The following is a 55,974-nucleotide window of genomic DNA, read 5'->3' on the forward strand; positions in this document are numbered from 1 at the left end:
ACAGGTCCTCATCGCGGCCATGGCCTTCAACATGCGCCGCTGGGTGACGCTGGCCACCTGATCCTGGGTCGCACTGCGCCCCGAACCCACCGAATACGCCAACTCCTACCCTATCCGGCCGCAAACCCGCGCCGTAAAGCACCTCGCTGCGCCCCTGCAGTCCCTCCAGGCGTCCAAAGCCTAATAACGCAACAGGCCCCCTGTGGGAGAAGGTGGATTGCCGCGAAGCGGCAAGACGGATGAGGGGTGCTCCAGCGGAGTGAGGCGTTGGCGTTCCCTGGAGCACCATCATCCGTCGCCTTCGGCGACACCTTCTCCCACAAAGGGGAGAAGGGAAAAAGTGCCCTGCCTAATGTCCTTCAAACCCAATCAGCGTCCGCACCGGAACACCCAGCGCCTCGAGCTTCGCCCGCCCGCCCAGATCCGGCAAATCGATGACAAAGCATGCGGCAAGAATGTCGGCGCCGATCTGCCTGAGCAGCCTGATCGCTGCTTCCGCCGTGCCGCCGGTGGCGATCAGGTCGTCGACCAGGATCACCTTCTCGCCCGGCGCAACACCATCCTTGTGCATCTCCATCTCGTCCAGCCCGTATTCCAGGCTGTAGGCGACGCGCACCGTCTCGTAAGGCAGCTTGCCCTTCTTGCGGATCGGCACGAAGCCGGCCGAAAGCTGGTGCGCCACGGCACCGCCGAGGATAAAGCCGCGCGCCTCGATGCCGGCGATCTTGTCGATCTTCTGGCCGGCATAGGGATGCACCAGCTCGTCGATGGCGCGACGGAAGGCGCGCGCATTGCCGAGCAGCGTGGTGATGTCGCGAAACAGGATGCCGGGCTTGGGATAGTCCGGAATGGTGCGGATCGCGGCGAGCAGCGTGTCTTCGAGCGAGGATTTCATGAGCCGAGATTACCTGAAACGGAGATTCGTGCGCGACAATTGTTCGATCGAACTGCAGCCCATCAGCTTCATGCCGCGCTCGATCTCGACCCGCATCTGCTCGAGCGCCCGTTCGACGCCGGGCTGGCCGGCAGCCGCCAGCGGGAACAGATAGTAGCGCCCAACGCCGACAGCCTTGGCGCCGAGCGACAGCGCCTTCAGCACATGCGTGCCGCGCTGCACGCCGCCATCCATGATGACGTCTATCCTGTCACCGACGGCGTCGACGATCTCGGCCAGCTGGTCGAAGGCCGCCCGCGAGCCGTCCAGCTGCCGGCCGCCATGGTTCGACAGCACAATGCCGCTGCAGCCGATCTCGACAGCGCGTTTGGCATCCTCCACCGACATGACGCCCTTGAGGCAGAACGGACCACCCCACAGCCTGACCATCTCGGCGACATCGTCCCATGTCATCGACGGATCGAGCATCTCGGTAAAATAGCGGCTGATCGACATCGTGCCGCCACCCATGTCGACATGCTCGTCGAGCTGCGGCAGCTTGAACCCCTCATGGGTGAAATAGTTGATCGCCCAGCCCGGCTTGAGTGCGAACTGCAGCATGCCGGCAAGGTTGAGCTTGAAGGGAATGGCAAAGCCGGTGCGCTTGTCGCGCTCGCGATTGCCGCCGGTGATGCTGTCAACGGTCAGCATCATCACCTCGACGCCAACCGCCTTGGCCCGCTGCATCATCGCCCGGTTGAGGCCGCGATCCCGGTGGAAATAGAACTGGTAGACCTGCGGGCTGCTGCTGATCTTGCGCGCTTCCTCGAGGCTGACGGTGCCGAGCGAGGACACGCCGAACATCGTGCCGAACTTGGCCGAAGCCTTGGCCACCGCGCGCTCGCCCTGATGATGGAACAATCGCTGCAAGGCGGTCGGCGAGCAATAGACGGGCATTGCCAGTTTCTGGCCCATCACCGTCACCGACATGTCTATCTCGCTGACACCGCGCAACACATTGGGAACGAGGTCGCAGCGCTCGAAACTCTCGGTGTTGCGGCGATAGGTGACCTCGTCGTCCGCCGCGCCGTCTATATAGTTGAAGATCGGCCCCGGCAGCCGCTGCTGCGCCATGCGCCGGAAATCGGAAAAGTTGTGACAGTCGCGTAGCCGCATCATCGATTTCCAAATGCCATGGCGCAAGAAGCTCGCTGCGTCGAATATCAATCCGATGCCGCCATGCCAACGGGTGAATTGCCAAACTGCCGCTTGGCCACAGCCATGAACGAAAAAGGGACGCCGCTGGCGCCCCTTGCTGTCGAAAACCGACTGTTGGGAATAGCTTACATACCGAGGTCGGAACGCAGCTCGGCCTTGGCCACGTCGTACTCGGCCTTGAAGTCGTCGCGGTTGAGCAGGACGGCGGCGATAACGCTACCGGAAATCTTGCCCATCTCGACGTCGGACGGATAGTGGATGCCGCCGACCACACGGTTGTGGGCGTATTCGGCCGCACGCGCCATGATCTCGGCGCGCCTTTCCGGAACCATGTCGGCAAGGATGATGCCCATCATGGTGCCGACCGTGGCATGACCCGAAGGCCAGGAACCGGAGCTCGACAGCTTGACCGCCGGCTTGACGAGGTCGCTGAGTTGGTGCGGACGCGGCCGCTTCCAGACATCCTTGGCCGGATCGACGACGGCGCCTTCGGTGGCCACGACGCGATCGAAGAAGGCTGAGAATTTCGGCAGCTTTTCCTTGTTGAAGTTCGGCCCCATGACATTGGTGAAGCGCCAGACGTCTTCCTCGGCGTCGGCAATGGCGCTGGCCTCCATTTCGGGCGTGCGTGTCACCTGCAGCGTCAGCACCGCGCCGAGCTCGGCCTTGGTCTCAGCCGAGTCGTTGGCCGGCGGCGGCGGCAGGATCATCGTCAGGTCGACATCCTTGTTGGTGATGAAGGGCTTTGCGTCTTCGGCCTGGGCGGCCGAGCCGACGACGAGCAGCAGCAGTCCTGCCGCGAGCGATGCATATCTTTTCATGGGTGCGATCCTTTGATGAGGGCAGCACAGGATCGTCAGATGCGGTGACCGCTATGTGACAAGCCGCCTCCGGAAAAGCAAAAGGGCGCCTCTCGGCGCCCTTTTTTTGATACGTGGCTGGCAGCGCTTAATGCGCCACGCCTTGCCACACCTTGCGCTTGGTCAGATAGACCAGGGCGCCGAACAGAGCCAGGAACACCAGTACGCGAAAACCGATCTTCTTGCGGTCTTCCAGATGCGGCTCGGCAGCCCACATCAGGAAGGCCGAGACGTCGCGCGAATACTGGTCAACCGTCTGCGGCGAACCGTCATCATAGGTGACCTGGCCGTCCGAGAGCGGCTTCGGCATCTTCAGCGACACGCCGGACATGAAGTACGGATTGTAGTGGGTACCTTCGGGGATCACCATGCCGGCCGGCGGCGTCTCGTCGTAGCCGGTCAGCAGCGAATGGATGTAGTCCGGGCCGCCCTGAGCATACTGGGTGAAGATGTCGAAGACGAAGCGCGGGAAGCCGCGCTCGACACCGCGTGCCTTGGCCAGCAGCGACATGTCGGGCGGGGCTGCGCCACCGTTGGAGGCGGCAGCCGCCTCCTCATTGGCGAACGGCGCCGGGAAATGGTCCGACGGCTTACCCGGCCGGTCGAACATGTCGCCGGCATCGTTGGGACCGTCATGGATGGTGTATTCGGCGGCAAAGGATTTCACCTGTGCTTCCGAATAGCCGAGGCCTTCCAGCGTGCGGAACGCCACCAGGTTCATCGAATGGCAGGCCGAGCAGACTTCCTTGTAGACCTTCAGGCCGCGCTGCAACTGCGCCTTGTCGTAGGTGCCGAACGGACCGGCGAAACTCCAGTCCATTTCCTTCGGCTCGTCGATCGGGAAATGCGTCGGTGCCGCCGCGTTATGCGCCTCTTCAGCGGCCATCGCCACGCTGCCGACCGCTCCGATGCCGCCGGCCAACAGGCCGAGCAGGGCAAGCGAGGTGAGAATCTTTTTCATGCCAAATCCCCTTAGATTCTCGCTCAGCCCTTGGTTTCCGGCGCGGCGTTCGCACCTGCCGGATGTCCCCCACCGGCACCCTTGTTCTTCTCCAGCACCGCCTCGGTGATCGAATTCGGCAGCCTGCGCGGCGTCTCGATCAGGCCAAGCACCGGCAGGATGACGAGGAAGAAGGCAAAGTAGAACAGCGTCGCCATCTGCGCCATGAACACGAAGCTGCCTTCGGCCGGCTGCGAGCCCAGCCATCCGAGCAGGACGGCGTCTGCTGCGAAGAGCCAGAAGAACAGCTTGTACCAGGGCCGGTAGACCGCCGAGCGCACCTTGGAGGTGTCGAGCCACGGCACCAGAAACAGCATGACGATGGCGCCGAACATGCACAGCACGCCGCCGAGCTTGGAGTTGATCGGCCCGATGTTGAAGGTGATGGCGCGCAGGATCGCGTAGAACGGCAGGAAGTACCACTCCGGCACGATGTGGGCCGGCGTCTTCAGCGGGTTGGCGACCGTGTAATTGTCCGGATGGCCGAGGAAGTTCGGCAGGTAGAAGACGAAATAGGCGAAGAAGAACAGGAACACGATCATGCCGAATGCGTCCTTGATGGTCGCATAGGGCGTGAAGGCGACGGTGTCGGTGTTCGACTTGACCTCGATGCCGGTCGGGTTCGACTGGCCGACCACATGCAGCGCCCAGACGTGCAGCACGACGACGCCGGCAATCATGAACGGCAGCAAATAGTGCAACGCAAAGAAGCGGTTGAGCGTCGGGTTATCGACGGCGAAACCACCAAGCAGCAGCTGCTGGATCCAGTCGCCGACCAGCGGAATGGCGCTGAAGAAGCCGGTGATGACGGTGGCGCCCCAGAAGCTCATCTGCCCCCAGGGCAGCACATAGCCCATGAAGCCGGTCGCCATCATCAAGAGGTAGATGATGCAGCCGAGGATCCACAGCAGCTCGCGCGGCGCCTTGTAGGAGCCGTAATAAAGCCCGCGGAAGATGTGGATGTAGACGGCTACGAAGAAGAACGAGGCGCCGTTGGAATGCATATAGCGCAACAACCAGCCCGAATTCACGTCGCGCATGATCTTCTCGACCGAATTGAAGGCGAGATTGGTGTCGGCCGTATAGTGCATGGCCAGCACGATTCCGGTCAGGATCTGCGCCACCAGCATGATCGCCAGGATGCCGCCGAAGGTCCAGGCATAGTTGAGGTTGCGCGGCACCGGATAGGCGATGAAGCTGTCGTAGACCATGCGCGGCAGCGGCATGCGGGCGTCGAACCAGCGTTCGATACCGGTCTTGGGCGTATAGGTCGAGTGTCCCTCGCTCATCGAAATATCCCCTGCCTCAACCGATAAGGATTTTGGTATCGGAAATGAACTTGAATACCGGCACGGCCATGTTTTCCGGCGCCGGGCCTTTGCGGATACGGCCGGCGGTATCGTACACCGAGCCATGGCACGGGCAGAACCAGCCGCCGAAATCGCCTTCCTGGCCGAGCGGAATGCAGCCCAGATGCGTGCAGACCTGCACCATCACCATCCAGGCTTCCTTGCCGGGCGTGGTGCGGTTGGCGTCGGTCGCCGGCGCATCGGCCGGCAGATTGGCGTTGCGGGCAATCGGATCCTTGAGGTCGGAAAGGTTGACGGCCTCGCCGTCCTTCATCTCCTGCTCGGTGCGGTTGCGCACCACGACCGGCTTGCCGCGCCATTTCACGATCAGCGACATGCCAGGCGTCAGCGAGGAAACATCGACCTCGACCGAGGCCAGCGCCAGCGTCGAGGCATCCGGGCGCATCTGGTCGATGAACGGCCAGGCGACGGCCCCTGCGCCGACCACTGCGGCCATGCCGGTGGCGACGTAGAGAAAATCACGACGGTTGGGATCCTGGGTATCGGTTGCGCTCACGGGTGCCTGATCCTTTCGCCTCTTCCGAGCCGGCGGTCGAGCTTTGTTCCCCGCTCCATCGCGCCGGCCCGACAGCGCATGGCGAACAAGCTAGCGAATTCCTCCGGCATTTGGATTTCGGTTTATGCGTGAAGCCCGTTTTTGTCCAGCGGGGTGAGGCCACAAGGGCAGATTGTCGCGGGGACAGAAGAGCGCGTCAGTCGGCCAGATGTCCAAAGGCCGGCAAAGGCGGCTAAACAACAGGGAAATATCAGCAAATCCGAGGCTCCCCACCTGTCTCGACAGGACAGGTTGCCGTGATCTAGTCTCGCTGGCATGGCACACATCATCGACCGCGAGACCTGGACCAGGACGCCCGGCCTTTGGCAGGGCGAACTGCAACTCGCCGCCCATGGCTCCAACTCTTGCCTGATCTTCAATTACCAGGCGGAGATCGGCGGCGGCCCGCGACTGCACACGCATCCTTATTGCGAGATCTTCATCATCCGCCAGGGCACCGGCCTGTTCACGATCGGCGACCAGCAGATCGAGGCCACAGCCGGCCAAATCCTCGTCGTGCCGCCGAACACACCGCACAAATTTACCAATCTCGGCCCAGGCCCACTTGAATCGACCGACATCCACGAAAGCGGCAGTTTCATCACCGAATGGCTGGAATGATCGTTTGCCGGGGCGATGATCTCTAGCTGGCGCCGAGCCTGACCAGAACCGCCCTTGGGATGTCGTATTCGCGGATCACCGACTCATGCCGGCGTAAGCCGCAAAGTTCGCGCTGGATGAAATAGGCGTGCACTGCCGCGGCGGCTTCCTTCAGCAGCCGGGCGCGCTGGTCTTGCTCACGATTCTCGCGCAGCTTCTTCAGCGTTTCCTCGACACGTTGGCCAGTGCGGCCGAGGGCGGCCGCTTTTTCGGCCAGGATTTCGTGGCCGAGCAGGTCCAGCGCGCTCTCCTGCGCGCTGCTTTGTCCAAAATTCGAGGGCATTCTGACCGACATGATCGCGTTTTACTCCGCCGGCCGCGTCTCTTCCAGCACGCTTTCCTCGTGATAGAGGAAGCCGCCGGACTGCCGTTTCCACAGCCGCGCATACAGCCCATCCTGCGCCACCAGTTCATCATGCGTGCCTTGTTCGACGATGCGGCCGCCGTCCAGCACCACCAGCCGGTCAAGCGCTGCAATGGTCGACAGCCGATGCGCGATGGCGATCACCGTCTTGTTCTCCATCAGCCGCGTCAGATTCTCCTGGATCGCCGCCTCGATGTCGGAATCGAGCGCCGAGGTCGCCTCGTCGAGGATCAGGATCGGCGCATCCTTGAGGAAGACGCGGGCGATCGCCACGCGCTGGCGCTGGCCACCCGACAGTTTGACGCCGCGTTCACCGACAAAGGCCTCGTAGCCGGCACGGTCCCGGTTGTCGCGCAATCCGAGGATGAAATCATGAGCCTCGGCCTTCTTCGCCGCCGCGATCACCTCGGCGTCGGTTGCATCCGGCATGCCGAGCTTGATGTTGTCGCGCAACGAGCGGTGAAACAGGGCCGTGTCCTGGCTGACCACGCCTATATTGGCGCGCAGCGAATTCTGTGTCACCTCAGCGATGTTCTGGCCGTCAATGGTGATCTGTCCGCTCTCGAGGTCGTAGAGGCGCAGGATGAGGTTGGCGAGTGTCGTCTTGCCCGCACCGGACGGTCCGACCAGCCCAACCTTTTCGCCCGGCTTGACGACAAGGTTGATGCCGTTCAGCACGCCGAATCCCTTGCCATAGTGGAACTCGACATTCTTCACATCGATGCGGCCGCCGGCGACGACAAGCTCCTTCGCATCGGGCGCGTCGATGAGGCCGAGAGGCTGCGAGATCAGCGCCTTGGAGTTCTCCAGCACGCCGAGGTTTCGCAAAATGCCGTTGAGCTGCATCATCACCCGCCCGAGCAGCATGTTGAGCCGCAGCACCAGGGACAGCGTGAAAGCGACGGCGCCGACGGTGATCGACCCTTCGACCCAGAGATAGACGGCAAAGCAGCCAATCGCTGTGATCATGATGCCCGACAGCGTCGTCAGCGCCATGCGCACGCCGGTCAGCCGGCGGGTGAAAGGCCGTAGCGCGTCGAGATAGATGTCGAAGCCGTTCTTGATGTAGCGGTCGTCGCCATCGGCCGAGAACAGCTTCAGCGTCTGCACATTGGAATAGGAATCGATGATGCGCCCATTGATCATCGAACCAGCTTCAGCCGTGGCCTCGGCATGCCTGCGGATCGAGGGCAGATAGAGCTTGGCCAGCCAGGCGAAAGCGAGGATCCAGAGCACCACCAGCACGGCCAGGCGCAAATCCAGCCCAGCGACCAGCGCCAGCGTCGTCACCGTATAGATGAGCATGAACCAGATGACCTCGATGAAGCTCTCCATCAGGTCGCCGGTCGCTTGCCCCGCCTGCCAGACTTTCGTCGCGATGCGGCCGGCGAAATCGTTCTGGAAGAAGGTGTAGGACTGGCGCGATACGTGCCGGTGCGCCTGCCAGCGCACCAGATTGTAGAAACCCGGCGTGATCGTCTGTTCGTTGACCAACGCCGATAGGCCGACGACGACGGTGCGGATGACCAGCACCACCGCGATCATGAAGACAAGCTCAGGCCCGGCAGCGGTCCACAGCGCATGCCAGCTGCGTTCACCGGGAAGCTGGTCGAGAATATCGACCAGCCGCCCGACGAAGTAGAACAGCCCGGCCTCGATCAGCGGCGCTATGCCGCCGATGACCAGCATGGCGAAGAAGGCGAACTTCGCCTGGCCGACATAATACCAGAGGAAGCCGCCGACGCTTGATGGTGGCCGAAGATTCGCTGGCTCCCTGAACGGATAGACCCAGTTCTCGAACCAGCGATAGACGGCTGTCATCATGCTGACGTCATCACTCTGCGGCTTCTCCCTTGGCCACAGCGTCATTGGCGGCGTCGACCGGGCCGTCGTCGAGCAGGAACCCGCCCGACTGACGCTGCCAGAGCTGCGCGTAGAGCCCGCCGCTGGCGACGAGTTCCTCGTGCGACCCCTCCTCGATGACACGGCCCTTGTCGAGGACGACGAGCCTGTCCATCGCCGCAATGGTCGACAGCCGGTGCGCAATGGCGATGACGGTCTTGCCTTGCATGAGCTTGTAGAGATTCTCCTGGATGGCGGCCTCGGCTTCGGAATCCAGCGCCGAGGTCGCTTCGTCAAGGATAAGTATCGGCGCGTCCTTCAACATAACGCGAGCTATGGCGATGCGTTGCCGCTGGCCACCGGACAATTTGACGCCGCGGTCGCCGACATGAGCGTCGAGCCCTTTGCGTCCAGTGTGGTCCGAAAGCCCGGCGATGAACTCCAGCGCCTCGGCCCGCCCGGCTGCCTCGACAAGCATCTCTTCCGTGGCGTCGGGCCGGCCGTAGAGGATGTTGTCGCGCACCGAACGGTGCAGCAGCGAAGTGTCCTGCGTTACCATGCCGATCTGCGCGCGCAGCGAATCCTGCGTCACCGACGCGATCTCCTGGCCGTCGATCAGGATCCGGCCGCTCTCCAAATCGTAGAAGCGCAGCAGGAGATTGACTAGCGTCGACTTGCCCGCACCCGAGCGGCCGACAATGCCGACCTTCTCGCCGGGCCTCACCGTCAGCGACAGGCTCTCGATGACGCCCTTCTGCTTGCCGTAGTGGAAGCGGATATCGTCGAACTGAATCTCACCCTTGGTGACGGCAATGTCCTTCGCCCCCGGCCGGTCCTCGACCAGGCGTGGCAGCGAGATCGATGCGATGCCGTCCTGCACCGTGCCGATGTTCTCGAACAGGCCGGACATTTCCCACATGATCCACTGCGACATGCCCCACATCCTGAGCACCAGGCCGATGACAACGGCAACGGCGCCGATCGTCACCGCCTGGCCGAGCCACAGCCACAGCGCCAGCGCCGTCACAGAAAACAGCAGCAACGCGTTGAGGATGTAGAGCAGACCGTAGAGCACTGTCACCAGCCGCATCGACCGGTAGACCGTGTCGAGGAAGCCGGCCATGCCTTCTCTCGCGAACGTTGCTTCGCGGCGCGCATGGGAAAACAGCTTGACCGTCTGGATGTTGGTGTAGCTGTCGACGACACGGCCGGTCATGGTCGAGCGCGCATTGGCCTGCGCCTCGCCGACCTTGCCCAGCTTCGGGATGAAGTAGCGCAACAGCCCGATATAGCCGAGCAGCCAGACGCCAAGCGGTGCTGCCAACCGCAAGTCGGCCGAACCGACGATGAAGAGCATGCCGAGGAAATAGACGATGACGTAGTTGAGGACGTCGATCACCTTGATGACGCATTCGCGCACGGCGAGCGCCGTCTGCATCAGCTTGGTGGCGATGCGGCCGGCGAATTCGTCCTGGTAGAAGCTCATCGACTGCTTCAAGAGATAGCGATGCACCTGCCAGCGGATGCGCATGGGGTAGTTGCCCATCAGCGTCTGCTGGTTGAGCAGCGAATGCAGCCATACCGTTCCCGGCAGCGCGAACAGCACGACAAAGGCCATGCCGGCGAGCTTCCAGCTCTCGGTCTTCAGGAAGGTTTCGCGATTCTGCCCGGACAGCCAGTCGACGATGCGGCCCATGAAGCCGAACATCCACACTTCGGCCACCGCGATCGCCGTCACCAGCACCGCATCGACGATGATGTAGGGCCAGGCGCCGCGCGTATAATGCACGCAGAAGGCAACCAGTGTCTTCGGCGGCTCGACCGGTTCCGCTGCGGGGAACGGGTCGAGCCTTTTTTCAAACCAGCTAAACATAGTGATGCTCACAAAACTGTTGTCCGCTCACGCTGCGCGGGAAAAATCCCCGGAACGTACGGCGTCAAGGACCGATGGCCCGGACTCACCCGGGCCATCGGTCCTGCTTCGCGCAATATAGGGACTTGCGGGCTTTTCGCCGACAGGCGCGTTCGACTGACCTGACGGCATGCCGCCGCCAGCCCGGTTTTTCGCGCCCGGCCGGATCAACCGGATGATCCGGCGCACCAGCGACGGCCGGCTGTGGTCGGGAACCGCACGCGAGAAGTCGACATCCGGCAGCATGCCGCGATGCGGACGCCGGCGCGTCTCGGCATGAACCGCCGACGAGTAGGTCTCGCCGATCAGCAACGCCCAGGTCGCCGTCTTGCGCTCGTGCAGGCTTCTTGAACCAGGTATTTTGTAGGGATCGAACATCGGTCCGTCCTCCGTGTGCAAATAGAGATAAAAAGGCGTAGCAATGTCGTGCGCCGGCATTCGGCCGGAAGCGCGGATTGCATCGGTCGGGACACGAGGGGACACCTCGGTCAGGACACGCTCAGCTGGGGCGCTTGGCCCCTTCAACAGGTTGAAAAACATCGCAGGATTCCTTCGAAAGCCGAAAACTGGGTTCGGCGGGAATCGGTGCGATCAAATCTAAGAAGTCAGGTAAATCGTCGTACCGAAACCGCCGGCAGGCAGGTAAGCCCACGGGAGGGGCGCTGGATGTGCATGGCCATCATGAAATACCCCTCCATCGGTTCGGGTTGACAATGCGTGCGGTATAATCGACTTCGCAGAAAATGGCCACCCGCAGGTCCAGCAATTTCCAAAACCAGGAGCCCGCTGTGGCCGATCTGCCACTTATTAGAAAGACGCGGAAATGAACCACCGTCTCCGCATCGCTCTCTACCAGCCTGACATTGCCGGCAACACCGGGACAATCCTGCGCTTCGCCGCCTGCCTCGGTCTTGGCGTTGACATTATCGAGCCGGCAGGCTTCCCGCTCTCCGACAAAGCGCTCAAGCGGGCCGGCATGGACTATCTCGAAATGGCCGCTCTGACCTGGCATGTCGACTGGAACGCCTTCGAGGACAGGCGCCAAGCGAGCGAGCGCCGGCTGGTGCTGCTCACGACCAAAGCCGCGACCGCCTACACGGGCTTCAACTTCACCGCCGGCGACATCCTGTTGTTCGGCCGAGAATCGGCTGGGGTACCAGATCCTGTCCATCAGGCGGCGGATGCGCGGCTGACGATCCCGATGCAGCCGGGTACGCGCAGCATCAACGTCGCGCTGTCCGTCGCCATGGTCGCCGGCGAAGCCATCCGGCAGCTCGGCTAGCGGCTCGCTGGAAACTCCGGTTATCTTCGTCCAGGCGCACATCACCTTCTCCTTCGTTTGCACATCGACATTTTCTTGGCTACAAGCTCAACTTAAGTTGAGGTCAAGCGGAAAAGTCGAAATGGCTCCGGTAAGGGAACTGACGGTTGGCCAGGTGGCCATGCGCAGCGGCGTGGCGGTGTCGGCGCTGCATTTCTACGAGGCGCGCGGGCTGATCCGCAGCCACCGCACATCGGGCAACCAGCGGCGCTATGGCCGCGACGTGCTGCGGCGGGTGGCGATCATCCGGGTCGCGCAGGAGGTCGGCATCTCGCTGGCCGAGATCGCGGCGGCGCTTCAATCCCTGCCCGAAGGCCGCACGCCGACGCGTGAGGACTGGAACCTCTTGTCGACCGGCTGGCGCGACGACCTCGACCGCAAGATCAGCCAGTTGAAGAAACTGCGCGACGGCCTGACCGACTGCATCGGCTGCGGCTGCATGTCGATCGACAAATGCCCGCTGAGAAACAGAGAGGATCGGCTGGCAAGGGAGGGAGCAGGAGCGCGGCGGCTAATGGTTCTCCCTGGTACACACGCGCGGCAAGAAAGCCCCGAGACGAAATAATAGCAGATGAACGCGCACCCCGATGACAGGGAGCAATAAGTCATGCGACTGAAATCATGCCATGCGTGGTTGGCACGTTAGGGGCGGATGGGAAATGGTTCGGCTTCCAGGTTTGAAGAGATTTCTCGGAGGCGAGCCGCCGAAATCCGGAGGCCCCAACAGCGATCACAGAAGATCTGCCTATACGGAAGAGCTGGGTGAACCCGCTCGTGTCTTCCCCGCCAGCGGGCCCGATAGTGTCGAGGTTCTTGCGTTCGGCCGAGACTTCTCACTCATCGATCCTGTGGGTGACGGCTTTGTACTTCTGACCAATGGCATGAGCGATCGGCGCATGGCTGTTCCTTCAACCGTTGGCGACGGTATCAAGCGGCGGGCTGAGTTGATGTGGTACGTTCGCGAACCTGAACCGAAGATCCTGAGCAATCTTAGGTGGCTGGCGGAGTATCCGTTCATAGACAATACGTGGTTGGGCTTTGGCCACCGCATTGCGATGCCCTGGCCGCCTGCCTCGGGATCGGACTTCAGAACTTTCCTGTTTTTGACACCCATCATCGCGCCGGACCAGCGTATTGCGGAGCGGCTCATGATCGACGACGAAGAGGTCGCAATCCTTTGCGTCCATTTGATCTCTGGCATGGAGTTGGCCTTCATCAAGACAAAAGGATTGGATGCGTTCCTCGATATGCTCGACGAGCACGCCTATCCCGTCGTCTTCAACCCGGCACGGCAATCCTGCGTGTAGGGCGCATGCCCTCCGCCTTGGTCCGCCCCTAATCCGCCGCCGGCAGCCGCCTTATCGTAAATTCGATCACATCGCCCGGCCGCTCGAACCAGCTTTCGATCTCGGTCCAGTAGGCCTGCTTGGGAAAACGCTCGAACCACTCCTTGGCCTTGAGCCGCGCATCCGAACGCGGCAGGACGAAGGTCTCGCGCAGAAAACCGTCGCGCGGCATGCGCTCGCGCTCGGCGCGCGAACGGTCGAGCCGCTTCTTCAAGCCATCCAGCGGCGGTCTTGCCGGGGTGCGCATGAAAGAACTCCTGGGGCCTTGACCAGATGACACTTGACCCTTGCCCTTAAGAGATTAGGGATCGCGCCCTAAAAAGACGAGTCATTTGTCGGCTGAGACCGGAGACCTGATTTTGGAACGACCAGAAATACCGGCAGGCCTGCCGGCCGACATCGAACAGAAGAAGATGAAGGCCAGGCTCTGGTTCGAGACGCTGCGCGAGCGCATCTGCACCACCTTCGAGCAGATCGAGCAGGAATTGCAGGGGCCGATGGCTGCCTGGGCGCCCGGCCGCTTCGAAAAGACGCCGTGGGAACGCGACCAGGGCAAGGGCGGCGGCGGCACCATGTCGATGATGCATGGCCGCGTCTTCGAAAAGGTCGGCGTCCATACCTCCACCGTCTATGGCGAATTCTCACCCGAATTCAGAAAGCAGATGCCCGGCGCCGAGGAAGACCCAAGCTTCTGGGCCTCAGGCATTTCGCTGATCGCACATCCCTGGAGCCCCAACGTGCCGGCCGTGCACATGAACACCCGCATGGTCGTGACCTCGCGCCACTGGTTCGGCGGCGGCGCCGACCTGACCCCGGTGCTCGACCGCAACCGCACCGAGGATCATCCCGACACGGTCGCCTTCCACCGCGCCATGCAGTTTGCCTGCGAGAAGAACGCCGCGGTCGCCGACCACCCCAAATTCAAGGCCTGGTGCGACGAGTATTTCTACCTGCCGCACCGCAACGAGCCGCGCGGCGTCGGCGGCATCTTTTTCGACTGGCTGCATTCAGGCGAGGACAAAGGCGGCTGGAATGCCGATTTGAACTTCGTCCAGGATGTCGGACGTTCTTTTCTTGTCGTCTACGGCCACCTGGTCCGGGCCCATTTCAACGAAAACTGGACCGACGACGACCGCGACGAACAGCTGATCCGCCGCGGCCGCTACGTCGAATTCAACCTTCTTCACGATCGTGGCACCATCTTCGGCCTGAAGACCGGCGGCAATGTCGCCTCGATCCTGTCCAGCCTGCCGCCGGAGGTCAGGTGGCCGTAACAAATCGGTGAGCAAAGCGTGAGCCGCAAAAGCGTCCCATTTGCCGAATTTTGGCATCCAATGTGGCGCCCGGATTATCTTTTTCGTCTAATAGGCAATTGAAACAAAACGACTATTTGTCGTTTCCGGGCCGGGAAGCGCCGGCGGTTCAGTCCCGAACCGCGACACGACGCTACCGGACGGCCCTGAACAAGGCGGAGCATTCTCAAGAAACGGATGTCCGCATTTTCCAGGAGTACTTACCATGCGAAAGCTCATTGTAACGGCAGCCGCCGCTGCCCTTCTCGCTTCCGGTTCGGTCGCCTTTGCCGCGGTCAAGCACACCACGGGCACGGTCAAAACCTATGATGGAACGGCCATGAGCCTTGTTCTGGACGATGGATCGACCTTTACGCTGCCCAAGACCTTCAAGGATCCTGGCCTGAAGGCCGGCGAAAAGGTCCGCGTTTCCTGGGACATGAGCGGCAAGAACAAAGTTGCCGAGTCCGTCAAGATCGTGAAGTGACGGCCCTGTCGGGACAAGACCGAATTGGTCTTGCTCTGGGGTAGCGTAAGGAGGCGGAGCAGCGCTGCTCCGCCTTTTTTGCCTATGCATATCGCCCAAAAGTGGCCTCGGTTCTGGGAAAATGACATGCATAAAATCAAAGACCTGAAGCGCGTCGCGTGAATCCGCTTCGACGCGACGCGCTTTAGCGGCAACCAAAACCGCCGAACCGTGTTATGCTTGTTCCCCGTGCGCGCGCCCAAAACCAACTGCTGTGACAGGGCGCGAAACAAAGGTGGCGGAGCTTCGTGCCCATGAGAGGCGCAGGCTCCCAGGAGGAAAGGAGAAAATCCCATGAAGGAATTCCATTGCGGCTCGCTGGTTCCCGGTTGTGAGTGGCACACCCGTGCCGACGAGGAAGCCGAGGTGATGCGCCGTGCCGTCGACCACATGCGCGAGACGCATGGCGAAACGGTCATCCGCGAGACGATGATCGAAGCGATCCGTTCGCGCATCGAGAAGGTGCGCGACGCGGCCTGAGGTTCAACTGGCCCTTAACGCCTCCGCGGCGCGCTCCAGCAGCGCGTCGCGATCGAGCGTAAAGCCGGAGCCGATCCATTCCTTTTCGAGGTTTTTCAGGATTGCGCCGAGTTTCGGTCCCGGCGACGCGCCAAGCGCGGTCAGATCGGCACCCTTGACCGGAAATACCGGCTTTTCCCATTTCAACGCAAAGGCCAGCAGGCGCGAAAAACCGCCGGCCTGGACAAGCGCGTCATTGTCCTCGACGGCGCGCGACCGCGCCGAGGCGAGCGACAGCCGAAAGCGATCGACAAAGCCCTGGCGATGGCCTGCATAAAGCAGCTTTGCCAGCTCCGCTTCACTCGTCTTCGGTTCGATGGCACCCGTCAGCGCCCAGTGTCGCAGGCGCTCCGCTTCATTGGTGGACAGTTTCAGCCGCTCCGCCAATACCGTCATCCGCGCCGCATCGGGCGGCACAATGGCCTCCAGCCTGAGCAGCGGATCCGGCGCCCAGCCCAGATCTTTCTCGCTCTTTGTCAGCCCGTGAATGGCATCGATGCCCCATTTCTCACTCTCCGGCAGGGCGCCGGTCAGCACACCGGCCTGGCGCATCCATAACAGCGCGCGCGATGGGTCCGGGGCCGACAGAAGCTTTTTCAGCTCGGACCAGATGCGCTCCGCCGAGAGTTTTTCGAGCCCGTCCTTGAGCCTGGCGCAGGCCTTCAACCCCTCGGCATCGGGCCGGCCGTCGCCATACCAGGCGAAGAAGCGGAAGAAGCGCAAGATGCGCAGATAATCCTCGCGGATGCGCTGCTCGGCATCGCCGATGAAGCGCAGCTTGCGAGCCTCGATATCGCCGATACCGCCGACCAGGTCGATGACCGTGCCGTCGGCCTCGGCATACAGTGCGTTGATGGTGAAATCGCGCCGTTCGGCATCGGCCTTCCAGTCGCGGCCGAACGTCACTTTGGCGCGGCGGCCGTCGGTCTCGATGTCTGCGCGCAGCGTGGTGATTTCATAGGGCGTGCCACCGGCGATCACCGTGATCGTGCCGTGTTCGATGCCGGTCGGCACCGCCTTGAAGCCCGCCGCTTCGGCGCGGCGGATGGTTTCCTCAGGCAGGCAGGTCGTGGCGATATCGATGTCTGCCACCAGCTGACCGATCAGCGCATTGCGCACCGCGCCGCCGGCGATACGGGCTTCTTCACCGCCTTTCGCCAGCACGGCAAGCAGCCGCTGCAGATGTTTTTCACCGAGCCATTCAGCCTTGCCCGCCAGCGATATCGGATCACTCAAGCATAGAGCCTTTCATAGAGCGTGCGGATGATGCCGGCGGTGACGCCCCAGATGCGCTGGCCGCCATAGGGCATCTCGTAGAAGAACCATTCGAGGTCGTTCCACATGCGGCTGTCCCTGGTGTGGTTGGCCGGATCCATCAGGAACGAGAGCGGCACTTCAAAGGCGGCATCGACCTCATCGGCATTGAGCGAAAGCGCAAAACCAGGTCGCACGATCGCCAGCACCGGGGCGATGCGATAGCCGCTGCCAGCGACATAATCGGGCATGCGGCCGATGATCTCGATGCGGTCGTGGCCAAGCCCGATCTCCTCGAAGGTCTCGCGCAGCGCCGCTGATTCCGGCGTCGGATCGGTCGGATCGATGGTTCCGCCGGGGAAAGCCACTTGCCCGGAATGGCTGCGCAGCTTTTCCGCCCGCTTGGTCAAGAGCACGGTCGCATCGCGTCCGTGGTCGACGACAGGGATCAGCACCGCGGCATCGCGCAGCGCTTTCAGCTGCGTCAGCCGGGGATGGCCGGGGTTGAAGCGATGGTCGCCATAGTCGTCGCCGGCATGGGCTTCAGCTTGCGCCGCGACACGCGCCCGAAAATCCGCTGTGGAAAACGCTACTGGCGTCACCTGGTCCATCACATGCCGAGCCGCTTCAGTTTTTCCGCCGGCATGATCGGATAGACCTCGCCCTTCGAGCGCACGGCAAACATTATCCTGCCGCCGATGTCGATTTCCTCGCCATGCTCGACCAGTTCGTACATCACCGGCCGCGTCACCAGCGCCTCCAGCCGCCCACGCACCAGCACATAGGGTTTCAGCCCGCCGGTCTCGTCCTCGTCGACGAAGCGCAGGGGATGGCCGGGCCCGGCCTCGACGACATCGCCGACATTGGTGCGGAAGGTAATGGTCTGCCCGGCGCCGGCGCCGGAAACGTTCATTTCGACGGCAATGAACGGCGCATCGACGACGCGGATGCCGACCCGTTCCACCGGCGTCACCAGATAGGTCCTGCCATCCTCGTCCTTGCGCAGCACGGTGGAAAACAGCTGCACCAGCGGCATGCGGCCGATCGGCGTGCCCAGATAAAACCAGGTGCCATCCTGTTTGATCTCCATGTCGAGATCGCCGCAAAAGTCCGGATTCCAGCGCTCTACCGGTGCCGCGCCCTTGCCGGCGCGGGTGGCGCGCGAGATCAGCGCCTCGAGGCCCCGCGCCTCTGTGGCACCGGTAAGGCTTTGTTCGCGATGTTCGGAGCGTTCCGTCATGGTCACGAAATAGTCACTGTTGTTCCGCTTGTCAGCCTAAGTCTGTGATTTAAGTTGAAATGCAGGCGCCAGGCGAGGCCGAATCGCGGCACTCTGCGGCACTGCTACAGTGCAAGCCGGTACTTCCAGCACAAGGATCGATGCGGCATGAGCGTTATGGTCAAGGAAAGCCCGATCAGTGAAAAGGACATGATCGCCCAGGCGGAGGCGGCGCTGGCCGATATTTCGAGGGTCCGCGACGGCGTCGGCCGCGTCATCTTCGGCCAGGAAGCGGTGGTCGAACGCACGCTGGTGGCGCTGCTTGCCGGCGGCCATGCGCTGCTGGTCGGCGTTCCAGGCCTTGCCAAGACCAAGCTGGTCGAAACGCTCGGCGTCGTGCTCGGCCTCGATTCGCGCCGCATCCAGTTCACCCCCGACCTGATGCCGTCGGACATTCTCGGCTCCGAAGTGATGGAGCAGGACGAGGCCGGCAAGCGCTCCTTCCGCTTCATCTCCGGGCCGATCTTCGCGCAATTGCTGATGGCCGACGAAATCAACCGCGCCTCGCCGCGCACCCAGTCGGCACTGCTGCAGGCGATGCAGGAATACCACGTCACCATCGCCGGCGTCCGACACGACCTGCCGGCGCCCTTCCATGTGCTGGCGACGCAGAACCCGCTGGAGCAGGAAGGCACCTATCCGCTGCCCGAGGCGCAGCTCGACCGCTTCCTGATGCAGGTCGACATCCTCTACCCCGAAATCGAGGCCGAGCGCCGCATCCTCTTGGAAACCACCGGCATCGAGGATGCAAAGGCGCAGAACGTCCTGCAGCCTGTGCGGTTGAAGGAAATCCAGACGCTGATCCGCCGTATGCCGGTGCCGGAAAGCGTCGTCGACGCCATCCTCAAGCTGGTGCGTTCGGCGCGCCCCGGCCAGGGCAATGCCGAGACCGACAAGCACGTCGCCTGGGGTCCTGGCCCGCGCGCCAGCCAGGCGCTGACGCTCTGCGCCCGCGCTCGCGCGCTTTATGACGGAAGGCTGGCGCCGTCGGTCGACGACATCCGTGCACTGGCTGAGCCTGTCCTGCAGCATCGCATGGCGCTGACCTTTGCCGCCCGCGCCGAGGGCACGACCGTGCGTGACGTGGTGGCGAAACTGGCCAAAGGCATCTGATGGCGCGTATCGGCGAAGTCCAGACACCGGCAGCGACGCGCGACGCGCTCGCCAGGGGCCGGTTGCGGGCTTCGCTGGTGCCGGACCTGCTGGTGGAAGCGCGCCGCATCGTCAACACCGTGATTGCCGGCTGGCATGGCCGCCGCAAGCGCGGAATCGGCGAGAATTTCTGGCAGTTCCGCCCCTATGTCGAAGGCGATTCCTCGCGCATCGACTGGCGCCGTTCGGCCCGCGACGATCATACCTATGTGCGCGACCGCGAATGGGAGGCCGCGCATACAGTATGGCTGTGGGCCGACCCCTCGCCTTCGATGCTCTACAAATCGACCGGCGCCAGCGTGTCCAAGGAATCGCGCGCGCTGGTGCTGGCGCTGGCCATGGCCGAACTGTTGTCGCGCAGCGGCGAGCGCATCGCCTGGCCCGGTCTGACCGATCCTTTCACCGCCCGCAACGGCGCCGAGCGCATCGCAGCGCAGTTGATGCACGCCGCCGATCCGCCGGCAAAGCCTGACCTGTCCAACATCCGCCGCTTCTGCGACATCGTCATCGTCAGCGATTTCCTCGATCCGGTCGAGGAGACCATGGCCTGGCTCGACGTGCTGGCCCGCCATGGCGTGCGTGCGCATCTGATCGAGGTCGCCGATCCGGCCGAGGAGACCTTCCCTTACGCCGGCCGCACCGAATTCACCGATCCCGAGACCGGCGACAAGCTGACCGCCGGTCGCGCGGAAATGCTCGGCGATGAATATCGCCTGCTCTACACCGCCCGCCGCCAGGAGCTGGCCGGCTGGTGCAAGCGCCTCGGCTGGAGCTACACGGTCAACCACACCGATCGCCTCGCCTCCGAGGCACTGGTGCGCATCCATATGGCGATGACCGCCGATGGCGCGTTCGCCGGAAGGGCCAGCGCATGAGCTGGCTGCCGCTCTCCTTTGGTGCTCCCATGGTGTTGTGGGGCTTGCTGGCGCTGCCGGTGATCTGGTGGCTGCTCAGGCTGACGCCGCCCAAGCCGCAGACCGAGGTGTTCCCGCCGCTGAAGATCCTGGCACGCGTGCTGAAGCGCGAGGAGACGCCGCAGCAGAGCCCGTGGTGGCTGACGCTGCTTCGGCTGCTGATGGCAGCCCTTGTCGTCGCCGCACTGGCCGAACCCGTCTTCAACCCGCGCGAAAAACTGCCGGCTGAGGGCGCTGCCCTGGCACTGGTCATCGACAATGACTGGGCAAGTGCCGCCGACTGGGGCAAGCGCGTCGCCACCGCGCAGCGGCTGATCGCCGACGCCGGCTCGAACGGCGTGCCCGTCGTCATCGCCTTCACAGCGGAAAAACCGAATGCCGAGATCGGCCCCTTCGACGCCGCAACCGCTCTCGACCGGCTGCGCGCGGCAAAACCGCGGCCGATCCCGACCGACCGTCCTGCCGTCTATGCCCGTGTTGCCGGCGTGCTGGAGACCTTGCCCGGCGCCAGCGTTGCGGTTCTGGCCGACGGCCTTGCCGCAAAAGGCGACGAGGCCGCCTTCAACACGCTGCTGTCGAAAAATGCCGCCCGTGTTGTCTGGGCCAGTTCCGACCGGCTGGCGCTGACCGGCCTCACCGGCGCCGAGAACCAGGTCGACGGCTTCGCACTGACCGCCATTCGCGCGCCCGGCGATCCAGCGCCGGCGCAGGTCACCGCCGGCGCCTTTGATGACAAGGGCCGGCGCATCGCCGATGCGACGCTGACTTTCGCACCCGGCGAGACCACCGCCACCGGCACGATGGCGGTGCCGTTCGAGTTGCGCAACGACTTCGCCTCGATCGCCCTTGATGGCGAGCGCCAGGCAGGTGCGGTGCGCGTGCTCGATGAAAGTTCGAAGCGCCGCCGCGTCGGATTGTTGTCGCAGGCCGAGGCCGACCAGGCGCAGCCGCTTCTGTCGCCGCTCTACTACATCAGGCGCGCGCTGCAGCCCTTCGCCGATCTGGTCGAACCGTCGAGCGCCGACCTTGCCGATGCCATCCCGCAGCTCCTCGACCAGAAGCCGGCGATGATCGTCATGGCCGATATCGGCACCATTCCGCCACAGGTCCATCAGCGGCTGGTCGACTGGGTCGACAATGGCGGCACGTTGGTGCGCTTCGCCGGGTCGCGGCTGGCCGCCGCAGGTAATGACGACGATCTTCTGCCGGTCAGGCTGCGCACCGGCGAACGCTCGCTCGGCGGCTCCCTGTCATGGACGACGCCGCAGCCGGTGACCGAATTCCCGAAGAACGGCCCCTTTGCCGACCTCGCGCCGCCGGCCGAAGTCACGGTGAGCCGGCAGGTCCTGGCCGAGCCGACACCCGATATCGTCGAGCGCACCTGGGCAACGCTGGCCGACGGCACACCGCTGGTGACCGGGCTGAAAAAGGGCAAGGGCACGCGCGTCCTGTTCCATGTCACCCCGGAAGCGACATGGTCGACCCTGCCGATCTCCGGAAGCTTCGTCGAAATGCTGCGGCGTATCGTGCAGCTGTCGCGCAACCAGGGCGCCGCGGTCGCCAACGCCGAAGCCGCCGCCACCTCGCTGGCTCCTTATCGCATGATCGCGGCCGACGGCACGCTGGTGCCGCCGACGCCGGACGCGCGGCCGCTGGTACCCGTCGCCGGCCCGCTGCCGGTGACGTTTGAGAACCCGCCCGGCCTCTATGGCTCCGAAACCGGCGTCTTCGCCCACAATCTGCTCGATCCGGCCACTGTCTTCGCGCCGCTGGTGCGGCCGCAATTCACGGTACCGGTGACCAATATCCAGTATGCTTTCGATGAATCGCGCGACCTCAAGGGTCCGCTGGTGACCGCAGCACTTGTGCTGATGCTGCTCGACACGTTGGCGGTGTTTTGGATGGGCGGGCTGTTGTCACGCCGGCCGCGCCGCGCCCGCACGGCTGCGGCGACGACGGCTGCGCTGCTGCTCGGCTTCGGCATGCTGTTTGGCCATGCCGACCTCGCCCGCGCCGACGATGCCAAACCGGGCGACGCCGCTGCCATCGAGGACATTGCCAAGACCCGCATCGCCTATGTGTTGACCGGCGTGCCGGGTGACGATTCGATCAGCCGCGCCGGGCTCGAAGGCCTGACCCGCTTCCTGATCGAAAAGACCGCGCTTGAGCCGGGCGCGCCGGCGGGCGTCGACATTTCGAAGGACGAACTGTCCTTCTATCCGCTGATCTATTGGCCGATCGACCCCTCCGCCCCGATGCCGAGCGAGGCCGCGATCGCCCGCATCGACGCCTATATGCAGCAGGGTGGCACGGTGCTGTTCGACACCCGCGACCAGTTTGCCAACGGCATCGGCGCGGATTCGGCGAGCCCGGCGACGGAGCGGCTGCGCGACATCCTCGGCAATCTCAACGTGCCGCCGCTCGAGCCGGTGCCTGCTGACCATGTGCTGACCAAATCCTTCTTCATCCTGCCCGAATTTCCAGGCCGCTTCGCCGGCAGCCCGCTCTGGGTCGAAGCCTCGCTCGATGCCAGCAACGCCGAGAACCGGCCCGTGCGCGTCGGCGACGGCGTCTCGCCGATCCTGATCACCGCCAATGATTTTGCCGGCGCCTGGGCGGTCGACGAGAATGGCGACCCGCTTTTGCCGACCGTGCCGTCTGATCCGATGCAGCGCATCTATGCGCTGCGCGCCGGCGTCAACATCATGATGTACATGCTGACCGGCAACTACAAATCCGACCAGGTGCACGTGCCCATCCTGCTCGAACGGCTGGGGCAGTGAGATGAACTGGTCGATCTCCTTCGAACCGCTGCTGTCCTGGCCGTTGCTGGCTTTGGTGCTGGTGCCCTTGCTGTTGCTGGCGGCAGTCGGCCTGTGGTTTCGCCAGCGCGGCGCGATCTTCCGTTTCGCAGCGCTGATTGCGCTCGGCGCCGCCTTGCTCAACCCGGTCTTCCTCGACGAGGAGCGCGAGGCGTTGAAAAGCGTCGTTGCCGTCATCGTCGACCGCAGCCAGAGCCAGGACATAGGCGACCGGACCAAACAGACAGACGAAGCGCTGGCAGGGTTGCAGCAGCGCCTTGCCCGCTTCAAGCAGTTCGACGTGCGCGTCGTCGAGGCCGGCAAGTCCGAAGCCGCCGAAGAGCGCACCGAAACCAAGCTTTTCGCAGCCCTCGAAGGCGCTTTCCGCGACGTGCCGCCATCGCGCATCGGCGGCGCCATCATGATCACCGATGGCGAGGTGCATGACGCGCCGCCGGCCGCCCCCGACTTCAACGCCCCGCTGCATGCGCTGATCACCGGCAATGAGCACGAAAAGGACCGCCGCATCCGCTTCGAGAACGCGCCGCGCTTCGGTCTCGTCGGTAAGCCGCTCGACATGACCTACCGCGTCATCGCCACCGATGGCGAAACCGGCCCGGTCGATGTCCGCGTCTCGGTCAATGGCGAGCAGGTCGCGGTCGAAGAGGCCACCATTGGCCAGCCCATGCCGCTGCAGGTGACCATTCCGGGCGCCGGCCGCAACATTGTCGAACTCTCCATCGACCGCGAGCCGGGCGAACTGACCGACGCCAACAACCGCGCCATCGCGCTGATCGACGGCATCCGCGAAAACCTGCGCGTGCTGCTGGTCTCCGGCGAGCCGCATGCCGGCGAGCGCACCTGGCGCAACCTGTTGAAATCCGACGCTTCGGTCGATCTCGTTCACTTCACCATTTTACGGCCGCCGGAAAAGCAGGACGGCACGCCGATCAACGAATTGTCGCTGATCGCCTTCCCCACCCGCGAGCTGTTCGTCGAGAAGATCAAGGATTTCGATCTCATCATCTTCGACCGCTACCAGCACCGCGACGTGCTGCCGATCCTCTATTACGACTACATCTCCGAATATGTCGAAAAGGGTGGCGCACTGTTGATCGCAGCCGGGCCGGAATATGCCGGCGACGCCTCGATTGCCCGCACACCGCTGATGTCGTCGCTGCCGGCGATGCCGACCGGCGAAGTCATCGACAAGGCCTTCTATCCGCGCCTCACCGATCTCGGCCAGCGCCATCCGGTGACGCGCGGCCTCGACGGTTCGGCGAGCGAGCCGCCGCACTGGAGCCGCTGGTTCCGCACCATCGGCGTGCAGAATCCCGAAGGCGAAGTGGTGATGAAAGGCGCCGACAACCGTCCCCTGCTTTTGCTCGACCACAAGGGCGAAGGCCGCGTCGGCATGCTCCTGTCCGATCAGGGCTGGCTGTGGGCGCGCGGCTTCGAGGGCGGCGGCCCGCATGTCCAGCTCTACCGTCGCATCGCCCACTGGCTGATGAAGGAGCCCGAGCTCGAGGAAGAGCGCCTGACCGCCGACGGCCGCGGCATGGTGCTGGAAATCCGCCGCCAGACGATGAGCGACGACCCCGGCCCGGCCCAGGTGATCACCCCGTCGGGCAAGGCGCTGATCGTTAAGCTCGAGAAATCCGAGCCCGGCGTGTTCCTCGGCAGCATCGAGACCAAGGAGATCGGCCTCTACCAGATCGGCAATGGCGACCTGACGGCACTTGCCCATGTCGGCCCGGTCAACGCGCCGGAATTCTCCGACGTTATCTCCACCGAGAACCGGCTGAAGGCGCCGGCCGAAGCCACCGGCGGCAGCGTGCGCCGGCTGGCCGCGTCGTCGACCCTTGGCCAGCTCACCGGTAGTGTCGCCCTGCCCTCCATCGTTCCGGTCCGCGCCTCGGGCGCGGCCTCGGGTGCCGACTGGATCGGCCTGCGCACCACCGACGACAGCGTGCTCAAAGCCGTCTCGCGCGTGCCCCTGTTCGGCGGCTTCCTCGGCCTCGGCCTGCTGCTGCTGGCCATGGGCGCCATGTGGTACAGAGAGGGACGGTAGCGGCGCTCCATTCCTTCTCCCCCGTTCACGGGGAGAAGGTGCCCGGAGGGCGGATGAGGGGGTGAGAAGCGGTCCGCGCAGCGGACGAAAAGCCAACTGCTTGGCTTTTCGAGGTTCGAACGCCCTGAGCCTGCGAAGGGCCGCCGCCCACACCGCCACGAACCGATGTTCTGCCCTCCGCTTCAAATGCTTAAACACAAACCAGCCGTCGCGCCATGGCTGTCGGCGCTCCACGGCAAACGGTGCCTGCCGGGGCCCCGTTGCCTTCGGCAACTCCCAGCGTTCGCGGCCTTTCATCGTGCCACTGGCACGATGAATTCGCCTGCGGCGAACCAGCCGCTCACTCCTCCGGCTCTGTCGTAAACAGCAGCGGATAGCCCTTGGCCTTGCCGGCATCGGTGGCCCGCGTTGCTTTGGTCTCGGCGACATCCCTGGTGAACACGGCGACGACGCAGACGCCGCGCTGGTGGGCGGTGATCATCACCCGGCGCGCCTGCTCTTCGCTGAGCTTGAACTCGCCCTTCAACACCGTCACCACGAATTCGCGCGGCGTGAAATCGTCATTGACGAGGATGACCTTGTAGAGTTTCGGCCGCTCGGTCTGCGGCTTGGTCTTGGTGCGGGGTTTGGAGACAATCTCAGGCATCGGAAACCGGCATTGCGCGAGGGTCGCTCTCACTTTGTCATGGGGGAAAGCGGTCGTCCATTTGATTGGCGCGCGAAACCGGCTTCCCGGGAGTGCTGCCGTTCACAAATTTAGGAACTGTCTGCCGCGGTTCAACGGCCCTGGCGGTCGATGATGCGACGCGCCTGGAATTGCCGTGTGGCAGATGCCTCATCCGGCCTGGATCCGGCCGCCTTGCGCTCCATCCAGGCGACAGCAAGCCAGCCGACAAAGCAGGCCAGCGCGCCGCCGGTGAGCACAGCAAGCAGCAGGCTCTGCCATGGCGTTATGTATTGCCAGTTGCTGGAGATCGCCGGCGCGAACAGCGACGGCTCGGTGCGCCCGCTCACCGGATCGGGCACCGGGCTCGCGGTAAACTGGATCAGCACCCTGACCACAGCCGAGGCCACAAGGCCGCCAATGGCCATCGAGCGCAGAATGTATGAAAGCCGCTTCTTCATGCTGGCTGTCCTACCGGACCGGCATTGCAAACGGGTTAAAGTCCTGGGTGGCCGGCACCCATCAATGGATAATCATATCAGCTCATGCGACAAGGCCGCTCCAGCCGGGGGGTGCTGGAGCGGCCTTGTTACAGACAACCCTACAGGGTTGGTCTGGATCAGGCCTTCGGAGCGTCCTTCTTGACGACCTTCTTGGCCTTCTTGTGCTTCTTGACGGGCTTCTTGGCGACGACCTTCTTCACCGGGGGCTTGGCGGTCGTGGTCGCCGGAGCGGTCGTCGAAGCAGCCGGAGCAGCGGTCGTGGTGGCAGCGGCATTGCCCAGAGCCGGCATCGCGAAAGCGAGAGAGACGGCGAGACCGGTGGCGGAGAGGATGGACTTTTTCATGGCTTCATTTCCTTTTTTTTGTGCGGGTCGGTTTGAGTGTCACTGAACCGGGTCGATCGGTGTCACTCCAAGCAGCTTCAAAGCGTTCGCGAGCATCCGGATACCCTGTGCCTGTTTCTTGTTGGCGCAGAACCGGTTTCCCTTTCTTTGCAGTGCTTTCGCCGCGGTGACCTGCGTTGCCGCGGCATGGGTTTCGAGGGCTTCGTCTACCTGGCGATTGAGATCGATGCAGCGCTCGCTCCTTGTGATCGGCGTCACCTTTGCGCTGGAGGCTGCGACCGCGGCCGTGAGGAGCGAAATGCTGAGCAGCGCACCCATCAAGCTGATCGTGAACCTGTGCATTGGTAATGTCCGTTACTCCGGAGACTAGCGTCGCAGCCGATGACCTGACCGCCACGGCACCCTTTATGCCCTTGATTTTTTTCGGAAGTTTTTCCGAACTATAGAATTTTGTTTCTGGATTGTTTCTGGCAACAGCCGCTGCCGGGCGATCATCGCCGCTGGCCAACATGTGGCCAGAATTCTATCGTGTGGGTGACGTCGCCAAAGCAGACTCAAGCGGCGGCCACCCGACTGGCCCGCCAACAATGACAGGATCGCCGTGAAATCCGATGCGCACATTCTGATCGTCGACGACGACAAGGGCATTCGCGACCTGCTTCAGGAATTCTTCCAGAAGCGCGGCCTGCGCACCACGGTTGCCGCCGACGGCATCGAAATGGAAGACATACTGCGCCGCACGCAGGTCGACCTGATCGTTCTCGATGTGATGCTGCCGGGAAAGAGCGGGCTGGAGCTTTGCCGCGACCTGCGCGCCAGCTATTCGACACCGATCATCATGCTGACCGCGGTCACCGAGACCACCGACCGCGTCGTCGGCCTCGAAATGGGCGCCGACGATTATGTGCCCAAACCCTTCGATCCGCGCGAGCTTCTGGCCCGCATCCGCGCCGTGCTGAGGCGCAATGGCGCTGCCGAGCCGAAGCGCGCCAGCACCAAGCAAATCTACCATTTCGCCGGCTGGACGATGGACTGTTCGCGCCGTCGGCTGATGGCGCCGGGCGACGTCAGGGTCGAGCTGACCATGGCGGAGTTCAACCTGCTGCAGACCTTCGTCAAGAGCGCACAGCGCGTGCTCACCCGAGACCAGCTCATCGAGCTTTCCGGCGGCGACAGCGACTATTCCTTCGACCGCAGCATCGACATTCTGGTCAGCCGCCTCCGGCGCAAGATGGAAGACGACCCCAAGACGCCGAAACTGATCCTGACGGTGCGCAGCGGCGGCTACCAGTTCCTGCCCGAGACCACCTCCGAATGAGACGCCTGCTGCCGCAAACCCTGCCGGTCTGGGTTTTGCTCATCGTCATTGCCGGCCTGCTGATCAGCCAGGTCGCGACGCTCTACATCGTCTCGCGCGACCGTGCCGTCGCCAATGACGAGGTCGATCTCTATCGGCTCAACGACCGCGCCTATTCGCTGGTGCAGCTGATGCATGACGACACCCCCGAGCAGCGCAAGCTGACGGCGTCCGGCTTGTTCAACGCCACCTATGCGCTGACCGTTTCGGACACGCCCGCGGTCACCTCGTCGATCGCCGGCGACGACGAACTGGCCGAGCTCGAGGACATACTGGTCGGACGGCTGTCGAAATTCGGCATCACCGACGCACGCGTCCGGCGCGATCCGGCATCGCAGGCAGCCAATACACCTGGCGGCGTTGTGCTCACCAAGGATGTCGGTGCGGTGGAGCGCGACCTCCTGGGACTGGCGGCGAGCTTCGCCCAGAGCGACAAGCTGACGGCATCGGTCCGCTTCGCCGACGGCCAATGGCTGAACTTCACCGAGCCCAACACGCCGGTGGGACCGATCCTCAGCTTCGAGAGCCTGCCGCTCTATTCGCTGATCGCGGCCCTGGTGGTGATTATGTCGATCTGGTCGTTGCGCCGGCTGACGGCGCCCTACCGGATGATGGAAACGGCAGTCAACCGGATCGGCACGGATCTGAAGAGCCCGCCGATCGCCGAGACCGGCAGCCGCGAGATCCGCGCCGCGGCGAAGGCGGTCAACGCCATGCAGGTCCGGCTGCGCGACTATGTCGAGGACCGCGAACATTTGGCCGCTGCGCTCGCACACGATCTGCGCACGCCGCTGACCCGCATGCGGCTGCGCCTTGAACTCTTACGCAAATCGACGGCGCGCGAGGCGCTGGCCCACGACCTCGCCGATATCGAGAGCATCGCCAGCTCCGTCATCGACTTCGCCACGTTCGAAGTCACCGAGGAAAGGAGCGAGCGGATCGATTTCTGGTCGCTGGTGGAATCGATCGCCGACGGCTTCGAGCACGTCTCCTTCGACCATGATGGCGCCAGGCCGCGAGGCATGATCTGCATGGCGCGGCCGGTGGCGTTGAAGCGCTGCGTCAACAATCTGGTCCAGAATGCCGTGACCTACGGCAAGAAGGCCCATCTCAGCCTGCGCCAGTCGGACGGCACGATCACGCTGGTCATCCGCGACGAGGGACCGGGCATACCTCAGGCGCAACTCGACCAGGTGTTCGGTTCCTTCGTGCGGCTGGAGCAGTCGCGCAACCGCCAGACCGGCGGCCTTGGCCTCGGCCTGACCATCGCCCGCAACATCGCGCGCGCCGCCGGCGGCGAGGTCCATCTGTCCAACCATCCCGGCGGCGGCCTGCTGACGGAACTCAGCCTGCCGCTGGCAGCATAAGGCAGCAGGCTACCGTCTCGATGAGCGCCGGGCTGGATCGGGCCGCCCTACCTTGCAATAGTGCTGCCGCTCGAACAGGAGGAGATCGCCGCATGTTTTACGCCATCCTGGCCTATCACGTCGAACAGACCATCCAGTCCCTGACCCCGCAGCAGGATGCGGCGCTGATGCACGACCTGCTCGAGGTCAATGCCAGGCTGACCCGCGAGGGCAAGCTTGGGCCGGCGGCAAGGCTGGGCGCGACCGCCGACGCCGTCACGCTGCGCGGTCCCGGAGATGGTATCGTCATCGACGGCCCGTTTGCCGAGACCAAGGAGCAATTGCTGGGTCTGTATGTGCTCGACTGCGCCACCCAGGATGAAGCCATCGCTGCGGCGCGTGACCTGAGGCGCGTGAACCCTTCGGCAGTCTACGAAATCCGCCCGATCACATTCTACCTTCCCGGCGTAACCTTTCCGGCTACGGAAGGATGAGGTAGCGGCGATCTCAACCGCCGCCACACAGCTGCCGGCAATACGGCGGCGCCTGCCTCACCAAATCAGACTGCCGCGATCTCGTTGCCCAGGCGGACCGTTTCGGCAACCAGAAGGTCGAGGTCTTCACGCCGGGTCCGGTGGTTGTTGATCGCCACCCTGAGGCAATGCCGGCCTTGCACAGTCGTATCGGAAATGGCGGCGATGCCCTCTTCCTGCAGCCGCAGCATGATCTCGGTGTTGAGCGCCTTCGCGCGCTCGCTGTCGAGCCCTTCCGCGCCGTAGCGGAAGCAGACGATGTTGATGCTGGTCGGAGCTGTCAGTTCAAGCGCCGGTTCGGCCTCGATCAGATTCGCGAGATAATGCCCTTGTGCAATGTTCTGGTCGATCAGGCGGCCGAATTTTTCGACGCCATGTTCCCGCAGCGCCATCCACACTTTGAGCGCCTTGAAGCCGCGTGACGTTTGCAGGCCGTAATCATTCAGCCATTGCCCGGAAGCGATGCCGCGCGGTGTCGATTCCAGATATTCCGGCGTCACCGCGAAGGTCTTGCGATGCGCCGAGGCATCCCTGACCAGCGCGCAGCCCGCCTCGAACGGTGCATGCAGCCATTTGTGCGGATCAAGCGCGATGGAATCGGCCCATTCGATGCCAGCGACGCGATGCGCATTCTCAGGCGCAATCGCAATCAGCGCGCCGATGCAGCCGTCGACGTGGAACCACATGTCTTCCTCGTGCGCCAGCTTGGCAAGCGCCTGCAGATCGTCGATGGCGCCGGTGTTGACGGTGCCGGCATTGCCGATGATGCAAGCCGGCTTGAACCCGGCCGCGCGATCCTCAGCAATCGCCGCCCGCAAAGCCGCGATGTCGATGCGCAGGCTGGCGTCGCAGGCGATCCGGCGCAGCGCCCTGTTGCCGAGGCCGAGCGCCTCCATGCCTTTGCGGTGGCAGGAGTGAATCTGGTCCGAACCATAGAAGCGCAACGGCTTCTCGATTGCAGCAACGCCGTGCTCGCGCACGTCGATGCCGGCCTTGGTGTTGCGCGCCACGGTGAGCCCGATGATGTTGGCCATCGAGCCGCCGCTGACCAGCGTGCCGCTGGCCGAAGCCGGCATGCCCATCATCTGCTTGCACCAGTCGACGACTTGGCCGTCCATCAGGGCGGCGGCATGGTTGCCGCCGCCGAGATTGGAGCCCTGGATGGCCGCCAGGAAATCGCCGAGCGCGCCCGTAAAGTTGCTCGACCCCATATACCAGGACCAGAAGCGTGGATGGATGTTGCCCATCGGATAGGGCATCACCTTGCCCACGACATCGCCGTAGATGTCGGCAAGCAGCGTTGGCGATTGTGGCAGGGACGCAGTGAAGAAGTCCCTCACATCTCCAGGCATCTCCTGCCACACCGGCCGTTGCCTGACATCGCGCAAATAGGCGACGGCATCATCAACGATCCGATGCGACAGGACCTGCACATCGGCCCAGTCCGAGGGGTCAAGCGTTTCCTCGGTGCTGGTAGCCGAGTGTCCAGACATCGCGTCCATGCAGATTGCTCACGCGCCATCATGCCGGGAACTGGCAACCAGGCGTCGAGCGCGAGAGAGCAAGCTCTTCCGCATTCATCTCGGCCTCGATGCCATCGAACAGCGGCGTCGTCATGTAGCGTTCGCCGGTATCGGGAAGCATGCACAGGATCACAGAACCGGCAGGCGCAGTACCGGCGATCTGGCGCGCCACGGCGAAAGCCGAGCCGCCGGAAATGCCAGTGAAGATGCCCTCCTGCTGCGCCAGCGCCTTGGCCCATTTCATGCCCTCAGGCCCGGCGATCGGCATCACCTCGTCATAGAAGTTGCCATCGATCGCTTCCTGCAGGACGTTCGGGATGAAGTCCGGCGTCCAGCCCTGGATCGGGTGCGGCTCGAAGGCCGGATGACTGGCAGCCGGCGCGCCGCCTGCGCCGCGCACCTGCGGCTTGCCGCTGCCGACAAGCTGCGCGTTGGCGGGCTCGGTCAGCACGATCCTGGTCTCGGGCCGCTCGCGGCGCAGCACACGCGCCACGCCGGCAACAGTTCCGCCGGTGCCATAGCCGGTGACGAAATAGTCGAGCCGCGAGCCGGCGAAATCGTTGACGATCTCGCGCCCCGTCGTTGCTTCGTGAATGTCAGCGTTGGCCCTGGTTTCGAACTGGCGGGCCAGGAACCAGCCATTGGCTTCGGCCAGTTCGACCGCCTTCTTGTACATGCCGAAGCCTTTTTCGGCGCGTGGCGTCAGCACCACCTTGGCGCCCAGCATGCGCATCAGCTTGCGGCGCTCGACGGAAAAACTGTCGGCCATCGTCACCACCAGCGGATAGCCCTTCTGCGCACAGACCATGGCAAGGCCGATGCCAGTGTTGCCGCTGGTCGCCTCGATGACGGTCTGCCCCGGCTTGAGCGCGCCGGTGCGCTCGCCTTCCTCGATGATGTTGAGCGCCAGCCGGTCCTTGACCGACGCAGCCGGATTGAAGAACTCGGCCTTGACGTAGATGGTGGCGTGCGCAGGGCCGAGGTTGTTGACACGGATGACCGGCGTGTCGCCGACCGTGTCGAGAATGCTATCGAACAGGCGGCCGCGGCCGGCCGTGGTTCTGATTTTCTGCCGATGCAACATGGATAACTCCTGGTTTTGCTCACGGGCCGGTTACACACCGGCAGTTTGGGCGACGAGATTTCGACACCTTGCCGCACTACAGGTCTTTGACGTGCGGAAATGTGGTAAACACCACATTCGGCGTGCAAATTTTGCGAGCCGGTGCACTTTGTCGGGGTCGGTGATAAAGCAAGGGTCGGCGTGCCGGCGTGGGAGCAGGCGTGGAAACGGACGTGGAATCGAGCCTGGAGAGCAGCCACAAAAGGCTTTTCGTGCGGCTTTTCGGGCCACTGACGATTGTGCGCGACGGCATCCCGGTGGCTTTGCCGGCATCGCGCAAACTGCGCGCGCTGCTCGCCTATCTCGCGCTGGCGCCCCACGCGGTCGGACGTGGAAAGCTCTGCGAATTGCTGTGGGATGTTCCAAATGATCCCAGGGGCGAGCTACGCTGGTGTCTGAGCAAATTGCGGGCCGCTCTCGACGAACCGGACCGCCGCAGGATCCAAACCGCTGATGATACGATCGCGCTTGATCTCGATGGCATTTGCGTCGACGCGTTGGATGTCGCGTCAGCGGCTGCTGCGGAAATCGAAAAGCTTGGTACCGAGCGTCTGCAGGCCCTGTCGAAGCTCTTCGTCGGCGATTTCCTTGAGGGGCTGGAGATCGACCGCAACCCACTCTTCAACAATTGGTTGACCGCGCAGCGTCGCCGATTCGGCTCCTGCCACGCGGCCATCCTGGAACATCTGGTCAAGACGCTCCCGGCCGATTCCGATGACATCTCCGCCCATCTCGAAAAATGGCTGGAACTGACCCCGTTCGACAGCTGCGCCCACATCGCGCTTCTGACGAGGCTGGCGCGGCGCGGCCAGTTCGGCGCCTGCGAGGACCACCTTGCCGCGGCAGCAGCGCTCTTCCGATCCGAAGAGCTGGATTTCGCTCCCGTGCGCCAGGCGTGGCTGACCATTCGCGCGGAACGGCCCTGCGCGACTGTGCCGGCACAGCCGGCTGCCCCACCCACGCCGAACCAGGCGCCCATCATACTTGCCGGTACCGAGCCAACGACACCGCACAAGGCTTCGCTTGCCGTGATGCCGTTCGCCGAAGACGCCGGCAGTGGCATTCGTGGCGGGCTGGCCGATGGCTTCACCCACGACATCATCACCCGCCTGGCCAAGCTCAGGGATTTCTTCGTCATTGCCCGTGGCTCGGTCTTTGCGCTGGCCGAGAAAAACATCGCGCCGGAGGATGCCGGCCGCAGGCTGAATGTCGACTATGTTGCCACCGGCACCGTGCGCAGCCTGGCAGGCCGCGTCATCGTCACCGTCGAACTGGTCGAGGTACGCACGGCCAGGATCGTCTGGGCCGAGACGTTCGAGCGCAAGCCCGATGACATCTTCTCCGTGCTCGACGATATCGGCAACAGCATCGTGGCGTCGATCTCATCCGAGATCGAGACGGTCGAGCGCAACCGCGCCATGCTGAAGGCGCCCAATTCACTCAATGCCTGGGAGGCTTACCATCGCGGTCTCTGGCACATGTATCGCTTCACCCGCAGCGAAAACGATCAGGCCAGGCATTTCTTCGACATCGCCCTGAGCCAGGACCCCACCTTCACCCGCGCCTATGCCGGCCTGTCCTTCACCCATTGGCAAAGTGCTTTCCAGCGCTGGGGCAACCGCGACCGGGACAGCGCGCTCGCCTTTGAGGCGGCCGGCCAGAGCCTTCTGGTCGACGATCACAATCCGGCCGCGCATTGGGCGATGGGCCGGGCGCTATGGCTGCGCGGCGAGGGCGACCAATCCCTGCTTGAACTGGAAAGAGCCGTCGACCTCAGTCCCAATTTCGCGCTTGGCCACTATGCGCTTTCCTTCGTCCAGTCGCAGTCGGGCGACCCGCAAGCGGCCATCGGGTCGTCGGATCATTCGCGCCATCTGTCGCCGTTCGACCCGATGCTGTTCGGCATGATGGGGGCACGCGCCATGGCCCATGTCCGCCTCGGCCAGTTCGACGAGGCAGCCGAATGGGCGCTGAAGGCGGCCGCACGCCCCAACGCCCACATTATCATCCTGTCGATCGCCGCCCACTGCCTGGCGCTGGCCGGACGGCTGGACGAGGCCAAAACCTTCGCCGCCGCCATCCGCAAGACGCTTCCGGACTACCGCGCCGACGACTTCATCGACACTTTCCGCTTCGACCCGAATGCAACGGCCCTGTTCAGGCTCGGCGCCAAACACATCGGGCTGAACTGAAGGAGGCGCGGGTCCTCCTGGTAGCCTGCTCAGGAAATGACGGCGATCTTCCATGCCAGCATGGCGACGATTGCCGCAGCGCACAACAGCGTCGCCCAGCCGTGCCGTCCCAATGCGTGCAAGACAAGAACGGCCAATGCGGCAACAATCGCCGCAAGCCCGCCTTTTATGTAGAAGACCTGCTCCGCGCTCAGCGGTGTGCCGGCGGCCCCGCCGATCCTGAAGAACTCCAGGATCGCCCGCGCCGCAATCACAAGCATCAGCCCGAGCGCTGCTTGCGCCGCCCGCGGTTTAGACGACCAATTCCAGATCCGCTGCAAAAGCGCCTTGTCCTCGATGGTCCCGAAGGACCGCGTCTCCCTATCTGCGCAGCACCGCGCTCAGCACGTCACGTATGCCGATCGCGCCGACAAAGCGCGACTGGTCGTCGAACAGCGCCACCGGCGCCGTCTGCGAACGGTGCATGGCCAGCATCACCGTCTTCAGCGAGGTGCCCGGAGTGGCCCAGAATACCTGCGCCGTCTCCTCCGGCTGGGCCTCGACATCGACGCACGATACCCACACTGCCGGCTTGCCGTCGCGTTCAGCCGCCGCCACCAGCCCGTGATCGTCGATCTTGAAGCGCGTCGTCTTGCGCCGGTCGAGCCACACCCAGCCGTTGTCGCCGTGCTCGAGATCGCGACGGTCGCGCATAACGTTCCAGGCGGTCAGCACCGACAACGGGTTCACATTGGCGATGAAGTCGCGGACATAGTCGTTGGCGGGCCGCAGCACGATGTCTTCCGGCGCGCCGGTCTGCACGATGCGGCCGCCCTCCATGATGGTGATGTGGCTGCCGATCTTCAGCGCCTCTTCGAGATCATGGCTGACGAAGATGATGGTCTTCTTCAGCTCCGCCTGCAGCTGCAGCAATTCGTCCTGCAGCTTGGTGCGGATCAGCGGATCGAGCGCCGAGAACGGCTCGTCCATCAGCAGGATCGGCGCCTCGGTGGCAAAGGCGCGTGCCAGGCCGACGCGCTGCTGCATGCCGCCGGACAGTTCATGCGCGTATTTTTTCGACCACTGGTCGAGATTGACCAGCTTGAGCTGCTTGTGCACGCGCTCCTTGCGCTCTGCGTCCGGCACGCCCGCGAGTTCGAGGCCTAGGCCGACGTTTTCCTCGACCGTGCGCCATGGCAGCAGGCCGAACTGCTGGAACACCATAGCCACTTGTTTCTGGCGCAGCCGCCGCAACGTCGCCTGATCGCAGGTCACGACATCGACGATGTTGTCGCCGTCCTTGACCAGCACCTGGCCGCGCGACACCACGTTGAGCCGGTTGACGGCCCGGAGCAGCGTCGACTTGCCTGAGCCGGACAGGCCCATCAGCACCGAGATCTCGCCCTCGTGCACGGTCAGGCTCGCGCCGGCGCAACCCAGCACATTGCCGGTTTTTTCGAGGATTTCGGCGCGCGTGGCGCCGCCGTCGATCAGTGCCAGCGAACCGGCCTGATCGGCGCCGAAGACGATATCGACGTTCTTGAAATCGACTGCGACGGTCATTTCTTGCCTCCAACGCCGATACGCGTCATCCGGTCGAGCACGATGGCGAGCACGACGATCGCCAGGCCGGCTTCAAGGCCGAGGTCGATGCGGCGCGAGCCGAGCGCGCGGTTTATTTCAGTACCGAGGCCGCCGGCGCCGATCAGCGCTGCGAACACCACCATCGACAGCGACAGCATGATCGACTGCGTCAGGCCGGCCATGATGGTCGGCAGCGCCGACGGCAGTTCGACCTTCCACAGCAGCTGCTGCTTGGTGGCGCCAAACGCCTCACCCGCCTCGATGATCGACTTCGGCACCGAGACGACGCCGAGATGGGTGAGCCGCACCGCGGTCGGGATGACGAAGATGATGGTGACGATGAGGCCAGGCGCATTGCCAAGGCCGAACAGGGTCAAGACCGGGATCAGGTAAACGAAGGTCGGCAGCGTCTGCATCAGGTCGAGCACCGGAAGCATGACGCGGTAGACCTTTGGCTTGTGCGCGGCCCAGATGCCGAGCGGCACGCCGATGGCCATCGCCATGGCGGCGGCGGCCACGACCAGCACAAGCGTCTGCACCGTCTGCTTCCAGAGGTTCTGGTTGATGATGAAGATCAGGCCGAGAAAGACGCCGATGGCCAGCGGCCGTGAGCGCTGCAGCAGCCAGGCAATGATGGCAATGACCAGCGCCAGCAGCACGGGCGGCACCATCAAAAGGATGCCGACCAGTCCGTCGAGCAGAAAATTGAGGCCGTTCGAAAAAGCCCTGAACACAGTGTCGAAATTGTCGGTGAGGAACCCGAAGAAGGCCTTTCCCCAGGCGCCGATCGGTATCTTGTGATCGACCATGAATTTCGAAATCGGATCCATATCGCCCCTCTCATGCGCGAGACCGCCTGCCCCCGGCCTCTGCTGTCGTTACGTCATCTTCTCACAGGATATGAAAAAGGGCAGCCTTTTCTAAAATGGCTGCCCTTCCTGGTTCGGCTTTGCCGAATTCAGTCGGCTCAGCTTCCGAGCGCGGTCTTGACCGCTGCGGCCGCATCGCCGCCATCGAAGGTGGTGACGCCGGCAATCCACGGCGCAACCGCGTCAGGGTGCTTCTTCAGCCAGTCGGCTGCGACCGTGTTGGCGTCGCCGCCTTTCAGGATCGCGTCCATCATCTCGCCTTCCATGTCGAGATTGAACTTCAGGTTGGCGATGAACTTGCCGGCATTCGGGCATTCGGTAGTGTAGCCCTTGCGCACATTGGTGTAGACGGTGGCGGCGCCGAAGCCGCTGTCGCCCATGCCGTCGAGATAGGTGATCTTCATGGCGCCCATCACCGGATGCGGCGTCCAGCCGAGGAAGGCGATCCACTCATTGTTCTTCATCGACTGTTCGGCCTGCGTCAGCATGCCGGCTTCCGAGGATTCGACCAGTTCGAAGCCTTCGAGATTGTCCTTCGGGTTCTTGATCATGTCGAGAATGATGCGGTTGCCGTCATTGCCGGCCTCGATGCCATAGATTTTGCCGTTGAACTTGTCCTTGAACTTGCCGATGTCGGTCAGCGACTTGACGCCGGCGTCGGCGACATAGGTCGGCACGACGATGCCGTAGCCGGCGCCGGTCAGGTTGGTGCTGATCGTCTCGACCGAACCGTCGGCGGTATAGTCCTTGATGTCGTTGGTCATCGACGGCATCCAGTTGCCGAGGAAGACGTCGAGATCCTTGTTCTTCAGCGACGCCATGGTCACCGGCACTGAAAGCTGGATCGTCTGCGGCTCATAGCCGAGCGCGGTGAGCAGCACCGAAGCGACGCCGGTCGTCGCCTGGATGTCGGTCCAGCCGACATCGGAAAGGCGCACCGTCTTGCAGCTCTCCGGATCGCCGGCGAGGGCAGCACTTGTGGACAGGAAAGTCGCCAGACCGAGGCCGGCGACGAAGGTGTTCATACGCGACATTGATAGTCTCCCATTGTGATTCTTTGGCGAAGCGTAGTTACGGTTTCTTTGCCCGCCTTGTTTCGTCAGCCAAACACCATTCTGGTGTGGTTTCAAGCGCTAAGGCAATCACGATCAACGGCGCGGGCTGGCCAAACAGCGACACGCCTGCCGCTTTTTCGATGGCAGACGGCTTTTCCAGTGAAATGCAGCAGTGCCCCCTCCCCGCGGCAGGACAACTCGGCTTAAAAGGACGGCATGGCCAAGCTTTACTTCCACTATGCGACGATGAACGCCGGCAAGACGACGATGCTGCTGCAGGCGTCCTACAATTATCGCGAACGCGGCATGACGACGATGCTGTTCGTGGCCGGCCACTATCGCAAGGGCGATACCGGGCTGATCTCGTCGCGCATCGGCCTGGAGACCGAGGCCGAGATGTTCCGCGATGGCGACGATCTCTACGCTCGCGTTGCCGAGCATCATGAACACACGACCGTGCATTGCATCTTCGTCGACGAGGCGCAGTTCCTCGAGGAAGAGCAGGTCTGGCAGCTTGCCCGTATCGCTGACCGGCTGAACATCCCGGTCATGTGCTACGGCCTGCGCACGGATTTCCAGGGAAATCTGTTTTCGGGTTCGCGCGCGCTTCTGGCGATCGCCGACGACCTGCGCGAAGTGCGCACCATCTGTCGCTGCGGCCGCAAGGCGACGATGGTCGTGCGTCTCGGCCCTGACGGCAAGGTGGCGCGGCAAGGCGAACAGGTGGCGATCGGCAAGGACGTCTATGTCTCGCTCTGCCGCCGCCACTGGGAAGAGGAAATGGGCCGCGCCGCGCCCGACGACTTCATCGGCTTCACCAGGGGCTGAGCGGCCGGGGCAACATGAGAATTCTCCAGTTCACAGTCGATTGCCCGTTTCCGCCTGTGTCAGGCGCCGAGATCAGGAACGCCGCCAATGCGCGCGCCCTGGCAACGATGGGCGAGGTTCTGACGGTAAGCCTAACTGGCGCCCCGGCGCCTTCTCCACCGCCGAATATCCGTCACCGGATCATCGAGGCGGCGCGCGGCAGAGGTCTCTGGAGCAGGCGCAGCCCTCACCCGACCGTGCATATGATGCCGGACGACGAACTGGCTGAAGCCGACGCAATCTGGAGAGAATTCTCGCCCGATCTCGTGGTGATCGAGGAGATCTCACTGTCGCAGCTGCTGACACTGGCGCCGAAGCATCGCGCACGCACCGTCCTTGACCAGCACAACATCGATTCCCGGACGGTGGCCGACCGCATCGCCGGCCTGACGCTGTGGCAGCAAATTCGAGGCTGGCGCCAAAACAGGCGCAAGAAGGCAGAGGCACGCGACGCCGACAGGCGTGTGGCTGCCATGGCCGATCAGGTCTGGGTCTGCTCGCGGACCGACGGGGCGCTGCTGTCCGCTCTCGGCCCCGTCGGCGACGTCAGGCTCATCGCCAACCCCATTCCGGACGAGACTGTGCTTTCCCTGCCGATTGGCCCCGAGCGGTACCGTGAGCTCAGCCTGTGCTTCATCGGCCATCTCGGCTATTTCCCCAACATCGACGCCGTCAAGCAAATCGGCCGCAGGATGGTGCCGCGCCTCACCGCCTCCGGCCGGCCCTGGTCGATCACCGTCGCCGGCAGGAACCCGCGCGACGTCGTGCGTGGTTTATGCACCAAGCATGGTCTGCAGTTGATCGAGAACCCGCCGCATCTGCCGGAATTGCTTGGTCGTGCCGGCTACGCGCCGATCCCGCTGCGCTTCGGCGGCGGAACCCGCATCAAGGTGCTCGAGGCGATGGCGGCGGGCCTGGTCGTCTGCGCCACCGAGAAGGCCGTCGAAGGGCTCGGCCTGCAGGCGGGCAGGCATTTCCTGTCGAGCAACGATGCCGGCGAACTGGCGTCGAAAATCGTCGATCTCGCGACACGCCCGCAAGCGGCAGCCGAGATGGTGGAAACCGGCCGCACCTTCGTGCGCGACAACCACTCATCGGCAGCAATTGAAAAAGCGATCCGGCAGGCAGTTGCGGCGATCTCGCCCCACCCAAAGGAATAGGACCCACCTTGCAATCCAGCTACCATGCGGCGTTTGTTAAGGCCTGCAGCCTATTTTGCCCGCAGCCAGAGCCAGCCGGGGACCGCCATGCTTAGAGCCATTTCGTCAGCACTTGTAATTTACTTAGCCGGTATCGCGGCCGCGCAAGCCGACGGCGATGCTGCGCTGGGCAAGAAGGTTTTCTTCAGATGCATGGCTTGTCACGAGGCGGCAACCGACCGCGACAAGATTGGCCCGCATCTCCTTGGTATCGTCGGCCGTACGGCCGGCACAGCCAAAAATTTCAACTATTCGCAAGCCATGAAGGATGCCGGCGCCGGCGGCCTCGTCTGGGACGAAGCCAACCTCAAGGCCTATCTCAGCGCCCCCAAGCTGAAAGTACCCGGCAACAAGATGGCCTTCTCCGGCCTGACCAGCGACGAGGACATTGCCAACGTCATCGCCTATCTGAAGGCCGATCCGAAGCCCTGAACGGCTGGATGCGTACGTGATGGCGATGGCTTTGGCCAGCTGTCTCGCGCCCTACAACCGATTGAGTTCTCTGTCGAATTCCAGCACATGAGATCGGCTGCTTTGCCGGCGTCAAAGTTCAATGACAGTTGAACAATGCTCGGCCGGCTGGTTATTCACGCCATGACCCCGCCTTCATTGACTTTCAAGACGATGACGGATTTTTTTGTTTTCGGGGCGGGTCTTGTCTTGCGTCTTTCAATCCCCGGATGCCCCACATATATTCGCCGCTGTTCGCAGCCAGCGACCGGAAGCCGAAGCGGGAGGCCCCTATGGCGACATTGCAGAATTTCGATGCCGAAATTGCCAAGACCAGGCAGGTCGTTCAGGACATGCGCACCAAGATAGAGCAGTCCGGCACCGTGCTTGATACTTTGGCCACCGCCGACAAGAAGATCGGCGACGCCAATTTCGACATCGAGAACGCCCGCATCGAGGATGTGCTGAAGCAGCAGAAGGTGATGGAAGGCAACATTGCCGACCTGATCATCGGCCTGGAAGACGCCACCAACGTCTTCGGCACCGAATTCGAAAGCATGAAGAATTACACCGGCTGGGAAAGTTTCGTCGGCGTCTTCTCCGCGCAACGCAAGCAGCGCATGCGCACCGACCGTGTCCGCAACATGTCGCTGGCCGGCAATCTGCAGGAGCTTCTGGTCAAGTCCGACACCATCGTCGGCATCCTGAAGGCGCAAAAAGAGGTCCTCGACCAGCGCTACAAGACCTCCGAAGCCAGCTTGTCGCAGGTGATCGAGCGCCGCAAGACCACCATGGCCAACCTCGAAGCGGTGCAAAAACGCATCGAGGAGGTCAACCCGCTGTTGCTCGACATCGAGAACAAGATCGCGGCCTCGACCAGCCAGAAGGAGCGCACGCAGCTTGAGGGCGAGCGCTCGAAACTGGCCACCGAGTACAATGAAAAGCAGGCCAAGGAGCAGGAATTGCTGGCCGAGAGCCAGACCCTGGAGCGCTACACCTCGATGTTCCAGACTTTCGTCGATTCGCTCAACAACCAGATTGCGGCGCAGTCGACGCTGATCAACAAGCTGACCATCGATACCGAACAGCGCATCGTGCTTTACAAGGCGCTGGAAGATTCTTTGAAGACCGCCGCCCAGCAGGACGTCGCCCACAAGATCAACACGCTGGGCAGCCAGGTCGACAACACCGCCGAAGAGACCATGGCCGGCATTGGTGCCGCCTCACAAAAGCACATTGGCGATCTCCTCGAAATGCACGAGAAGAACATGGTCGCCAGCGCCGACATCCAGCGCCGCAAGAAGCTCGCCGACGATGCCTTCGCCCGCCGTTTCGACGACGTGATGAAGACGCACAATTCGGCCAACTACGTGCAGTCGTAAGGAGCGGCTGCACGCGAGCACACCCGGCATGACTCCCGAAAACGAAGCGGCGGCGCGCTATTTTTCCGCCATCACCGCCGCACTCAGCGGCCTTGAAGTGTTCATGCGCGACGACCGCTCGCCGCTCTACCGGCACGGCATCGTCGCCAAGATCGTTGCCGAATACATTGCCCGGCTGGACAAATCGTTCTCCTGCTGGCGCAACCGGCTCGGCTTCATGGACACGTTCCGCATTTCGCGCGCCGACAGCGGCTATCCCGTCTTCCAGAACCTGCTCGAACTGGAAAACGATCGCCGCCAGGCCGATGCGCGACTGGCCAACATCCCGCTCGCCGGCGAATTGCGCGAGGAAATGGCCGACTTCATCCTGCGCCACAAGGAATTCCCCGAGGCACTGCAGAAGTCGATGGCCGAGCGGCTCTATCTTGAGGACGTCAAGAGCGAGCAGACCTTCGGGCCGTTCTCGCTGGCGCAGACCGCCAAAGTTTCGGTCAACCCAAAGACCTTCCGGCCCTATTATCTCGTCCACTGGGCGACGTTCGACGGCAGCGCCAACCTGCCGCTGGTCTATATGGTGACGGTGGAGGATTCCTCCGAAGCCATGATCCGCCAGCTCGTCGACAGCAACGGCAAGCTCAACGAACAGGTTGACATCCCGCTGCCCGTCGACGGCCTGCTCAACCCCGAGCTTGCCCACCGTTTCGACGATTTCACCGAAAAGAATTCCGCCTACACGCTGTCGCCGGCAACGATTGCGGTCAATCTCGACAAGGATTTCGAGCCGCTGCACCCCAAGCAATTGCGCCGCGTCGTGCTTGGCCCCTTCTATTCCGCAGGGATTACCGACAACAATTCGACCGTGACCGAGGTGCTGGCCAAGGTGCGCAAGCCCGAAAATGCCTGGCTGCTCACCTGGACCATCCAGGAGGTCTACTCCAAAGGAGAGAAACCCGGCCGCAAGGGCCTGTTTTCCAGCGAGAAGACGACGCAGGAATTCTTCATCAACACCGACGATCTCGAAGCCGCGCGCCAGGGCGTTTCGAGCTACGAAAACCACGCCCTGATCCCGCACGAAGCCTATCAGGCACTCTACGCCGCCGGCGAGGCACAGAAGATCTTTTCCGGCTACAAGGTCCACATCCTGTCCAACGGGCAGGTCATCTCAGACGTCTGACCGTCACACCACGGAGCATCCTTCATGGACACCGGCCTGACCACCATCCCGGAAGCCGCGATCGAAAAGCACCGCGCCACGGCGCAGAGCTTCATCACCCGCGTCGTCGTGCTGGAAGACCTTTCGCGCGAATCCGGCACCGCGCTTGCGGGCACCAATCGCCGCTTCGTCTCGACTGTCTCTGTCGGCTCGGTGCGCCGCACCCGCGAGGTCGAGCTGACCAAGACCGTCGCCGCCATTCATCCCGACGACCAACTGATGAGCATCCCACAGCACACTCTGTTGTTTCGCGCTCGGCGTGGCCTGGCGATTGCGCTCGCCATCTCCGACGTTTTTGCTGAGGGCTCAGACCTTGAAAGCCTGCAGGCCAAGAACACCCGCGCGCCGCTCGAAGGTGACGAAGCCGCCACCTTCAAGAAGCTTCTGTCAGCTTCGGCTTACATTTCGGCCTTCAGCCTTGCCTCCTATCTATTCCAGCTCATCGACAGCGACGGCGAGGCGCCCAACGACATCCCCGAACCCGACTTCCTGTTCGACACACCGCAGGACGCGGTGAAGTCGATCGTCGCCGGTCTCGACAAGGCGATTGCGGGCTCCAAGGATGATGGCGATCTGACGACGCGGGCACGCGCTTTCGCCCGCGTCGCCATTGACGGGCTCTTGGCCCGCAAAGGCCGCTTCGATGGGATCGGCCCGTTCGAGAACGCTCATATCCGCATCGACACTGACGATTTCACCCTGGACGGCTTCGACGTCGCGCCGGGCAAGCGCTCCAAGCCGCTGGTGATGACCTTCAAGAAGCCGGAAGAGGTCGTCGGCAACCACATCGCCAAATACCAGTCGGTCAAGCTCGCCAAGATGCTGATGGCCTATGATTTCGAGCGCGAGCTGAATCCTTTCGTCGAGCTCGGCGGCTTCCTCTTCACCTTCATCGGCGACGGTGCGCCGGGCACCGGCAAGACAACGCTGATCCAGATGATCGCGGGCCTGGTCAACGGCTACTGCCAAGTCGCCGGCTATCCCTTCGCCTACGAGAATTTCGGCGTCGACCAGATCTCGTCCTACCAGGGCAAATCCGGCCAGAACTGCCGCCAGTTCATCAACAATGTCTTGAACCCGCGCGTCATCGGTTTCGGCACCATCGACGATATCGACCAGGTGGCGGCGCGCCGCTCCGACGACCGCGCCTCGGCAGGCCAGCAGGAAATCACCGGCGTCTTGATGGATGCCTTTGCCGGTGCCGGCACGGTGGTGCGCGGCAACTGCTCCTTCGGCATGTTTTCCAACTATCCCGAAAATGTCGACGACGCGCTGCGCCAGCGCGCCGGCGCCCGCTGGCTGGTCGACGGCCCGCAGAGCCGTGACGACTACATCGACATCTTCGTGCTGCTTGCCGGCAAGAACCACAAGATCCCGCTCGGCGACCACAAGCTCTACGCCGCGCAGGAAATCCAGCGCGCCGTGACCGAAGCCTATGAGGAGCATGAAAAGCCGCAGGAAGACGGGCTGATGAAGGTCTATGAGCGCTACATGAAAGAGAATGGCGCGCCGAAATCGATGGCCGACATCGGCACCTATCTGCACCTGATCAAGGATGCCGAACCGCGCTTCACCGGCCGCGCCATCAAGAACGTCACCGACGCCATCAAGATGCGCGCCATGGATATCGAACTGCCCGATGACTGGTTCGAGAAGCCGGAAGCCTTCATGCACAAGGGCTATGACGAGAAGAAAGCCATGATCGAGGAACTGCGCGGACCGTTCTCGATGGACATGGTCATGCAGGAGATCAACCGCTACGCCGATTCCGAGTTCCGCTATTCCGACAAATCCGACGACGCCGCGGTGGAGAAGCTGCTGCGCGACGCGCGGCTGCGTGAACGCGCGGGTCGTGAGATGGAGGAGATGAAGAAGAAGGGGCTTTGGAATGCGTGAGCTTCCTTCCTTCTCCCCGTTCACGGCAGGGGAATCGCATATGCGGAACAAAGATGGAATCTCGCGACGTTTGTTCTCGACGCGATTCCGATTTGTTCGCCGTTCGATTCCTCGAAAGAGTCCATATGCGATAGCCCTACCGTTCACGGGGAGAAGGTGCCCGAAGGGCGGATGAGGGGCAGCGCTATGCGTGGAAGAAACGAGCCAAAAGCGGCGAGAGCCCGGCAACTTAGGCAAGTTGAAAATGAAGCTGAAGAGAAACTATGGCACGAACTGCGCGGGCGACGATTGAACGGCTACAAGTTTGTTCGCCAGCTGCCGATCGGTCCATATTTCGCCGACTTCGCCTGTCGTGAAGCCAATCTGGTTGTGGAAGTCGATGGAAGCCAGCATGCAAATCGATCCCACGATCGATTCAGGGATGAGACTATGAACAGGAACGGCTGGTCGGTTTTGAGGGTTTGGCACGCTGATGTCCTGACGGGGCACAAGAGCGTGCTGGATACGATTGTTGCTGCCCCGGATGGTCGGCTGAGCCAGAAAATGATTGCTGCCGACGTGAAGTTTTTGCCCGCCACGACGTCGGAGGAAAGATGACGAGCGTTTGCGCCGCCCCTCATCCGCCCTTCGGGCACCTTCTCCCCGTGAACGGGGAGAAGGCAAAGTGAGCAAAAAACCCGACCTGCTGCGCGACAACGAGCTGATCTACGGCCGCCTACTCACCGTCGACGAGTCGCACCTCGTCCAGCGCTACAACAAGGCGCTTGTTGCCTTCGGGTTGAAGCCGACCAGACTAAAGAGCTTCCAGATCGACCGCACCGGTTTCTCGCCCGAGGTGGCCGAGGAATGCGACGACTACGATTATCTCGATCCCAATGAGGTCAACCGCCGCTTCATCATCCTGACGCCGTCGCAGATCGACCTGCCGGTGGTGCACACCGCCTTCTCCAACACGTCGCAGCTGATGTTCGAGTTCATGTCCAAGAACCAGCGCGCCATCGACGCGCTGACCATCAAGGACGTCATCTACGGCGAGATCGAAGATTCCGTCCCCGTGGTCAACGACATCGAGGATCTGCTGTCGATCAGTCAGGTCGAGTTCAAGGTTCTGTCGGCCGAGGACGTGCTGGGCAAGGCCGCCGAGCTCGGCAAGCTTGTCGACCGGTTGAAGCAGGAGCCGGACGCCTGGCGCGACAACGCCATGCTGACCCGCATGGTGGAGCTGGCGAAGGTGTGCGGCGACATCCGCGAGAATGCACTGGTGCCCGACCAGGTGATCTTCCGCCACAACGCCTATTGGACCAGCCATTTTGGCGGGCTCTACGTGTTTGTCGATCCTGACATGACGACGGTCATCGGCGACCCGGCCGCCCCTGGCTTTCGCCGGTCGCGGCCCTGGCAGGTGAGCTATCTCTCGATCAACGATGCCGACAAGGTGTTCAAGTTCCTGGCCAGCACCGGCCGCATCGAACTGCCGCGCGCCTCATGGGTCGAAAGCTCGGGCTATCTCGAGCATCGCGCCGAGATGGTTGTGCGCTCGCTGATCCGTGACACCGAACCGAACCGAAATCTGACCGACGTCGACAAGGTCTGGCTGCAGACCTGGATCCACGGCCATGCCGACCTGATCACCAGCGACGGCAATTTTCCCTTCCTCAACGCCGCCAAGCGCGAGATCGCCCAGCTCGGCCATCTCAAGATCGAGGATGTCCCGCCGCGCCAGCGCTTCCTGGTCGTGCGCGGCAAGCCCGACCATCCCGACGCCTGGCTGACCAACCAGCTGATCTCGGACTTCGTGCCGCAGGACTTCGTCTCGCGCTACGTCTTCAACAAGCCCGGCTTCTACAAGGACTATGACGGCTACAGCGACGCCTGGCGATCGCATGTTGTGGACGTTCTGAAAACCACATATTTGAAAGACAAGGTGGCGTTTCGCACACGCCTTTACGGCTTGACTGACTAGAACGAAATGAGCCGTCATTTCGTTCTAATTTATTGTTTTGGCGCATGATGTTATCCAAAAGCCTGCAACTTTTTGGCATCATGCTGAGGGGGTGAACGAGAGCCATGCTTGATCCGATCGTGAATTTCTTCACCCGCATCTTCCAATGGATCGGCCGCGGTATCGGCCTTGTCATCGGCGCGATCCTGTGGCCTTTCCTATGGGCCGGGCGCTGGTATACGCAGCGCGGCTGGATCCTGAAGGCGGTGGTCGGCCTGGCTTTGGTGGTACTGATCGGCCTCTATGCCAACTTCTTCTACGCCACCCAGTGGTGGAACAAGTTCGACCCCAACTACGTCGACAAATACACCTTCGAGAACCGCAACATTTCCGCCGGCGAACAGGTCGCGGCCGGTGCCGGCACCGAGACCGCCAAGACCTGTGGCAATTCGGGCATCGCCCAGGTCGCGGCCGACCTCACCGACTTCAACGTCAACCAGAATGCCTGGGTCTCGTCGATGATCCTCTACAAGCTCGGCCTGTTCGGCGTCGACTGGGATCACACGCCGTTCATGGACAACAAGGCCTCGTTCCAGCGCGGCATCAACCAGGCGGTGCGGCGCACCGCCACCGAGCTTGCCGACAATCTCGGCCGCGTGCGTACGACATCGCAGATCGACGCCGATCTGCAGGATGCTCGCGGCAATCTGCAGTTCGACGAGGAAACCTGGTATTTCGGCCTGAACCCATTCGGACCGAAGACGCCGACGCCGAGCTATTATCGCGATGCCGTCAACAAACTGCGCTCCTTCAACGCCCGCCTGGCCACCTGCCAGGCGACGTTCGACGCCCGTGCCGACAATCTGAAGCAGTATATAGACCGCATCTCCTCCGACATCGGTTCGACCTCGGCGATCCTCAAGGAGCGTGCCGAAAACCACAACAATGGCTGGTTCGACTTCCGCGCCGACGACCGCTTCTGGTTCGCCTATGGCCAGCTTTATGCCTATTACGGTCTGATGAAGGGCGCCCAGGCCGACTTCGAGGACGTGATCAAGGAAAAGCATCTCGGCAATCTGTGGGACACAATGGATTCGCAATTCGTCTCGGCGCTGCGCATACAGCCCTTCATCATCGCCAATGGCCGCGAGGATGGCTGGATCATGCCGACGCACCTGACGACGATGGGTTTCTACGTGCTGCGGGTGCGCTCCAACATGGTTGAGATCAGCAACGTGCTGACCCAGTAGCCCTTATCGCAACGCAAGCAGCGATGGCGAATTTGCGCCGTCGCCTCTGTCGCATTCCGTGCATTGAGCGGCTGTTTTGAGACGGCGGAACGACGCGTCCTCTGGCTTCTATACGGCGCGGCAACGGAGCCAGGAAGAACCGACGGCAGGTCGGCCCGGCCGCAGAGACACTTTCTTCACAGGAAACATAGTTGCATGCAAGTTGACGCCGCGGCAGCGACAGGGTTAGAACATGCCCGCGCCCGGGTTCAACATGCCTGCGAGTGAGATCAAACCCGTCCCCTCCACCGTCCAATCCGAAGGAAAGCCGTCATGGCCGAAGTGAAGTCCGACATCGAGATCGCGCGCGGCGCCAAGAAAAAGCAGATCCAGGAGATCGGCAAGAAGATCGGCATTCCGACCGAGCATCTGCTGCCTTACGGCCACGACAAGGCGAAAATCTCGGCAGAATTCATCAAGTCGGTTAAAGGCAACAAGGACGGCAGGCTGATCCTGGTCACCGCCATCAACCCGACGCCGGCCGGCGAAGGCAAGACGACGACCACCGTCGGCCTCGGTGACGGCCTCAACCGCATCGGCAAGAAGGCGATCGTCTGCATCCGCGAGGCGTCGCTTGGCCCGAATTTCGGCGTCAAGGGCGGTGCCGCCGGCGGCGGTTATGCCCAGGTCGTGCCGATGGAGGACATGAACCTCCACTTCACCGGCGATTTCCACGCCATCACCACCGCGCATAATCTGCTTTCGGCGCTGATCGACAACCACATCTACTGGGGCAATGAGCTCGGCATCGACATCCGCCGCGTCGCCTGGCGCCGCGTCATGGACATGAACGACCGGGCGCTGCGCGAGATGATCTGTTCGCTCGGCGGCGTCGCCAACGGCTTTCCACGCGAAGGCGGCTTCGACATCACGGTGGCCTCGGAAGTGATGGCCATCCTGTGCCTGTCCACCGACCTCAAGGACCTGGAAAAGCGTCTCGGCGACATCATCGTCGCCTACCGCCGCGACAAGACGCCGGTCTATGCCCGCGACCTCAAGGCCGACGGCGCCATGGCGGTGCTCTTGAAGGACGCCATGCAGCCCAACCTGGTGCAGACGTTGGAGAACAACCCGGCCTTCGTCCATGGCGGTCCGTTCGCCAACATCGCGCATGGCTGCAACTCGGTCGTCGCCACCACGACGGCGCTGAAGCTCGCCGACTATGTCGTCACCGAAGCCGGCTTCGGCGCTGACCTCGGTGCCGAAAAATTCTTCGACATCAAGTGCCGCAAAGCGGGGCTGAAGCCAGCCGCGGCGGTCATCGTCGCCACCGTGCGCGCCATGAAGATGAATGGCGGCGTCAAGAAGGAAGACCTCGGCAAGGAGAACATCGAGGCGGTGAAGAAGGGCTGCGCCAATCTCGGCCGCCACATCGAAAACATCCGCCAGTTCGGCGTACCGGCGGTGGTTGCCATCAACCACTTCTATTCCGACACCGACGCCGAGATCCAGGCGATGAAGGACTACGTCGCCTCGATGGGCGAAGAGGCGATCCTGTGCAAGCACTGGGCCAAGGGCTCGGCCGGCATCGAGGACCTCGCCAACAAGGTGGTGCAGCTCGCCGAATCCGGCGCTTCGCAGTTCGCGCCGCTCTATCCCGATGACATGCCGCTGTTCGAGAAGATCAACACCATCGTCCAGCGCATCTATCGCGGCTCCGAGGCGATCGCCGACAAGTCGGTGCGCGACCAGCTCAGGGCCTGGGAAGACGCCGGCTACGGCAAGTTGCCGGTCTGCATGGCCAAGACCCAATATTCCTTCTCGACCGACCCGAACCTGCGCGGCGCGCCGACCGGCCACACCGTGCCGGTGCGCGAGGTCAGGCTTTCCGCGGGCGCCGGCTTCGTCGTCGTCATCTGCGGCGAGGTCATGACCATGCCGGGCCTGCCCAAGGCGCCATCTTCGGAAAAGATCTTCCTCAACGAAGCTGGCCAGATCGAAGGCCTGTTCTAAACATTTCGAGATCGTTGCGAGATTCAAGAAGGGCGGCCAATGGCCGCCCTTTTTGCTTTCCGGGGACGGATTTGCCTATGCGGCGTTGCGCGCCAGCGCCCGCTGGTTGGACGCATAGGGCGTGTCGCGTTCGGGCAGTGCGCCGGTCTTCAGGCAGTCGATCCATTCGGCGGTCTTGAGTACGGCCGCGAAGCGCGACTGCAGGATGATGCTCACCACACGGTGGATCTCCTCGGCCGAGGCATAGCCGGCGCTGTTGGCATAGGGCAGCGAGCCGGTTGCGTCGGAGAGGAACTCGACCGTAAAGCCCATATGGACGGCGTGGATGATGGTCGACAGGTCGCAATTATGCGTCATGTAGCCAATGACCGTGATCGTATCGATGGCATTGGCGCGCAGCCACGCCTCGAGATCGGTGCCGGTGAAGGCGCTCGGCAAGTTCTTTTCGACATAGTGGTCGCGCTTGCGCCTGGCGATTTCGGGATGCAGTTCGCCGCCATGGCTGCCCCTGGCAAAGATCGGTGAGGTCTCGGACGCCATCTGCTTGACGACCACCACCTTCACACCGGCTGCTGTGGCGGCGTCCATGGCGCGCGCCACATTGACGACGCTGTCGCGGAACGGCGGATGCTGGATGGCGAGGTTGCCGCCGTCATAGTCATTCTGGACATCGATGACGATCAGTGCGCGGCGCGGCGTGGTGTTGGCGGACATGGTGTTTTCCTTTCGGGCTTGAATGGGACGGGCCGAAAGTAGGTGGATCGCCCGGCTGCCAAAAGTGGCCCGATTGACATCATTCGAAAGAATTGGGACAATCCGATCTCATTTGCTGGAGACGCCCATGACTGATCCGATCATTGCCGTCCTCGCCTTTGGCGGCATCAGCCCGTTCCACCTCTCCGTGCCGTGCGTGGTGTTCGGCACCGACCGCACCAAGCTCGGCCTGCCGCGTTTCGACTTTCGCGTCTGCGCGCTCGACGATGGGCCCATCCACACCGATGCCGGGTTGACGATCGCGGTGCCGCATAGGCTCTCCGCGTTCGACGATGCCGACATCGTCATCATTCCCAGCTGGAAGGATCTCGACGCCCCGCTTCCCACCCCACTCCTCGAAGCGCTTACGCGCGCAAACCGACGCGGCGCGCTGATCGTTGGCCTCTGTCTCGGCACCTTCGCCATCGCCGCCGCCGGGCTGCTTGCCGGCCGGCGGGCGGCGACGCACTGGTCTTCTACCGACCGGTTGCAGGCGCTGCATCCCGACATCGAAGTCGACGCCGACGTGCTCTATGTCGACGATGGCGACATCGTAACCTCGGCCGGCGTCGCCGCCGGCCTCGACTGCTGCCTGCACATCGTGCGTGCGCGCTATGGCGCGGAGGTAGCGTTGCGGCTGGCCAGGCACATCGTGCTGTCGCCGCACCGACAGGGCGGGCAGGCGCAATTCATCGAGCGCCCGCTGGCGAAAACCCCGGCTGCCGACCGCTTCACCCAGGCGCTCGACACGGTGCGGGCAACGCTAAGTCAAACGCATAGCCTCGACCGCGTCGCCGAGGCCGCCGGCCTGACCCGGCGCACCTTCACCCGCCGCTTCCAGAAATCGATCGGCACCAGCTTTGGCGAGTGGCTGGCCGGCCAGCGCATCGAACTCGCGCAGCGACTGCTGGAGGCGACGGAAAAATCGATGGACATCGTGGCCTTCGAAGCTGGCTTCGGCAGCGCCACCTCGCTGCGCCAGCATTTTTCAGCGCGGCTCAAGACATCACCGGCGCAATACCGGCGTGAATTCTCGCGGCGAGCCGGTCCGGATGAGCGCATGGCGCGCGTGGCTTCACACTGATCGGCCGCGAAAGGCTCAGCTGCGTTTAACCGCCCGCGCCGGATTGCCGACCACGGTGGTGTTGTCAGGCACGTCGCGCGTCACCACCGCGCCGGCGCCGACAATGGCGCCGTCGCCAATGCTGATGCCGCCGAGGATGATGGCGCTGCCGCCGATCCAGGCATTGTCGCCGATGGTGACCGGCCTGGCGATCTCCAGTCCCGCCTGCCGGCCTGCTGCCTCCTTGTGGTGCTCGGCGCAGTAGATCTGCACATTGGGGCCAAGCAGCGTCCGGTTGCCGATACGCACCGGCGCGGTATCGAGGATGGTGCAGCCGGCATTGAGAAACGCGCCTGCGCCGAGATGGATATTGAAACCGTAGGCGCAATGGAACGGCGCCTCGATGCGGGCGCCCTCGCCCGCGATGCCGAGCAGCGCCGATAGCGCCGGACCGATGTTGCCGCGCTGCCGGGGCGGCAGCGAATTGTGCTCGAACACCGCATCGCGCGCGATCACCCGCAGCGCTTCCAACTCGTCGTCGATGCAGGTGTACCACTCGCCTGCAATCATCTTCGTGCGCTTGCGGACATGGCCACGCCTCCAATCTGATCTCCTGCCAAAGCACAATCCTCCGCCTGGGAAAACCCCACTGTCCAAATGCCCGGCCTATGCTAGCTTGCCGCGTGGACCGTCCGAGGTTCTGCGTTGAGGGGATCAACCATGCTCTATCTGCTTGCACTTCTGATCGGCATCATCGCCGGTCTTCGCGCCATGACAGCACCGGCCGCCGTCGCCTGGGGCGCTTATCTCGGCTGGCTGCCGCTTACCGGCACCTGGGCAAGCTTCATGGGCCATTGGGCCGCCGTCGGCATCTTCACCATCCTTGCCATCGTCGAACTGGTCACTGACCAGTTGCCGTCGACACCGAGCCGCAAGGTCCCGCAGCAATTCGGCGCCCGCATCCTGCTTGGCGCCTTTGCAGGTGCTGTGGTCGGCGCCACCGCCGGTTCCACCATTGGCGGTCTGATCGCCGGCGCCATCGGCTCCGTCATCGGCACCTATGGCGGCGCCGAGGCGCGCGGCCGGCTGGCAGCCGCCTTCGGCCAGGATCGGCCCGCCGCTCTCATCGAGGACGCGGTGGCCATCATCGGCGGCCTGCTGATCGTAGCGGCGGTGGCATGACGGCGAAAACCTTCGACGCCATCATCATTGGCGCCGGCCAGGCCGGCACACCGCTCGCCGGCAGGCTGAACGCAGCCGGCATGAGCGTAGCGCTGATCGAGCGCAAGCTGGTCGGCGGCACCTGCGTCAACACCGGTTGCATCCCGACCAAGACGATGGTGGCGAGCGCCTATGCCGCGCATCTCGCCCGACGCGCCGCCGATTATGGCGTGACGCTCAGTGGGCCTGTCGGCGTCGACTATAAGGCGATCAAGGCGCGCAAGGACAAGGTTTCGGGCGCCTCCCGCACCGGGCTGGAAACCTGGATCGCCGGCATGGACAAATGCACGCTCTATCGTGGCCATGCGCGCTTCGAATCTGCCAACACCGTGCGCGTCGGCGACGACCTTTTGACCGCCGAAAAGATCTTCCTCAACACCGGCGGTCGCGCCTCGGTGCCGGACCTGCCCGGCATCCACGACATCGACTACCTCACCAATTCCTCGATGATGGATCTCGAAATTTTGCCGCGCCACCTCGTCGTCGTCGGCGGCAGCTACATTTCGCTCGAATTCGCACAGATGTTTCGCCGCTTCGGTAGCGAAGTCACCGTCATCGAGAAGAGCCCACGCCTGACCGGCCGCGAGGACGAGGACGTATCGGCGGCGATCCTGTCGATCCTCGAAAACGAAGGCATAGAAGTCCATGTCGGCGCCGACGACATCGGCTTCGCCAAACAGGGCAACGACATCGCCGTGACGTTCTCATCCGGCAAACCGCCGGCAGTCGGCTCGCACGTGCTTCTGGCGCTCGGCCGCGCTCCCAACACCGACGACCTCGGCCTCGACAAGGCCGGCGTCGCGGTCGATCTGCGCGGTTACATCACCGTCGACGACCAGCTGCGCACCAGCGTGCCCGGCATCTGGGCGATGGGCGATTGCAACGGCAAGGGCGCCTTCACCCACACCTCCTACAACGACTATGAGATCGTCGCCGCCAATCTGCTCGATAACGATCCGCGCAAGGTCAGCGACCGCATCGAGGCCTATGCGCTCTACATCGATCCGCCGCTCGGCCGCTGCGGCATGACTGAGGCCGCGGTGAAAAAATCCGGCCGCAAGGCGCTGGTCGGCCAGCGGCCGATGACCCGCGTCGGCCGCGCCGTCGAAAAGGGAGAAACGCAAGGTTTCATGAAGATCCTGGTCGATGCCGACACCAGGGAGATCCTCGGCTGCTCCGTGCTTGGCCCCGGCGGCGACGAGGCGGTGCACTGCGTGCTCGACCTGATGTATGCCAAGGCGCCGGTCGATACGCTGGCCCGTGCTGTGCACATCCATCCCAACGTCTCGGAGCTGTTGCCAACCATCGCCCAGGAACTGAAGCCGCTGGTGTGACGTAACTCTGCTTCAAGCTCAGCGCTTTCTGCATCGGTGCATTGCAGCAATGTGCATTGCGCCCCGCATGGCTTCTCGTTCAGTCTGAAATTGAACCGATTCAGTCTGGACGTTCCATGCCTTTGCCGATCCTTGCGCTTGCCATTGCATCCTTCTGTATCGGCACCACCGAATTCGTCATCATGGGCCTGCTGCCGGAGGTCGCCGCCGATCTCGGCGTGTCGATCCCCTCGGCCGGACTGCTGGTCACCGGCTATGCGCTCGGCGTCGTCTTCGGCGCGCCGATCGTCGCCATGGCCACCGCGCATTTGCCGCGCAAGCCGGTTCTGGTCGCGCTGACGGCGATGTTCGTCGTCGGCAATCTGTTTTGCGCCATCGCGCCCAACTACTGGCTGTTGATGGCTGCGCGCGTCTTCACCGCCTTCGGCCATGGCGCCTTCTTCGGCATCGGCTCGGTCGTTGCCGCCAGCTTGGTGCCGCGCAACAAGCGCGCCAGCGCCATTGCATTGATGTTCGCCGGCCTGACGCTCTCCAACATTCTGGGCGTCCCTGCCGGCACTGCGCTCGGCGAAGCCTTCGGCTGGCGCTCAACCTTCCTCGCCGTCGTCGGCATCGGCTTGCTCTCCGTTGCGGCCATCGCCTGGCTGGTGCCGTCCGACGTCGCCCAACCGAGCGGTGGCGGCTTGCGCGGCGAGTTGCGCGTGCTGGGCAAATTGCAGGTCTGGCTCGCCATGCTGATCGCGTCGCTGTCCTCGGCCAGCCTGTTTGCCGTCTTCACCTACATCAAGCCCTACCTCACCGACGTCTCCGGCCTGTCCACCTCGGCCGTCACCTGGGTGCTCTTGCTGTTCGGCGCCGGCATGACCATCGGCAATGTCATTGGCGGCCGGCTGGCCGACTGGAAGTTGATGCCGACGGTGATCGGCACGCTGCTGCTGATGGCCCTGCTGTTTGTCGGCTTCATGCAGTTCGGCGCCATCGCCAGCGTCGCCATCGGCGTCGTCTTCCTGTGGGGCCTGCTCATCTTCGTCGTCGTGCCGCCGCTGCAGATCCGCGTCGTCGAGGCGGCTTCGGAAGGGCCGAACCTCGCCGCCACGCTCAACCAGGGCGCCTTCAATGTCGGCAATGCCGGTGGCGCCTGGATCGGCGGATTGGCCCTTTCGGCGGGAGTCTCCTACGCTCACCTGCCGCTGGTCGGCGCGGTTCTGGCGCTGCTGGCCGTCACCGTGG

At 63.2% G+C, this 55,974-nt stretch carries 55 protein-coding genes (1 of these 55 only partly in view); 29 read left to right on the forward strand and 26 right to left on the reverse strand.

The genetic code is table 11. The annotated features are described in order from the left end of the window. Nucleotides 1-349: 349 nt before the first annotated feature. From AC1DXM_RS29155 to petA, 6 genes are all read right to left on the reverse strand, one after another. Nucleotides 350-895: an adenine phosphoribosyltransferase gene (locus AC1DXM_RS29155; RefSeq protein ID WP_477238600.1), complete on the reverse strand. Its 546-nt coding sequence runs from the start codon at nucleotides 893-895 to the stop codon at nucleotides 350-352. Nucleotides 896-904: 9 nt separating this feature from the next. Further along, the gene (locus AC1DXM_RS29160) at nucleotides 905-2,050 is read right to left on the reverse strand and encodes an alpha-hydroxy acid oxidase (protein WP_142870163.1); all 1,146 of its coding nucleotides are present in this window, start codon (nucleotides 2,048-2,050) and stop codon (nucleotides 905-907) included. Between the two features lie 167 nt (nucleotides 2,051-2,217). Next, entirely contained in the window at nucleotides 2,218-2,913 is a 696-nt protein-coding gene (locus AC1DXM_RS29165) for an acid phosphatase (RefSeq protein ID WP_477238602.1), read from the reverse strand. A 127-nt stretch (nucleotides 2,914-3,040) separates the two neighbouring features. Next, entirely contained in the window at nucleotides 3,041-3,913 is an 873-nt protein-coding gene (locus AC1DXM_RS29170; RefSeq protein WP_477238604.1) for a cytochrome c1, read from the reverse strand. A gap of 23 nt (nucleotides 3,914-3,936) precedes the next feature. Further along, a complete protein-coding gene (locus AC1DXM_RS29175; protein WP_477238606.1) occupies nucleotides 3,937-5,241 on the reverse strand; it encodes a cytochrome b in 1,305 nt (434 codons plus the stop codon). Nucleotides 5,242-5,257: 16 nt separating this feature from the next. Then, nucleotides 5,258-5,818 (reverse strand): ubiquinol-cytochrome c reductase iron-sulfur subunit, encoded by a 561-nt coding sequence (gene petA / locus AC1DXM_RS29180; RefSeq protein ID WP_477238608.1) that lies wholly within the window; start codon nucleotides 5,816-5,818, stop codon nucleotides 5,258-5,260. A 315-nt stretch (nucleotides 5,819-6,133) separates the two neighbouring features. Here petA and AC1DXM_RS29185 point away from each other — a divergent pair, with 315 nt between their 5' ends. Continuing rightward, nucleotides 6,134-6,478, forward strand: coding sequence for a cupin domain-containing protein (locus AC1DXM_RS29185; protein ID WP_477238610.1), 345 nt, complete (start codon nucleotides 6,134-6,136; stop codon nucleotides 6,476-6,478). Between the two features lie 22 nt (nucleotides 6,479-6,500). Here the strand turns inward: AC1DXM_RS29185 and AC1DXM_RS29190 are convergent, their stop codons facing one another. From AC1DXM_RS29190 to AC1DXM_RS29205, 4 genes are read right to left on the reverse strand one after another with little or no spacing between them, the layout of a single operon-like run. Beyond that, complete coding sequence (locus tag AC1DXM_RS29190; protein WP_477238612.1) at nucleotides 6,501-6,812, reverse strand: DUF6665 family protein; 312 nt, start codon at nucleotides 6,810-6,812, stop codon at nucleotides 6,501-6,503. Between the two features lie 9 nt (nucleotides 6,813-6,821). Further along, complete coding sequence (locus tag AC1DXM_RS29195) at nucleotides 6,822-8,705, reverse strand: ABC transporter ATP-binding protein (protein ID WP_477238614.1); 1,884 nt, start codon at nucleotides 8,703-8,705, stop codon at nucleotides 6,822-6,824. 10 nt (nucleotides 8,706-8,715) lie between these two features. Next, on the reverse strand, nucleotides 8,716-10,596 hold the full coding sequence (locus AC1DXM_RS29200; protein WP_477238616.1) for an ABC transporter ATP-binding protein: 1,881 nt from the start codon (nucleotides 10,594-10,596) through the stop codon (nucleotides 8,716-8,718). A 27-nt stretch (nucleotides 10,597-10,623) separates the two neighbouring features. Further along, nucleotides 10,624-11,013 carry a hypothetical protein gene (locus AC1DXM_RS29205; protein ID WP_477238618.1) on the reverse strand — a complete coding sequence of 130 codons (390 nt, stop codon included), beginning with the start codon at nucleotides 11,011-11,013 and terminating at the stop codon, nucleotides 10,624-10,626. Between the two features lie 445 nt (nucleotides 11,014-11,458). Here AC1DXM_RS29205 and AC1DXM_RS29210 point away from each other — a divergent pair, with 445 nt between their 5' ends. The 3 genes from AC1DXM_RS29210 (at nucleotide 11,459) to AC1DXM_RS29220 (ending at nucleotide 13,263) form a co-directional block, all read left to right on the forward strand. Next, nucleotides 11,459-11,917, forward strand: coding sequence for a tRNA (cytidine(34)-2'-O)-methyltransferase (locus tag AC1DXM_RS29210; protein ID WP_477238620.1), 459 nt, complete (start codon nucleotides 11,459-11,461; stop codon nucleotides 11,915-11,917). 121 nt (nucleotides 11,918-12,038) lie between these two features. Continuing rightward, a complete protein-coding gene (gene soxR / locus AC1DXM_RS29215; protein WP_477238622.1) occupies nucleotides 12,039-12,521 on the forward strand; it encodes a redox-sensitive transcriptional activator SoxR in 483 nt (160 codons plus the stop codon). A gap of 94 nt (nucleotides 12,522-12,615) precedes the next feature. After that, nucleotides 12,616-13,263, forward strand: a complete 648-nt coding sequence (locus AC1DXM_RS29220) for a suppressor of fused domain protein (protein ID WP_477238624.1) — start codon at nucleotides 12,616-12,618, stop codon at nucleotides 13,261-13,263. Between the two features lie 28 nt (nucleotides 13,264-13,291). Here AC1DXM_RS29220 and AC1DXM_RS29225 read toward each other — a convergent pair whose 3' ends face one another. Continuing rightward, nucleotides 13,292-13,549, reverse strand: coding sequence for a hypothetical protein (locus tag AC1DXM_RS29225; RefSeq protein WP_006202578.1), 258 nt, complete (start codon nucleotides 13,547-13,549; stop codon nucleotides 13,292-13,294). 112 nt (nucleotides 13,550-13,661) lie between these two features. Here AC1DXM_RS29225 and hemF point away from each other — a divergent pair, with 112 nt between their 5' ends. The 3 genes from hemF (at nucleotide 13,662) to AC1DXM_RS29240 (ending at nucleotide 15,600) form a co-directional block, all read left to right on the forward strand. Then, a complete protein-coding gene (gene hemF, locus AC1DXM_RS29230) occupies nucleotides 13,662-14,576 on the forward strand; it encodes an oxygen-dependent coproporphyrinogen oxidase (protein WP_477238628.1) in 915 nt (304 codons plus the stop codon). A gap of 244 nt (nucleotides 14,577-14,820) precedes the next feature. Further along, a complete protein-coding gene (locus AC1DXM_RS29235; RefSeq protein WP_192258836.1) occupies nucleotides 14,821-15,081 on the forward strand; it encodes a DUF1344 domain-containing protein in 261 nt (86 codons plus the stop codon). A gap of 333 nt (nucleotides 15,082-15,414) precedes the next feature. Beyond that, nucleotides 15,415-15,600: a DUF1059 domain-containing protein gene (locus AC1DXM_RS29240; protein WP_112561098.1), complete on the forward strand. Its 186-nt coding sequence runs from the start codon at nucleotides 15,415-15,417 to the stop codon at nucleotides 15,598-15,600. Nucleotides 15,601-15,603: 3 nt separating this feature from the next. Here AC1DXM_RS29240 and AC1DXM_RS29245 read toward each other — a convergent pair whose 3' ends face one another. The 3 genes from AC1DXM_RS29245 to AC1DXM_RS29255 are packed head-to-tail and all read right to left on the reverse strand — an operon-like array spanning nucleotide 15,604 to nucleotide 18,133. After that, a complete protein-coding gene (locus AC1DXM_RS29245; RefSeq protein ID WP_477238630.1) occupies nucleotides 15,604-16,875 on the reverse strand; it encodes a CCA tRNA nucleotidyltransferase in 1,272 nt (423 codons plus the stop codon). Then, on the reverse strand, nucleotides 16,872-17,504 hold the full coding sequence (locus AC1DXM_RS29250; RefSeq protein ID WP_477238632.1) for a CoA pyrophosphatase: 633 nt from the start codon (nucleotides 17,502-17,504) through the stop codon (nucleotides 16,872-16,874). The genes AC1DXM_RS29245 and AC1DXM_RS29250 overlap by 4 nt, the downstream gene beginning before the upstream one ends. Beyond that, on the reverse strand, nucleotides 17,504-18,133 hold the full coding sequence (locus tag AC1DXM_RS29255; RefSeq protein WP_477238776.1) for a DUF1285 domain-containing protein: 630 nt from the start codon (nucleotides 18,131-18,133) through the stop codon (nucleotides 17,504-17,506). The genes AC1DXM_RS29250 and AC1DXM_RS29255 overlap by 1 nt, the downstream gene beginning before the upstream one ends. Before the next feature lie 147 nt (nucleotides 18,134-18,280). Here AC1DXM_RS29255 and AC1DXM_RS29260 point away from each other — a divergent pair, with 147 nt between their 5' ends. The 4 genes from AC1DXM_RS29260 to AC1DXM_RS29275 are packed head-to-tail and all read left to right on the forward strand — an operon-like array spanning nucleotide 18,281 to nucleotide 25,110. After that, on the forward strand, nucleotides 18,281-19,285 hold the full coding sequence (locus AC1DXM_RS29260; RefSeq protein ID WP_477238634.1) for an AAA family ATPase: 1,005 nt from the start codon (nucleotides 18,281-18,283) through the stop codon (nucleotides 19,283-19,285). After that, nucleotides 19,285-20,199: a DUF58 domain-containing protein gene (locus AC1DXM_RS29265; RefSeq protein WP_477238636.1), complete on the forward strand. Its 915-nt coding sequence runs from the start codon at nucleotides 19,285-19,287 to the stop codon at nucleotides 20,197-20,199. The genes AC1DXM_RS29260 and AC1DXM_RS29265 overlap by 1 nt, the downstream gene beginning before the upstream one ends. Continuing rightward, a complete protein-coding gene (locus tag AC1DXM_RS29270) occupies nucleotides 20,196-23,021 on the forward strand; it encodes a DUF4159 domain-containing protein (protein ID WP_477238638.1) in 2,826 nt (941 codons plus the stop codon). The genes AC1DXM_RS29265 and AC1DXM_RS29270 overlap by 4 nt, the downstream gene beginning before the upstream one ends. 1 nt (nucleotide 23,022) lies before the next feature. After that, a complete protein-coding gene (locus AC1DXM_RS29275) occupies nucleotides 23,023-25,110 on the forward strand; it encodes a hypothetical protein (protein WP_477238640.1) in 2,088 nt (695 codons plus the stop codon). A gap of 340 nt (nucleotides 25,111-25,450) precedes the next feature. Here the strand turns inward: AC1DXM_RS29275 and clpS are convergent, their stop codons facing one another. From clpS to AC1DXM_RS29295, 4 genes are all read right to left on the reverse strand, one after another. Next, nucleotides 25,451-25,756 (reverse strand): ATP-dependent Clp protease adapter ClpS, encoded by a 306-nt coding sequence (clpS, locus tag AC1DXM_RS29280; RefSeq protein ID WP_477238642.1) that lies wholly within the window; start codon nucleotides 25,754-25,756, stop codon nucleotides 25,451-25,453. Nucleotides 25,757-25,887: 131 nt separating this feature from the next. Continuing rightward, nucleotides 25,888-26,235 (reverse strand): hypothetical protein, encoded by a 348-nt coding sequence (locus tag AC1DXM_RS29285; RefSeq protein ID WP_477238644.1) that lies wholly within the window; start codon nucleotides 26,233-26,235, stop codon nucleotides 25,888-25,890. 158 nt (nucleotides 26,236-26,393) lie between these two features. Continuing rightward, nucleotides 26,394-26,621 (reverse strand): hypothetical protein, encoded by a 228-nt coding sequence (locus AC1DXM_RS29290; protein ID WP_477238646.1) that lies wholly within the window; start codon nucleotides 26,619-26,621, stop codon nucleotides 26,394-26,396. A 39-nt stretch (nucleotides 26,622-26,660) separates the two neighbouring features. Continuing rightward, nucleotides 26,661-26,963 carry a hypothetical protein gene (locus AC1DXM_RS29295; protein WP_477238648.1) on the reverse strand — a complete coding sequence of 101 codons (303 nt, stop codon included), beginning with the start codon at nucleotides 26,961-26,963 and terminating at the stop codon, nucleotides 26,661-26,663. 259 nt (nucleotides 26,964-27,222) lie between these two features. Here AC1DXM_RS29295 and AC1DXM_RS29300 point away from each other — a divergent pair, with 259 nt between their 5' ends. The 3 genes from AC1DXM_RS29300 to AC1DXM_RS29310 all read left to right on the forward strand — a co-directional run bounded on the left by AC1DXM_RS29300 (nucleotide 27,223) and on the right by AC1DXM_RS29310 (nucleotide 29,818). Further along, on the forward strand, nucleotides 27,223-27,939 hold the full coding sequence (locus AC1DXM_RS29300) for a response regulator (RefSeq protein WP_112561185.1): 717 nt from the start codon (nucleotides 27,223-27,225) through the stop codon (nucleotides 27,937-27,939). Beyond that, nucleotides 27,936-29,345, forward strand: coding sequence for an ATP-binding protein (locus AC1DXM_RS29305; RefSeq protein WP_477238650.1), 1,410 nt, complete (start codon nucleotides 27,936-27,938; stop codon nucleotides 29,343-29,345). Before AC1DXM_RS29300 ends, AC1DXM_RS29305 begins: the two co-directional genes overlap by 4 nt. 92 nt (nucleotides 29,346-29,437) lie before the next feature. Further along, a complete protein-coding gene (locus tag AC1DXM_RS29310; protein ID WP_477238652.1) occupies nucleotides 29,438-29,818 on the forward strand; it encodes a YciI family protein in 381 nt (126 codons plus the stop codon). Between the two features lie 65 nt (nucleotides 29,819-29,883). Here AC1DXM_RS29310 and AC1DXM_RS29315 read toward each other — a convergent pair whose 3' ends face one another. After that, complete coding sequence (locus AC1DXM_RS29315; RefSeq protein ID WP_477238654.1) at nucleotides 29,884-31,359, reverse strand: pyridoxal phosphate-dependent decarboxylase family protein; 1,476 nt, start codon at nucleotides 31,357-31,359, stop codon at nucleotides 29,884-29,886. 19 nt (nucleotides 31,360-31,378) lie between these two features. Then, the gene (locus AC1DXM_RS29320; protein ID WP_477238656.1) at nucleotides 31,379-32,464 is read right to left on the reverse strand and encodes a PLP-dependent cysteine synthase family protein; all 1,086 of its coding nucleotides are present in this window, start codon (nucleotides 32,462-32,464) and stop codon (nucleotides 31,379-31,381) included. 200 nt (nucleotides 32,465-32,664) lie between these two features. Here AC1DXM_RS29320 and AC1DXM_RS29325 point away from each other — a divergent pair, with 200 nt between their 5' ends. Next, complete coding sequence (locus tag AC1DXM_RS29325; RefSeq protein WP_477238658.1) at nucleotides 32,665-34,695, forward strand: transcriptional regulator; 2,031 nt, start codon at nucleotides 32,665-32,667, stop codon at nucleotides 34,693-34,695. 29 nt (nucleotides 34,696-34,724) lie between these two features. Here AC1DXM_RS29325 and AC1DXM_RS29330 read toward each other — a convergent pair whose 3' ends face one another. The 4 genes from AC1DXM_RS29330 to AC1DXM_RS29345 all read right to left on the reverse strand — a co-directional run bounded on the left by AC1DXM_RS29330 (nucleotide 34,725) and on the right by AC1DXM_RS29345 (nucleotide 38,161). Next, on the reverse strand, nucleotides 34,725-34,955 hold the full coding sequence (locus tag AC1DXM_RS29330) for a hypothetical protein (protein WP_477238660.1): 231 nt from the start codon (nucleotides 34,953-34,955) through the stop codon (nucleotides 34,725-34,727). A gap of 100 nt (nucleotides 34,956-35,055) precedes the next feature. Continuing rightward, nucleotides 35,056-36,237 (reverse strand): choline ABC transporter ATP-binding protein, encoded by a 1,182-nt coding sequence (gene choV, locus AC1DXM_RS29335; RefSeq protein ID WP_477238662.1) that lies wholly within the window; start codon nucleotides 36,235-36,237, stop codon nucleotides 35,056-35,058. Beyond that, nucleotides 36,234-37,088 (reverse strand): choline ABC transporter permease subunit, encoded by an 855-nt coding sequence (gene choW, locus AC1DXM_RS29340; protein WP_477238664.1) that lies wholly within the window; start codon nucleotides 37,086-37,088, stop codon nucleotides 36,234-36,236. Before choW ends, choV begins: the two co-directional genes overlap by 4 nt. A gap of 137 nt (nucleotides 37,089-37,225) precedes the next feature. Then, complete coding sequence (locus AC1DXM_RS29345; RefSeq protein ID WP_454577246.1) at nucleotides 37,226-38,161, reverse strand: choline ABC transporter substrate-binding protein; 936 nt, start codon at nucleotides 38,159-38,161, stop codon at nucleotides 37,226-37,228. A gap of 237 nt (nucleotides 38,162-38,398) precedes the next feature. Between AC1DXM_RS29345 and AC1DXM_RS29350 the strand changes: the two genes are divergently transcribed. From AC1DXM_RS29350 to AC1DXM_RS29395, 10 genes are all read left to right on the forward strand, one after another. After that, nucleotides 38,399-39,010: a thymidine kinase gene (locus tag AC1DXM_RS29350; protein WP_112561118.1), complete on the forward strand. Its 612-nt coding sequence runs from the start codon at nucleotides 38,399-38,401 to the stop codon at nucleotides 39,008-39,010. 14 nt (nucleotides 39,011-39,024) lie between these two features. After that, the gene (locus AC1DXM_RS29355; RefSeq protein ID WP_477238666.1) at nucleotides 39,025-40,209 is read left to right on the forward strand and encodes a glycosyltransferase; all 1,185 of its coding nucleotides are present in this window, start codon (nucleotides 39,025-39,027) and stop codon (nucleotides 40,207-40,209) included. Between the two features lie 87 nt (nucleotides 40,210-40,296). Next, nucleotides 40,297-40,680 (forward strand): c-type cytochrome, encoded by a 384-nt coding sequence (locus tag AC1DXM_RS29360; protein WP_477238668.1) that lies wholly within the window; start codon nucleotides 40,297-40,299, stop codon nucleotides 40,678-40,680. 311 nt (nucleotides 40,681-40,991) lie between these two features. Then, complete coding sequence (locus tag AC1DXM_RS29365) at nucleotides 40,992-42,080, forward strand: hypothetical protein (RefSeq protein WP_477238670.1); 1,089 nt, start codon at nucleotides 40,992-40,994, stop codon at nucleotides 42,078-42,080. A gap of 28 nt (nucleotides 42,081-42,108) precedes the next feature. Further along, on the forward strand, nucleotides 42,109-43,254 hold the full coding sequence (locus tag AC1DXM_RS29370; RefSeq protein ID WP_181061309.1) for a hypothetical protein: 1,146 nt from the start codon (nucleotides 42,109-42,111) through the stop codon (nucleotides 43,252-43,254). A 24-nt stretch (nucleotides 43,255-43,278) separates the two neighbouring features. After that, entirely contained in the window at nucleotides 43,279-45,189 is a 1,911-nt protein-coding gene (locus tag AC1DXM_RS29375; RefSeq protein ID WP_477238672.1) for an ATP-binding protein, read from the forward strand. Between the two features lie 186 nt (nucleotides 45,190-45,375). Then, entirely contained in the window at nucleotides 45,376-45,786 is a 411-nt protein-coding gene (locus AC1DXM_RS29380) for an endonuclease domain-containing protein (protein ID WP_477238674.1), read from the forward strand. A 67-nt stretch (nucleotides 45,787-45,853) separates the two neighbouring features. Further along, nucleotides 45,854-47,152, forward strand: a complete 1,299-nt coding sequence (locus tag AC1DXM_RS29385) for a DUF6638 family protein (RefSeq protein ID WP_477238676.1) — start codon at nucleotides 45,854-45,856, stop codon at nucleotides 47,150-47,152. Nucleotides 47,153-47,256: 104 nt separating this feature from the next. Beyond that, nucleotides 47,257-48,381, forward strand: coding sequence for a DUF2333 family protein (locus AC1DXM_RS29390; RefSeq protein ID WP_477238678.1), 1,125 nt, complete (start codon nucleotides 47,257-47,259; stop codon nucleotides 48,379-48,381). A 312-nt stretch (nucleotides 48,382-48,693) separates the two neighbouring features. Beyond that, entirely contained in the window at nucleotides 48,694-50,373 is a 1,680-nt protein-coding gene (locus AC1DXM_RS29395; RefSeq protein ID WP_477238680.1) for a formate--tetrahydrofolate ligase, read from the forward strand. A gap of 75 nt (nucleotides 50,374-50,448) precedes the next feature. Here AC1DXM_RS29395 and AC1DXM_RS29400 read toward each other — a convergent pair whose 3' ends face one another. Next, nucleotides 50,449-51,087 carry a cysteine hydrolase family protein gene (locus AC1DXM_RS29400; RefSeq protein WP_477238682.1) on the reverse strand — a complete coding sequence of 213 codons (639 nt, stop codon included), beginning with the start codon at nucleotides 51,085-51,087 and terminating at the stop codon, nucleotides 50,449-50,451. A 127-nt stretch (nucleotides 51,088-51,214) separates the two neighbouring features. Between AC1DXM_RS29400 and AC1DXM_RS29405 the strand changes: the two genes are divergently transcribed. After that, complete coding sequence (locus tag AC1DXM_RS29405; RefSeq protein ID WP_477238684.1) at nucleotides 51,215-52,210, forward strand: helix-turn-helix domain-containing protein; 996 nt, start codon at nucleotides 51,215-51,217, stop codon at nucleotides 52,208-52,210. A gap of 15 nt (nucleotides 52,211-52,225) precedes the next feature. On the opposite strand, the gene AC1DXM_RS29410 is transcribed toward AC1DXM_RS29405, so the two are convergent. After that, a complete protein-coding gene (locus tag AC1DXM_RS29410; RefSeq protein WP_477238686.1) occupies nucleotides 52,226-52,759 on the reverse strand; it encodes a sugar O-acetyltransferase in 534 nt (177 codons plus the stop codon). Between the two features lie 150 nt (nucleotides 52,760-52,909). On the opposite strand from AC1DXM_RS29410, the gene AC1DXM_RS29415 reads away from it, so the two are divergent. The 3 genes from AC1DXM_RS29415 to AC1DXM_RS29425 all read left to right on the forward strand — a co-directional run. Continuing rightward, nucleotides 52,910-53,371 (forward strand): DUF4126 domain-containing protein, encoded by a 462-nt coding sequence (locus AC1DXM_RS29415; protein ID WP_477238688.1) that lies wholly within the window; start codon nucleotides 52,910-52,912, stop codon nucleotides 53,369-53,371. Continuing rightward, nucleotides 53,368-54,744 (forward strand): FAD-containing oxidoreductase, encoded by a 1,377-nt coding sequence (locus AC1DXM_RS29420; protein ID WP_477238690.1) that lies wholly within the window; start codon nucleotides 53,368-53,370, stop codon nucleotides 54,742-54,744. The genes AC1DXM_RS29415 and AC1DXM_RS29420 overlap by 4 nt, the downstream gene beginning before the upstream one ends. Before the next feature lie 116 nt (nucleotides 54,745-54,860). Then, a protein-coding gene (locus AC1DXM_RS29425; RefSeq protein ID WP_477238692.1) for an MFS transporter crosses the window boundary here: on the forward strand, nucleotides 54,861-55,974 show its 5' portion. It continues 62 nt past the right edge of the window; 1,114 of the gene's 1,176 nt are visible here — the first part of the coding sequence; its start codon is at nucleotides 54,861-54,863; its stop codon lies beyond the right edge, outside the window.

The sequence above is a fragment of the Mesorhizobium sp. P3_A2 genome (assembly GCF_056403115.1).

Coding starts and splice junctions, on each gene's coding strand:
- AC1DXM_RS29400 (WP_477238682.1), bottom strand. CDS start 51,087: ATGTCCGCCAACACCACGCCGCGCCGCGCACTGATCGTCATCGATGTC.
- AC1DXM_RS29355 (WP_477238666.1), top strand. CDS start 39,025: ATGAGAATTCTCCAGTTCACAGTCGATTGCCCGTTTCCGCCTGTGTCA.
- AC1DXM_RS29345 (WP_454577246.1), bottom strand. CDS start 38,161: ATGTCGCGTATGAACACCTTCGTCGCCGGCCTCGGTCTGGCGACTTTC.
- AC1DXM_RS29240 (WP_112561098.1), top strand. CDS start 15,415: ATGAAGGAATTCCATTGCGGCTCGCTGGTTCCCGGTTGTGAGTGGCAC.
- AC1DXM_RS29250 (WP_477238632.1), bottom strand. CDS start 17,504: ATGGACCAGGTGACGCCAGTAGCGTTTTCCACAGCGGATTTTCGGGCG.
- AC1DXM_RS29305 (WP_477238650.1), top strand. CDS start 27,936: ATGAGACGCCTGCTGCCGCAAACCCTGCCGGTCTGGGTTTTGCTCATC.
- AC1DXM_RS29155 (WP_477238600.1), bottom strand. CDS start 895: ATGAAATCCTCGCTCGAAGACACGCTGCTCGCCGCGATCCGCACCATT.
- AC1DXM_RS29295 (WP_477238648.1), bottom strand. CDS start 26,963: ATGCACAGGTTCACGATCAGCTTGATGGGTGCGCTGCTCAGCATTTCG.
- soxR (WP_477238622.1), top strand. CDS start 12,039: ATGGCTCCGGTAAGGGAACTGACGGTTGGCCAGGTGGCCATGCGCAGC.
- AC1DXM_RS29260 (WP_477238634.1), top strand. CDS start 18,281: ATGAGCGTTATGGTCAAGGAAAGCCCGATCAGTGAAAAGGACATGATC.
- AC1DXM_RS29315 (WP_477238654.1), bottom strand. CDS start 31,359: ATGGACGCGATGTCTGGACACTCGGCTACCAGCACCGAGGAAACGCTT.
- AC1DXM_RS29285 (WP_477238644.1), bottom strand. CDS start 26,235: ATGAAGAAGCGGCTTTCATACATTCTGCGCTCGATGGCCATTGGCGGC.
- AC1DXM_RS29195 (WP_477238614.1), bottom strand. CDS start 8,705: ATGATGACAGCCGTCTATCGCTGGTTCGAGAACTGGGTCTATCCGTTC.
- AC1DXM_RS29185 (WP_477238610.1), top strand. CDS start 6,134: ATGGCACACATCATCGACCGCGAGACCTGGACCAGGACGCCCGGCCTT.
- AC1DXM_RS29270 (WP_477238638.1), top strand. CDS start 20,196: ATGAGCTGGCTGCCGCTCTCCTTTGGTGCTCCCATGGTGTTGTGGGGC.
- AC1DXM_RS29175 (WP_477238606.1), bottom strand. CDS start 5,241: ATGAGCGAGGGACACTCGACCTATACGCCCAAGACCGGTATCGAACGC.
- AC1DXM_RS29375 (WP_477238672.1), top strand. CDS start 43,279: ATGGACACCGGCCTGACCACCATCCCGGAAGCCGCGATCGAAAAGCAC.
- AC1DXM_RS29220 (WP_477238624.1), top strand. CDS start 12,616: ATGGTTCGGCTTCCAGGTTTGAAGAGATTTCTCGGAGGCGAGCCGCCG.
- AC1DXM_RS29225 (WP_006202578.1), bottom strand. CDS start 13,549: ATGCGCACCCCGGCAAGACCGCCGCTGGATGGCTTGAAGAAGCGGCTC.
- AC1DXM_RS29255 (WP_477238776.1), bottom strand. CDS start 18,133: ATGACGGAACGCTCCGAACATCGCGAACAAAGCCTTACCGGTGCCACA.
- AC1DXM_RS29350 (WP_112561118.1), top strand. CDS start 38,399: ATGGCCAAGCTTTACTTCCACTATGCGACGATGAACGCCGGCAAGACG.
- choW (WP_477238664.1), bottom strand. CDS start 37,088: ATGGATCCGATTTCGAAATTCATGGTCGATCACAAGATACCGATCGGC.
- AC1DXM_RS29310 (WP_477238652.1), top strand. CDS start 29,438: ATGTTTTACGCCATCCTGGCCTATCACGTCGAACAGACCATCCAGTCC.
- AC1DXM_RS29200 (WP_477238616.1), bottom strand. CDS start 10,596: ATGTTTAGCTGGTTTGAAAAAAGGCTCGACCCGTTCCCCGCAGCGGAA.
- choV (WP_477238662.1), bottom strand. CDS start 36,237: ATGACCGTCGCAGTCGATTTCAAGAACGTCGATATCGTCTTCGGCGCC.
- AC1DXM_RS29410 (WP_477238686.1), bottom strand. CDS start 52,759: ATGATTGCAGGCGAGTGGTACACCTGCATCGACGACGAGTTGGAAGCG.
- AC1DXM_RS29235 (WP_192258836.1), top strand. CDS start 14,821: ATGCGAAAGCTCATTGTAACGGCAGCCGCCGCTGCCCTTCTCGCTTCC.
- AC1DXM_RS29170 (WP_477238604.1), bottom strand. CDS start 3,913: ATGAAAAAGATTCTCACCTCGCTTGCCCTGCTCGGCCTGTTGGCCGGC.
- AC1DXM_RS29405 (WP_477238684.1), top strand. CDS start 51,215: ATGACTGATCCGATCATTGCCGTCCTCGCCTTTGGCGGCATCAGCCCG.
- AC1DXM_RS29290 (WP_477238646.1), bottom strand. CDS start 26,621: ATGAAAAAGTCCATCCTCTCCGCCACCGGTCTCGCCGTCTCTCTCGCT.
- AC1DXM_RS29210 (WP_477238620.1), top strand. CDS start 11,459: ATGAACCACCGTCTCCGCATCGCTCTCTACCAGCCTGACATTGCCGGC.
- AC1DXM_RS29265 (WP_477238636.1), top strand. CDS start 19,285: ATGGCGCGTATCGGCGAAGTCCAGACACCGGCAGCGACGCGCGACGCG.
- AC1DXM_RS29190 (WP_477238612.1), bottom strand. CDS start 6,812: ATGTCGGTCAGAATGCCCTCGAATTTTGGACAAAGCAGCGCGCAGGAG.
- AC1DXM_RS29390 (WP_477238678.1), top strand. CDS start 47,257: ATGCTTGATCCGATCGTGAATTTCTTCACCCGCATCTTCCAATGGATC.
- AC1DXM_RS29420 (WP_477238690.1), top strand. CDS start 53,368: ATGACGGCGAAAACCTTCGACGCCATCATCATTGGCGCCGGCCAGGCC.
- clpS (WP_477238642.1), bottom strand. CDS start 25,756: ATGCCTGAGATTGTCTCCAAACCCCGCACCAAGACCAAGCCGCAGACC.
- AC1DXM_RS29205 (WP_477238618.1), bottom strand. CDS start 11,013: ATGTTCGATCCCTACAAAATACCTGGTTCAAGAAGCCTGCACGAGCGC.
- AC1DXM_RS29320 (WP_477238656.1), bottom strand. CDS start 32,464: ATGTTGCATCGGCAGAAAATCAGAACCACGGCCGGCCGCGGCCGCCTG.
- AC1DXM_RS29380 (WP_477238674.1), top strand. CDS start 45,376: ATGCGTGGAAGAAACGAGCCAAAAGCGGCGAGAGCCCGGCAACTTAGG.
- AC1DXM_RS29360 (WP_477238668.1), top strand. CDS start 40,297: ATGCTTAGAGCCATTTCGTCAGCACTTGTAATTTACTTAGCCGGTATC.
- AC1DXM_RS29395 (WP_477238680.1), top strand. CDS start 48,694: ATGGCCGAAGTGAAGTCCGACATCGAGATCGCGCGCGGCGCCAAGAAA.
- AC1DXM_RS29370 (WP_181061309.1), top strand. CDS start 42,109: ATGACTCCCGAAAACGAAGCGGCGGCGCGCTATTTTTCCGCCATCACC.
- AC1DXM_RS29365 (WP_477238670.1), top strand. CDS start 40,992: ATGGCGACATTGCAGAATTTCGATGCCGAAATTGCCAAGACCAGGCAG.
- AC1DXM_RS29160 (WP_142870163.1), bottom strand. CDS start 2,050: ATGCGGCTACGCGACTGTCACAACTTTTCCGATTTCCGGCGCATGGCG.
- AC1DXM_RS29330 (WP_477238660.1), bottom strand. CDS start 34,955: ATGCTTGTGATTGCGGCGCGGGCGATCCTGGAGTTCTTCAGGATCGGC.
- AC1DXM_RS29165 (WP_477238602.1), bottom strand. CDS start 2,913: ATGAAAAGATATGCATCGCTCGCGGCAGGACTGCTGCTGCTCGTCGTC.
- AC1DXM_RS29275 (WP_477238640.1), top strand. CDS start 23,023: ATGAACTGGTCGATCTCCTTCGAACCGCTGCTGTCCTGGCCGTTGCTG.
- AC1DXM_RS29415 (WP_477238688.1), top strand. CDS start 52,910: ATGCTCTATCTGCTTGCACTTCTGATCGGCATCATCGCCGGTCTTCGC.